The sequence below is a fragment of the Aeromonas sp. s9 genome (assembly GCF_040907765.1).
In the GTDB taxonomy this organism is placed as follows: domain Bacteria; phylum Pseudomonadota; class Gammaproteobacteria; order Enterobacterales; family Aeromonadaceae; genus Aeromonas; species Aeromonas caviae.
The window spans coordinates 1-42,189 of the sequence record NZ_JBFOCK010000054.1 but is presented as its reverse complement, the minus strand read 5'-3'; the positions used below and the strand labels follow the sequence as shown (position 1 = coordinate 42,189).

General features: G+C 60.6%; 40 protein-coding genes and 1 tRNA gene. 19 read left to right on the top strand and 22 right to left on the bottom strand.

Annotated elements, in window-relative coordinates; translation table 11 throughout:
- The first annotated feature begins 320 nt into the window (after positions 1 to 320).
- A complete protein-coding gene (locus AB5Y54_RS10785) occupies positions 321 to 860 on the top strand; it encodes a gamma carbonic anhydrase family protein (RefSeq protein ID WP_368153723.1) in 540 nt (179 codons plus the stop codon).
- Positions 861 to 937: 77 nt separating this feature from the next.
- Here the strand turns inward: AB5Y54_RS10785 and polA are convergent, their stop codons facing one another.
- The gene (polA, locus tag AB5Y54_RS10780) at positions 938 to 3,691 is read right to left on the bottom strand and encodes a DNA polymerase I (RefSeq protein ID WP_368153721.1); all 2,754 of its coding nucleotides are present in this window, start codon (positions 3,689 to 3,691) and stop codon (positions 938 to 940) included.
- Between the two features lie 401 nt (positions 3,692 to 4,092).
- On the opposite strand from polA, the gene elbB reads away from it, so the two are divergent.
- Positions 4,093 to 4,743 carry an isoprenoid biosynthesis glyoxalase ElbB gene (gene elbB / locus AB5Y54_RS10775; RefSeq protein ID WP_039041149.1) on the top strand — a complete coding sequence of 217 codons (651 nt, stop codon included), beginning with the start codon at positions 4,093 to 4,095 and terminating at the stop codon, positions 4,741 to 4,743.
- A 72-nt stretch (positions 4,744 to 4,815) separates the two neighbouring features.
- Here elbB and AB5Y54_RS10770 read toward each other — a convergent pair whose 3' ends face one another.
- From AB5Y54_RS10770 to AB5Y54_RS10755, 4 genes are all read right to left on the bottom strand, one after another.
- On the bottom strand, positions 4,816 to 5,025 hold the full coding sequence (locus tag AB5Y54_RS10770; protein WP_010672454.1) for a cell division protein ZapB: 210 nt from the start codon (positions 5,023 to 5,025) through the stop codon (positions 4,816 to 4,818).
- 221 nt (positions 5,026 to 5,246) lie between these two features.
- Positions 5,247 to 6,527 carry a hypothetical protein gene (locus tag AB5Y54_RS10765; RefSeq protein ID WP_010672453.1) on the bottom strand — a complete coding sequence of 427 codons (1,281 nt, stop codon included), beginning with the start codon at positions 6,525 to 6,527 and terminating at the stop codon, positions 5,247 to 5,249.
- Positions 6,528 to 6,548: 21 nt separating this feature from the next.
- Positions 6,549 to 7,328 carry a serine O-acetyltransferase gene (cysE, locus tag AB5Y54_RS10760; protein ID WP_010672452.1) on the bottom strand — a complete coding sequence of 260 codons (780 nt, stop codon included), beginning with the start codon at positions 7,326 to 7,328 and terminating at the stop codon, positions 6,549 to 6,551.
- Between the two features lie 8 nt (positions 7,329 to 7,336).
- Positions 7,337 to 8,248 carry a cation diffusion facilitator family transporter gene (locus AB5Y54_RS10755; protein ID WP_043155671.1) on the bottom strand — a complete coding sequence of 304 codons (912 nt, stop codon included), beginning with the start codon at positions 8,246 to 8,248 and terminating at the stop codon, positions 7,337 to 7,339.
- Positions 8,249 to 8,335: 87 nt separating this feature from the next.
- Between AB5Y54_RS10755 and AB5Y54_RS10750 the strand changes: the two genes are divergently transcribed.
- The 3 genes from AB5Y54_RS10750 (at position 8,336) to trmL (ending at position 10,918) form a co-directional block, all read left to right on the top strand.
- Complete coding sequence (locus AB5Y54_RS10750) at positions 8,336 to 9,031, top strand: response regulator (RefSeq protein WP_010672450.1); 696 nt, start codon at positions 8,336 to 8,338, stop codon at positions 9,029 to 9,031.
- Positions 9,028 to 10,383: an ATP-binding protein gene (locus AB5Y54_RS10745; protein ID WP_053288858.1), complete on the top strand. Its 1,356-nt coding sequence runs from the start codon at positions 9,028 to 9,030 to the stop codon at positions 10,381 to 10,383. The genes AB5Y54_RS10750 and AB5Y54_RS10745 overlap by 4 nt, the downstream gene beginning before the upstream one ends.
- A gap of 70 nt (positions 10,384 to 10,453) precedes the next feature.
- Positions 10,454 to 10,918 (top strand): tRNA (uridine(34)/cytosine(34)/5-carboxymethylaminomethyluridine(34)-2'-O)-methyltransferase TrmL, encoded by a 465-nt coding sequence (gene trmL, locus AB5Y54_RS10740; protein WP_010672448.1) that lies wholly within the window; start codon positions 10,454 to 10,456, stop codon positions 10,916 to 10,918.
- Positions 10,919 to 10,949: 31 nt separating this feature from the next.
- Here the strand turns inward: trmL and AB5Y54_RS10735 are convergent, their stop codons facing one another.
- The 4 genes from AB5Y54_RS10735 to lexA form a co-directional block, all read right to left on the bottom strand.
- The gene (locus AB5Y54_RS10735) at positions 10,950 to 12,320 is read right to left on the bottom strand and encodes an MATE family efflux transporter (protein WP_182955898.1); all 1,371 of its coding nucleotides are present in this window, start codon (positions 12,318 to 12,320) and stop codon (positions 10,950 to 10,952) included.
- Between the two features lie 14 nt (positions 12,321 to 12,334).
- Positions 12,335 to 12,961 carry an SCO family protein gene (locus tag AB5Y54_RS10730; RefSeq protein WP_103858479.1) on the bottom strand — a complete coding sequence of 209 codons (627 nt, stop codon included), beginning with the start codon at positions 12,959 to 12,961 and terminating at the stop codon, positions 12,335 to 12,337.
- 190 nt (positions 12,962 to 13,151) lie between these two features.
- Positions 13,152 to 13,361: a hypothetical protein gene (locus tag AB5Y54_RS10725; RefSeq protein ID WP_080560358.1), complete on the bottom strand. Its 210-nt coding sequence runs from the start codon at positions 13,359 to 13,361 to the stop codon at positions 13,152 to 13,154.
- A 431-nt stretch (positions 13,362 to 13,792) separates the two neighbouring features.
- Complete coding sequence (gene lexA, locus AB5Y54_RS10720) at positions 13,793 to 14,419, bottom strand: transcriptional repressor LexA (RefSeq protein WP_010672444.1); 627 nt, start codon at positions 14,417 to 14,419, stop codon at positions 13,793 to 13,795.
- Positions 14,420 to 14,623: 204 nt separating this feature from the next.
- On the opposite strand from lexA, the gene plsB reads away from it, so the two are divergent.
- The gene (plsB, locus tag AB5Y54_RS10715; RefSeq protein WP_010672443.1) at positions 14,624 to 17,047 is read left to right on the top strand and encodes a glycerol-3-phosphate 1-O-acyltransferase PlsB; all 2,424 of its coding nucleotides are present in this window, start codon (positions 14,624 to 14,626) and stop codon (positions 17,045 to 17,047) included.
- Positions 17,048 to 17,110: 63 nt separating this feature from the next.
- Here plsB and ubiA read toward each other — a convergent pair whose 3' ends face one another.
- Together ubiA and AB5Y54_RS10705 are read right to left on the bottom strand one after the other, a co-directional pair.
- Complete coding sequence (ubiA, locus tag AB5Y54_RS10710; RefSeq protein WP_319873514.1) at positions 17,111 to 17,974, bottom strand: 4-hydroxybenzoate octaprenyltransferase; 864 nt, start codon at positions 17,972 to 17,974, stop codon at positions 17,111 to 17,113.
- Positions 17,971 to 18,522 carry a chorismate lyase gene (locus tag AB5Y54_RS10705; protein ID WP_029313450.1) on the bottom strand — a complete coding sequence of 184 codons (552 nt, stop codon included), beginning with the start codon at positions 18,520 to 18,522 and terminating at the stop codon, positions 17,971 to 17,973. Before AB5Y54_RS10705 ends, ubiA begins: the two co-directional genes overlap by 4 nt.
- Before the next feature lie 145 nt (positions 18,523 to 18,667).
- Here AB5Y54_RS10705 and AB5Y54_RS10700 point away from each other — a divergent pair, with 145 nt between their 5' ends.
- Positions 18,668 to 19,099, top strand: coding sequence for a flagellar basal body-associated FliL family protein (locus AB5Y54_RS10700; protein ID WP_010672440.1), 432 nt, complete (start codon positions 18,668 to 18,670; stop codon positions 19,097 to 19,099).
- Between the two features lie 56 nt (positions 19,100 to 19,155).
- Positions 19,156 to 19,326: a hypothetical protein gene (locus tag AB5Y54_RS10695; RefSeq protein WP_010672439.1), complete on the top strand. Its 171-nt coding sequence runs from the start codon at positions 19,156 to 19,158 to the stop codon at positions 19,324 to 19,326.
- A 57-nt stretch (positions 19,327 to 19,383) separates the two neighbouring features.
- Here the strand turns inward: AB5Y54_RS10695 and AB5Y54_RS10690 are convergent, their stop codons facing one another.
- From AB5Y54_RS10690 to AB5Y54_RS10680, 3 genes are all read right to left on the bottom strand, one after another.
- Complete coding sequence (locus AB5Y54_RS10690) at positions 19,384 to 19,722, bottom strand: DUF2799 domain-containing protein (RefSeq protein ID WP_053288862.1); 339 nt, start codon at positions 19,720 to 19,722, stop codon at positions 19,384 to 19,386.
- A gap of 168 nt (positions 19,723 to 19,890) precedes the next feature.
- Positions 19,891 to 20,013, bottom strand: a complete 123-nt coding sequence (locus AB5Y54_RS10685; protein ID WP_010672437.1) for a hypothetical protein — start codon at positions 20,011 to 20,013, stop codon at positions 19,891 to 19,893.
- A 265-nt stretch (positions 20,014 to 20,278) separates the two neighbouring features.
- Positions 20,279 to 21,301, bottom strand: a complete 1,023-nt coding sequence (locus tag AB5Y54_RS10680) for a LacI family DNA-binding transcriptional regulator (RefSeq protein WP_041212112.1) — start codon at positions 21,299 to 21,301, stop codon at positions 20,279 to 20,281.
- Between the two features lie 252 nt (positions 21,302 to 21,553).
- On the opposite strand from AB5Y54_RS10680, the gene AB5Y54_RS10675 reads away from it, so the two are divergent.
- From AB5Y54_RS10675 to AB5Y54_RS10660, 4 genes are all read left to right on the top strand, one after another.
- Positions 21,554 to 21,997, top strand: coding sequence for a PTS sugar transporter subunit IIA (locus tag AB5Y54_RS10675; RefSeq protein ID WP_053288863.1), 444 nt, complete (start codon positions 21,554 to 21,556; stop codon positions 21,995 to 21,997).
- Positions 21,998 to 22,032: 35 nt separating this feature from the next.
- Positions 22,033 to 22,320, top strand: coding sequence for a PTS sugar transporter subunit IIB (locus AB5Y54_RS10670; RefSeq protein WP_042879175.1), 288 nt, complete (start codon positions 22,033 to 22,035; stop codon positions 22,318 to 22,320).
- Positions 22,321 to 22,380: 60 nt separating this feature from the next.
- Positions 22,381 to 23,637: a PTS ascorbate transporter subunit IIC gene (locus AB5Y54_RS10665; RefSeq protein ID WP_368153710.1), complete on the top strand. Its 1,257-nt coding sequence runs from the start codon at positions 22,381 to 22,383 to the stop codon at positions 23,635 to 23,637.
- A gap of 215 nt (positions 23,638 to 23,852) precedes the next feature.
- Entirely contained in the window at positions 23,853 to 24,917 is a 1,065-nt protein-coding gene (locus tag AB5Y54_RS10660; RefSeq protein WP_053288865.1) for a glycosyltransferase family 9 protein, read from the top strand.
- On the opposite strand, the gene AB5Y54_RS10655 is transcribed toward AB5Y54_RS10660, so the two are convergent.
- The 5 genes from AB5Y54_RS10655 to rfaD are packed head-to-tail and all read right to left on the bottom strand — an operon-like array spanning position 24,883 to position 30,805.
- A complete protein-coding gene (locus AB5Y54_RS10655; RefSeq protein WP_053288866.1) occupies positions 24,883 to 25,968 on the bottom strand; it encodes a glycosyltransferase family 9 protein in 1,086 nt (361 codons plus the stop codon). The genes AB5Y54_RS10660 and AB5Y54_RS10655 overlap by 35 nt on opposite strands.
- 13 nt (positions 25,969 to 25,981) lie before the next feature.
- Positions 25,982 to 26,746: a glycosyltransferase family 25 protein gene (locus AB5Y54_RS10650; protein ID WP_081001000.1), complete on the bottom strand. Its 765-nt coding sequence runs from the start codon at positions 26,744 to 26,746 to the stop codon at positions 25,982 to 25,984.
- The gene (locus AB5Y54_RS10645) at positions 26,727 to 28,016 is read right to left on the bottom strand and encodes an O-antigen ligase (RefSeq protein WP_103260984.1); all 1,290 of its coding nucleotides are present in this window, start codon (positions 28,014 to 28,016) and stop codon (positions 26,727 to 26,729) included. Before AB5Y54_RS10645 ends, AB5Y54_RS10650 begins: the two co-directional genes overlap by 20 nt.
- 19 nt (positions 28,017 to 28,035) lie before the next feature.
- The gene (locus AB5Y54_RS10640; RefSeq protein ID WP_053288868.1) at positions 28,036 to 29,796 is read right to left on the bottom strand and encodes a polysaccharide deacetylase family protein; all 1,761 of its coding nucleotides are present in this window, start codon (positions 29,794 to 29,796) and stop codon (positions 28,036 to 28,038) included.
- A gap of 49 nt (positions 29,797 to 29,845) precedes the next feature.
- Entirely contained in the window at positions 29,846 to 30,805 is a 960-nt protein-coding gene (rfaD, locus tag AB5Y54_RS10635) for an ADP-glyceromanno-heptose 6-epimerase (RefSeq protein ID WP_039041134.1), read from the bottom strand.
- A 154-nt stretch (positions 30,806 to 30,959) separates the two neighbouring features.
- Here rfaD and AB5Y54_RS10630 point away from each other — a divergent pair, with 154 nt between their 5' ends.
- The 5 genes from AB5Y54_RS10630 to AB5Y54_RS10610 all read left to right on the top strand — a co-directional run bounded on the left by AB5Y54_RS10630 (position 30,960) and on the right by AB5Y54_RS10610 (position 37,153).
- Positions 30,960 to 31,604 carry a TetR/AcrR family transcriptional regulator gene (locus AB5Y54_RS10630; protein WP_010672429.1) on the top strand — a complete coding sequence of 215 codons (645 nt, stop codon included), beginning with the start codon at positions 30,960 to 30,962 and terminating at the stop codon, positions 31,602 to 31,604.
- Positions 31,605 to 31,787: 183 nt separating this feature from the next.
- Complete coding sequence (locus AB5Y54_RS10625; RefSeq protein ID WP_053288869.1) at positions 31,788 to 32,978, top strand: glycine C-acetyltransferase; 1,191 nt, start codon at positions 31,788 to 31,790, stop codon at positions 32,976 to 32,978.
- Between the two features lie 89 nt (positions 32,979 to 33,067).
- Positions 33,068 to 34,093, top strand: coding sequence for an L-threonine 3-dehydrogenase (tdh, locus tag AB5Y54_RS10620; protein ID WP_010672427.1), 1,026 nt, complete (start codon positions 33,068 to 33,070; stop codon positions 34,091 to 34,093).
- A 219-nt stretch (positions 34,094 to 34,312) separates the two neighbouring features.
- Positions 34,313 to 34,765, top strand: coding sequence for a cytochrome c5 family protein (locus AB5Y54_RS10615; RefSeq protein WP_039041132.1), 453 nt, complete (start codon positions 34,313 to 34,315; stop codon positions 34,763 to 34,765).
- An 84-nt stretch (positions 34,766 to 34,849) separates the two neighbouring features.
- Positions 34,850 to 37,153 carry a bifunctional diguanylate cyclase/phosphodiesterase gene (locus AB5Y54_RS10610; protein WP_257711904.1) on the top strand — a complete coding sequence of 768 codons (2,304 nt, stop codon included), beginning with the start codon at positions 34,850 to 34,852 and terminating at the stop codon, positions 37,151 to 37,153.
- On the opposite strand, the gene rep is transcribed toward AB5Y54_RS10610, so the two are convergent.
- On the bottom strand, positions 37,140 to 39,152 hold the full coding sequence (rep, locus tag AB5Y54_RS10605) for a DNA helicase Rep (RefSeq protein WP_223932048.1): 2,013 nt from the start codon (positions 39,150 to 39,152) through the stop codon (positions 37,140 to 37,142). The two genes, AB5Y54_RS10610 and rep, sit on opposite strands and share 14 nt — an antisense overlap.
- 152 nt (positions 39,153 to 39,304) lie before the next feature.
- Between rep and AB5Y54_RS10600 the strand changes: the two genes are divergently transcribed.
- Together AB5Y54_RS10600 and AB5Y54_RS10595 are read left to right on the top strand one after the other, a co-directional pair.
- The gene (locus tag AB5Y54_RS10600) at positions 39,305 to 40,525 is read left to right on the top strand and encodes a cysteine desulfurase (RefSeq protein WP_201985759.1); all 1,221 of its coding nucleotides are present in this window, start codon (positions 39,305 to 39,307) and stop codon (positions 40,523 to 40,525) included.
- Positions 40,526 to 40,537: 12 nt separating this feature from the next.
- The gene (locus AB5Y54_RS10595; protein WP_201985760.1) at positions 40,538 to 40,972 is read left to right on the top strand and encodes a SufE family protein; all 435 of its coding nucleotides are present in this window, start codon (positions 40,538 to 40,540) and stop codon (positions 40,970 to 40,972) included.
- Between the two features lie 21 nt (positions 40,973 to 40,993).
- Here the strand turns inward: AB5Y54_RS10595 and tcdA are convergent, their stop codons facing one another.
- Positions 40,994 to 41,830 carry a tRNA cyclic N6-threonylcarbamoyladenosine(37) synthase TcdA gene (tcdA, locus tag AB5Y54_RS10590; RefSeq protein WP_201985761.1) on the bottom strand — a complete coding sequence of 279 codons (837 nt, stop codon included), beginning with the start codon at positions 41,828 to 41,830 and terminating at the stop codon, positions 40,994 to 40,996.
- 147 nt (positions 41,831 to 41,977) lie between these two features.
- A tRNA-Asp gene (locus AB5Y54_RS10585) sits at positions 41,978 to 42,054 on the bottom strand.
- Positions 42,055 to 42,189 lie beyond the last annotated feature (135 nt).

Here is a 42,189-nt window from a genome sequence, read left to right as displayed (position 1 = left end):
ATTGCTTGATTCAAATTGTTAAAGAGCGACGCAGCTTTTGGCTGCTGCGGGAGTGGCATTCTACTCAACCGCCTTCTCGAGTCAAGCCTTATTTTACGAGGCTTTTTCGAGGCACCGACAGGCTTGTTTGCGTTGCCGCTTGCCCTGTCGATGGAGGCGCATTATAGGGAGCGAATTCGTTCTGGCAACCCCTCCTCTGCAATAAAATTGCAAAAATCGGCACTTTTTTAGTTATTCATATCCAAGCACAGCTTTTATACAAACTTATCCACAGAAACCGGTGTCGTCTTGCTAGAATGGCCGAAAACAAGGAGGCCAAGATGGACATGCGACTGAGACCTTACAAGGGAAAATGCCCGCAACTGGGCAAACGGGTATATGTGGATCCCTGCGCCACCCTGGTGGGGGATATCGAGCTCGGCGACGATGCCAGCATCTGGCCCATGGTGGCCGCCAGAGGGGACGTCAACCATATCCGCATCGGTGCGCGCAGCAACATTCAGGACGGCACAGTGCTGCACCTGACCCGCAAGAGTGCCAGCAACCCCGGCGGCTATCCGCTGCTTATCGGCGAAGATGTCACGGTCGGACACAAGGCGATGCTGCACGGTTGCACCATAGGCGACCGGGTGCTGGTCGGCATGGGTGCCATCCTGCTGGATGGGGTGATCGTTGAAGACGATGTGATGATCGGGGCGGGCAGCCTGGTGCCACCAGGCAAGCGGCTCGAGACCGGCTTTCTTTATATGGGCAATCCCGTCAAGCAGGCCCGCCCTCTCAAGCCGGCCGAGATCGCCTTCCTGAAGACCTCGGCCGACAACTATGTGCTGCTCAAGGATGAATACCTGCAAGAGGCCTGACCCTGCAGCCACAAACAGGAAGCCCGGCATCATGCCGGGCTTCTCTTCTTATATAGCTATGTGACCATCAGGCAGGATCAGTGGGCCTGATCCCAGTTGTCACCGGTGCCCGCTTCCACCACCAGCGGCACATACAGTTCGGCCGCACCCGACATCTTCTCCTTGATGAGGGCGATGTACTCTTCCAGCTTCTCTTCGCGGATCTCGAACACCAGTTCATCGTGTACCTGCATCAGCATGCGGATCGACTCGTCTTCAATCCCACGGATCCAGTCATCCACGTTGATCATGGCGCGCTTGATGATGTCGGCAGCGGTGCCCTGCATAGGTGCGTTGATGGCGGCCCGTTCGGCAGCTTTACGCAGACCGGCGTTACGGGACTTGATGTCCGGCAGATAGAGGCGGCGACCAAACAGGGTTTCGACATAACCCTGGGCCTCCGCCTGCTGGCGGGTACGCTCCATGTACTCCAGCACCCCCGGGTAGCGCTCGAAGTAGAGATCCATGTACTTCTGCGCTTCGGCGCGACCGATACCCAGCTGCTTGGCCAGACCGAAGGCGCTCATGCCGTAGATGAGACCGAAGTTGATCGCCTTGGCGCTGCGACGCATGTCGCTGGTCACCGCATCGAGCGCGACGCCGAATACCTCGGCGGCGGTCGCCTTGTGGATGTCCTTGCCCTCGGCAAAGGCGGTCAGCAGCCCCTTGTCACCGGAGAGGTGGGCCATGATGCGCAACTCGATCTGGGAGTAATCCGCCGCCACCAGCTTGTAACCGGCGCACGGAATGAAGGCCTGCCGAATGCGGCGCCCCTGTTCGTTGCGCACCGGAATGTTCTGCAGGTTGGGGTCGGTGGACGACAGTCGACCGGTCGCCGCCACCGCCTGGTGATAGGAGGTGTGCACCCGCCCGGTCTGCGGCTTGATCATCAGCGGCAGCTTGTCGGTGTAGGTGGACTTGAGCTTGGCCAGGCCACGGTGCTCCATCAGCAGACGCGGCAGATCATAGGTCTCCGCCAGCTCGGCCAGCACCTCTTCCGCAGTGGATGGCGCTCCCTTGGGGGTCTTTTTGATGATCGGCAGCCCCAGCTTGGTGAAGAGGATTTCACCCAGCTGCTTGGGCGAGGAGAGATTGAACTCCTGCCCGGCCAGCTCGTGGGCCTGTTTCTCCAGCTCTGCCAGACGCACTTCGATCTCCTGGCTCTGCTGGTGCAGCAACTTGGGCTCGATGGTGGTACCGAGTCGCTCCATCCGTGCCAGCACCGGCAGCAGCGGCAGTTCGATCTCGCTGAACACCTTGGCAAGGCCCGGCTCGGCAGAGAGCTTGCCCCACAGCGCCTGATGCAGACGCAGGGTGATGTCGGCATCTTCCGCCGCGTAAGGGGCCGCCTGCTCCAGCTCGATCTGATTGAAGGTGAGCTGCTTGACCCCCTTGCCGGCGATCTCTTCGAACGAGATGGTTTCGGCATTCAGATATCTGCGAGCCAGGGAATCCATGTCGTGGCGGCTGGCGGTGGAGTTGAGCACATAGGATTCGAGCATGGTGTCGTAGGCGATGCCCTGCAGCTCGATACCGTGATTGAGCAGCACGTTGCGATCGTACTTGAGGTTCTGCCCCACCTTGAGACGGGTCGGATCTTCCAGCAGCGGTTTGAGCTTGCCCAGCACCACGGCCTCGGTCAGCTGTACCGGCGCCCCCAGATAGTCGTGGCCGAAGGGCACGTAGGCCGCCTTGCCCGGCTCGATGGCAAAGGAGACGCCAACGACGCGCGCTTCCATATAGTCGAGACTGGTGGTCTCGGTGTCGAAGGCAAACAGCGGCGCCGCCTGCAACCGTGCCAGCCACTCATCGAATTCGGCCTCATCCAGGATGCAGCGATAGTCGGTTTCGATGGCGGCTGCCGGGGCGGCGCCTTCCTCATCACTTTCGGCTTCGCTCTCCTCAGCGCCACCGGACTCCAGCTCTTTGATCAGGTTGCGCAGCTCATACTCGCGATAGACCGCCAGCAGAGCCTCTTTGTCGATGGGGCCAAGCTGCAACTCTTCCAGGCTCTGCTCCAGCGCCACGTCGGTCTTGATGGTGGCCAGCACATAGGAAAGGCGCACCTGCTCTTCCTGCTCGCGGAACTTGTCGGCGAACGCCTTGGAGCCACGGAAGCCGAGCGCAGCCACCTTGTCGAGGTTGGCGGCGATCTCGTCGATGCTGCCGATCCCCTGCAACAGAGCCAGTGCGGTCTTCTCGCCGACACCTGTCATGCCGGGAATGTTGTCCACCTTGTCCCCCATCAGCGCCAGGTAATCGATGATGAGCTCGGGCGGTACGCCGAACTTCTCGATCACCCCTTCCCGATCGGTCTTCACATCCTTCATGGTGTCGATCAGGGTGACATGGTCGGAGACCAGCTGCGCCATGTCCTTGTCGCCGGTGCTGATGAGCACAGGCAACTGTTTCTCGGTCGCCTGACGGGCCAGAGTGCCGATCACGTCGTCGGCCTCCACCCCTTCGACCATCAGGAAGGGGAAACCCATCGCCTTGATCATCTGGTGGATAGGGGCGACCTGGCTGCGCAGATCGTCCGGCATGCTGGCGCGTGTTGCCTTGTATTCGGGATAGATGTCGTCACGGAAGGTCTTGCCCTTGGCGTCGAACACCACGGCCACGTGGCAGTCGGGGTACTGCTTGCGAAGGCTGCGCATCATGTTGGCCATGACACGGACGGCGCCGCTAGGCAAGCCGGTCGAGGTGCGCAGATCGGCCTGCTGCGAGGCAAAGAAGGCGCGGTAAAGATATGAAGAGCCGTCGACCAGAATAAGAGGATTGCTAGAGGCCATGAAAATCGTCCTGCCAAGAATAAACAGCCGCTAGGATGCCACAGGGCCCGCACCACACCAAGGGGACTCCCACCATCACCCCGGCGCACCGGTGGGGCATATTGCTGTGGATAACTCTGTGCTCAAAAATGGCACCATTGCATCACGGCCGTGACAAAGCTGTGGATTAAAACAAAAAATATCTTTTAAAACATTACGTTGAGATCATGAAAACTCAACATGACACACTCATCATGATCTCGATCAATGTGGAAAAAAATTCAAGGGGGGTACTGAGGCAGGATCCAAAACGAAACAATCCTAGCACAGGGAGATGACTTGACCAGCGGAGGTCGAACGATAACCATACAAAAGTACAACAATCTACCCTGGCTCACATTTTCAACAACGAGGAGTCTGTCATGAAAAAAGTGGCCGTGATCTTGAGTGGTTGTGGCGTGTTTGACGGCGCCGAAATCCACGAGGCCGTCATCAGCCTGCTGGCGCTGGCCCGTCAGGGAGCATCCGTTCAATGCTTCGCCCCCAATGTCCCTCAGCTTCATGTCATCAATCACCTGACCGGCGAGGTCAGCGAGGGAGAGAGCCGCAACGTGCTGGTCGAGGCGGCCCGCATCTGCCGCGGCCAGATCAGGGATGTGGCTGAACTGGATGCAGCCGACTTCGACGCCCTGCTGGTGCCGGGCGGCTTCGGCGCCGCCAAGAACCTGTGTGACTTCGCCATCAAGGGAGCAGAGTGCCGTATCCAGCCGGATGTGCTGAAGGCCTGCCAGAGCTTTGCCAGAGCAGGCAAACCGGCCGCCTACATCTGCATCGCACCGGCCATGATCCCGCTCATCTATGGCGCCGGCACCCTGGCCACCATTGGCAACGACGAGGGCGCCGCCAACGCCATCGAAGCCATGGGTGGCAGTCATCTCGACTGCCCGGTGCGCGAATTCGTGGTGGATCAGGAGCGCAAGGTCATCTCCACTCCTGCCTACATGCTGGCCAACAATATTGTGGAGGCGGCGGACGGCATCGAGAAGACCGTCAAACAGCTGCTGGCACTCTGATTGCCCGGCAGACCAAAACAAGCGGGCCGCTCAAGGAGCGGCCCGCTTTCATTCCGGTCAGTCTAGACGGGATCAGATGGCATCGCCCATCTGGTCCATCTTGCCCAGCAGGGCACGCAGACGCTCTTGCCAGGCAACGTGCTCGTTGCGCAGTTGGTGGTTTTCGTCTTGCAGCTTGCTGTTCTGCTCTTTCAGCTCGTCCAGCTCCATCTTCAGCAAGGAGATGTTGTCGACGGCGGATTGTACTTTGGATTCGAGTTGCTCAAGGACTTCTAGTGACATATGCATACCTGTATGTTCAATTGCGATGCCCCACAGAGGGCGATTCAAGCGCGTGGAGCCAGCATACCCTGATGCGCTCGGCACAAACAAGCCAGCACGTTGCAAAATGCGCCCTGCGGCCTGGTATTGCTTAAATATGCGTCGGTTTTTCTCGCAGGCAGCAGGAACCTCGATCCCGGGCGTCCGCCGTGGCATAACCCGCCCTCCTGCCGATGCCACCATCAGCCATGCAAGGCGATGAAGCCCCCCATCATCAGACAGGCCACGGCGTACATCAACAGGCCGTAGAGCAGGTTCCAGCGCAGCAGCAGCCCGGCGCTCAGGTTGTAGCGGGACGCCAGCGCCAGATTGGAGCCGGAGAGCGGGCTCGTCCCGGTCGCCAGACCCCACCCCATGAGGAAGCACATGCCAAGCAGGCTGGGATCCGGTGCCAGCGGCCAGAGCAGCGGCGCCACCCCCGAGATGCTGATGAGAGGATGCACGCCCACTATGGCCACCAGGAAGATCAGCAGCAGGGTCAGGCAGGCTTCCAGCCAGCCGAAGTGGTTGAACAGCGGCAGGCCGTGGCCACTGCCAAAGTCCAGTACTGACAGCGCGCTGTTGATGCCAGCCGCCAGCAGGCCGGCCCCCAGAAACAGCACAAGCTGGCCACCGATCGCCGGGAAGCGCTCCACCACCTGACGCTTGAGAGCAGCCCCTCGCCCCGCTTGCGGCATGAACAGCAACGCCAGCAAGGGCGCCACCAGGGCGATCACCGCCAGAATGCTGAGTCCGGGCCAGAAACGGTGGATCACCAGCACCAGCAGTGCCAGGGTCACCGGTAGCCCCAGGGTCTGGAGCCGCAGCGGATAACCTTCAAAGGTCTCCACGCCGAGTCGCTCTACCTGCCAGGCCGTCAGCCCCATGGCCAGCAAGGCCGCCAGTATGCCAAAAGGCAGTATGCTGCCCAGTTGCAGACCCGGTGCATAGGTGAGGGCCACCGCCATGGCGACGAAGAAGGGGGACCAAAACGCAGCCGCACAGAAGATCCGGCTCAGCACCATGACCTGACGCCGCTCCAGCGTCCCGTTGCGCTCCAGCCGATCGCCGATGATGAAGAGCACCGAAAGATTGATGACGGCCCCCAGCAGATTGAGGCTGGCCATGGTGCTCCACAGCCCCTTGCGACCGGACCAGGAGGCGGTGCCGGTCAAGAGGCCGGAGGTAGCCAGATTGAGGGTGCTCACTGCGGCAAACATGGTCAGCATATTGATGTTCGGCAAGAGCCAGTCACCGGGGCTGAGGCTGGCCCCTCGCCACCAGGAAAAGAGCAGCAGCAGGAGCGCCGCGCCGTAGAGGGCCAGCGCCTGGCGCCGTGCGGCACCCACCAGCCAGGGCCAGGTGAGCAGGGAGGCGGCCCAGGCCGCGATGGCGGCGGGCCAGGGGGAGAAGTCCAGATAAAGGTGCAGCAGGTTGAGCAGCCACATCCCAAGGATCAGAAAGCCTGACCAGCGCTTGACCATACAACGGCCTCGGTCAGGGGATCAGAGGCACTGATCCATGTCCAGGGAAGGTTTGTCGCACTCGGGGCGGCCCACAATCCTGGCAGGCACGCCAGCGACCGTGGTGTGAGGCGGCACCGGGTTGATCACCACGCTGCCAGCACCGATCTTGGCGCCGACGCCCACCTCGATGTTGCCGAGCACCTTGGCCCCCGCCCCTATCATCACCCCTTCCCGGATTTTGGGGTGACGATCGCCACTCTCCTTGCCGGTCCCCCCCAGAGTCACACTCTGAAGGATGGAGACGTCGTTCTCGATGACGGCGGTTTCGCCGACCACGATACCGGTGGCATGGTCAAACATGATGCCCTTGCCGATGCGGGCGGCCGGGTGTACATCCACGCCGAACACCACGGAGATCTGGTTTTGCAGATAGAGCGCCAGGGCACGGCGTCCCTGACGCCACAACCAGTTGGCCACCCGATACCCTTGAAGAGCATGGAATCCCTTGAGGTAGAGCAGCGGGGTGGAGAAGAGGTCGACCGCCGGGTCGCGATCCTGCACCGCGCAGATGTCGGCGGCCACTGCGGCCAGCAGCTCGGGCTCGCTGCGCAGGGCCAGCTCGATCACTTCCCGCAAGGCGATGGCAGGCATGGTGGTGCTGTCGAGCTTGTTGGCGAGCTGGAAGCTCAGCGCCGAGCGCAAATCCCGGTGATTGAGAATGGTGGAATGAAAGAAGCTGGCCAGCATGGGCTCCTGGGCCGCCATGCTCTGCGCTTCCTGCTGAATTTTTTGCCAGGTTCTGGCAACCAGATCATCCATGTTGCAGCCTACTGTTGTTCAGGGTGAGTGCTTTGTCGTTCTTTTGTCAGCACCGAGATGGGGTCCATGTGAATGATCACATCCATCCGCTCGAAGGCCTGGCGGACGGCCAGTTCAGCCTCGTCGGCTATCTGATGGGCCCTGACCAGAGGCAGTTGATCATCGAGTTCCAGATGCAACTGCACGAAACGGGTCGGCCCGGATTGGCGGGTACGCAGGTCATGTACGCCATGCACCCCCTCTACGGCACAGCAGAGGGCCATTATTCTCGCTTGTTCCTCCTCTGGCAACTGACGATCGAGCAGGGCCTGCACCGATTCGTAGCCGATATGGACGGCCCCCCACACCAGGAACAGACCGATCAGAATGGCAAACAGGCCGTCGGCCCAGTACCACCCCTGCCCCGCCAGCACCAGTGCCACCAGCACGCCGCCATTGAGCAGCAGGTCGGAACGGTAGTGCAGCATGTCGGCCTTGATGGCCACACTGTTGGTCTTGCGGATGACAAAGCCCTGGAAGCTCACCAGCAGCAGAGTCAGCACGATGGAGCCGACACTGACCCAGATCCCCGCCTCCAGGCGCACCACGGGCACCTGATTCAGCATCGACGAGATGCCGTGCATCACCAGCAGCAGGGCGGACCCCGAGATGAAGGCCGACTGCACCAGACCCGCCAGGGACTCCGCTTTGCCGTGGCCGAAGCGATGCTCTTCGTCGGCAGGGGCCAGCGCATAACGGATGGCCAGCAGATTGATGAGAGAGGCGCTGATGTCCATGAAGGAATCGGTCAGGGATGCCAGCAGGCTGGATGAATCCGTCATCAGCCAGGCGATCAGTTTGCCCAGGATGAGCAGGGTGGCGGTGGTCACAGCGGCCATGCTGGCCAGGGTGACCCAGCGGGAATAGTGTTGGTGGCTCAAAACCGGCTTTCCTCCGACGCGTAAAAACTTATTATACCCTGACCCGGACGTCAGTTTGGCGTGCAAAATCAACAGAGTGACTCCCAGATGAACAAAATACTCCTGGTCGACGACGATCTCGAACTGACCCAGCTGCTCACCGAAATCCTGACCTTGGAGGGGTTTGAGGTCACCGTCGCCGAGGATGGGGAAGAGGGATTGCAGCGACTGGCAGAACAGGCTTTCGACCTGGTGCTGCTGGACGTCATGATGCCCAGACTCAACGGTTTCGCGATGCTGACCCGGCTGCGCAAGACCCACGACACCCCGGTGTTGATGCTGACCGCCCGTGGCGACAGCCAGGATCGGGTCAACGGGCTGGAGGCCGGTGCCGACGACTATCTCGCCAAGCCGTTCGACGACAGGGAGCTGCTGGCCCGGGTGCGCGCCATCCTGCGTCGAACCCAGAGCCAGGCTCCCCAGCGCGGCGGCAGCTCGGAAGAGGTGCGCTTCATGGATCTGGTGCTGCAGCCCGGCCTACAACAGGCTCGCTGCGACGATCAGTTGCTGGAACTCACCGCCACCGAGTTCGGCCTGCTGGAGTGCCTGCTGCGCAATCCGGGCCAGATCGTCAGCAAGGGCCTGCTCTCCGAGCAGGTGCTGGGCAAGAAGCTCGAACCCTTCGATCGGGCCATCGACATGCACCTGAGCAACCTGCGCAAGAAGCTGCCGGAGCGGGCTGACGGCCAGCCCCGCTTCAAGACAGTGCGGGGACGAGGCTACCTGTGGCTGGAGCAGGCATGAAATCGGCCCGCACCTTCAACGGCCTTTCCACCCAGATCTTCCTCTGGTTCTGGTTCATCCTGCTGCTGGTCGTGGCCGCGGTGGTAATCCTACCCACCCTGGACCCCCGCAACATCATCCCGCTGCCGGCCCACGAGATTACCCGTCTCAACAACAACCTGGCGGCGCTGCAACGGGGCGCGGATCCCGAGCAGGATTTCGATCTGGCCAAGGCCATCGATGCCGCGGGCCTCTTGCCGGTGGACAACATCTATCTACGCGATGCCAAGGGGCAGATGCAGTCCAGCACCCGGCTGAGCAAGTTCGTGATCCGTTTCATGCTCGACTCGGACAACCCGGCCAAGCCCATGCTGGGCAGCGAACACCAGCGCGCCATCGCCGGCCCCTTCCAGATGGTCCATCGCGGCCAGACCTATCACGTCTATTTCGGTCTGAACGTCGAAAACTCCTACCTGTTCCTCTTCATCCAGATCCTGGATCACCCCATCCAGATCCTGGGCATCGCCATGCTGGTCAGCACCCCGCTCTGTCTGTTGCTCGCCTGGCGCCTGACCCGCCCCATACTGCAGTTGCAGCAGTCGGTCTCCCAACTCGCCCAGGGCAACCTGGAAATACAGATCCCCAACCTGGGGCGGCGCGACGAGATAGGCCAGCTGGCCGAACATGTCAGTCGCATGGTCGATACCCTCAAGGACATGATCCAGAAGCAGAAGCAGTTGCTCTCCGACATCTCCCACGAGCTGCGCAGCCCCCTGACCCGCATCCAGCTCGCACAGGCGCTGATCCGCCGCAAGCAGGGGGACAGCGCCGAGCTGGCGCGCATCGAAGGGGAGATAGCCCGGCTCGACAAGCTGATAGGGGATCTGCTGGATCTGTCGCGGGTGCAGCAACATGTGGAGGCGCCGGTGACGCTGCCCCTGGCGGAGCTGCTGGAGCCCATCCTGGACGATGCCATGTTCGAGGCAAACCAGAACGGCAAACAGCTCAGACTCCCTTCCCTGCCCGCCGAATCCCTCACCATGTGGCCAGAACTGTTGGCCCGCGCCCTGGAAAATCCCCTGCGCAACGCCCTCAAGTATGCCCGCGAGTTCATCAAGGTGGACTGGTACCGGGAGGGACGGGAGTGGGTGATGACCATACGGGATGACGGCCCTGGCGTGCCGGTGGAGCAGCAGCCCCGGTTGTTCCTGCCCTTCTTTCGGGTGGACGATGCCCGCAACGCCAAGACCGGGGGCACTGGTCTCGGCCTTGCCATCGCCGCCGAGGCGATCCAGCGTCATGGGGGGACCATCCGGGCCAGCAGCAATCAGCCGACCGGACTGGTCATCACCATCCGTCTGCCCATGCCCTGACCTCCCCCTTTTCATCGGCACGGGTGCTGGGTATGCTGGCGCCCGTTTCGCACCAGCCCAGGATCCTTCCATGCTCGATATCGTGCTCTACCAACCGGAAATCCCCCCCAACACCGGCAACATCATTCGCCTCTGCGCCAATACCGGCTACCGGTTGCACCTGATAGAGCCTCTGGGGTTCGAGTGGGATGACAAACGGGTCAAGCGGGCCGGGCTCGACTATCACGAGTTTGCCGACATCAAGCGCTGGCCTGACTATGAGGCGTTTCTGGCAGCCGTCGCCCCCCAACGGGTCTTTGCCTGCACCACCAAGGGACGCACCGCCCACTCGGCGGCCCGGTTTGCCCCCGGTGACGCCCTGCTGTTCGGGCCCGAGAGCCGAGGCCTGCCCATGGAGATCATCGAGAGCCTGCCATTCGAGCAGCGGCTGCGCATCCCCATGCTGCCCCAGAGCCGCAGCATGAATCTGGCCAACGCTGTCGCGGTGTTCGTCTACGAGAGCTGGCGACAGTTCGACTATTCAGGCTCGCTCTGACCGCTGACGATATTGGCAAGGTGGCCAGGATTCAGACTGACTGCGCCGTCCCCTGCCCCGCTAGCAGCCGTCCATCACGCTCCAGTCGCCAGCAGAGCCAGCCCAGCGTCAGGCCACGACCGGCCATCAGGGCACTCATGGCGGCCCACAGGGCCGCCACACCCCATCCCTGGCAGAACCACCAGATGGGAAAGAAGCCGGCAAACACCGCCACCAGCATGCTGTTGCGCATCTCCCGGGCCCGGGTGGCGCCGATAAAGACCCCGTCCAGCAGGAAGCACCAGACCGCCAGCAGCGGCATGGCCACCAGCCAGGGGAGCTGACGTTGCGCCTCGGCGATCACCGCCGGTATGTCGGTAATGTGACGGATGAGCCAGTGGCCCCCCAGGGCAAACGAGAGGGTGAATGCCAGGGCGATCAGCAGCGCCCAGCCCAGATTGAGGACGATGGCCTCCCGCAGCAGCGGCCGATCGCGCCGCCCGATGGCGCGCCCTACCATGGCTTCCACCGCATAGGCAAATCCATCCAGCCCGTAGGAAATCAGCATCAGGAAATTGAGCAGCACCGCATTGGCGGCCACCGCCACATCCCCCAGCCTGGCCCCCTGCAGAGTCATGAACACGAAGCAGAGTTGCAGGCACAGGGAGCGGATGAAAATATCCCGGTTCAGGGCGAGCAGCCGTAGCAGGGCCGGCCACTGGCGCCAGCGCAGCCAGGCGTTGTGCCACACCCCGGGATCAAGTCGGCGCAGATGCCGGCTCACCAGCCAGAGCCCCACCCCGAGCGTGCTGTAATCCGCCAGCAGGGACGCTGCGGCCACCCCTTTCACCTGCCAGCCCAATCCCAGCACGAACCAGGCATCCAGCACCATGTTGACGAGATTGCCCAGGATCAGCAGCAGCATGGGACTGCGTGCGTCCTGCATGCCCAGCAACCACCCCATGATGACCAGATTGCACAAGGCCGCCGGGGCGCTCCAGATCCGCACCGACACATACTGACCGGCATAGGTCTGTACCTCGGAAGAGCCGCCACCGAGGGCGATGATGGCAGGCAGGAACGGCAACAACAGGAGCAACAGCGCCATGCCCAGTCCTATCGCCAAGCCCAGGGCCCGCGCCAGGGTGTCGAGCTGCCCTTCGGCATGGGCTGCACCTTGAGCCTGGGCGGTCAGCCCTGTGGTGGACATGCGCAGGAAGCCAAGCAACCAGAACAGCAGATTGATGAAGGTCGCACCGACCGAGACGCCGCCGAGAAACCAGGCCTGGCCAAGATGACCGATCACCCAGGTGTCCACCAGCCCCAGCAAGGGCGTGGTGACGTTGGAGAACACCATGGGCAGGGCCAGGGCGAAGACGGCTCCGTGGCGGCGAGGATCCTTCAGCCAGGCGGGAATCAGCATGGTGCGCGCCGGGCTCACTCGCCAGCCAGCCGCACGATGCGCGCGAAGTCGGCCACCATGGTCTGCATGTCCACGTGGGGCACCTCACCCGGTGCCACTTTGGGTCGGAAGGTGGCCACCAGCTTCCCCTCGGGGTTGATCAGCACGATGGAGGCGGAGTGGTCGATCAGGTAGTCCTTGCGATCCCCTTCCACGATGGAATAGACCAGCCCCAGATTGCGGACCAGAGGAAAGAGGGCACTGTGAGGTGCGGTCGCCGCCTTGAACTCGGGCTCGAAGAAGGCGGTATAGCTCTTCAGGCGGGCGCTGTCATCCCGCTGGGGATCCGCCGAGATGAATACCACCTGGCTAGTGGGGGCTATCTTCTTCAACGCCGGATAGACGCTGCGCAGATCTGCCAGCGTGGTCGGACAGACATCCGGGCAGTAGGTGTAGCCGATGAACAGAAAGCTCCAGTGTCCCGTCAGGTTGGCAGGGGTAAAGGGCTGTGCATCCGCATCCGTGAGGGTAAACGGGTTGATGTCTCGCCCCGCCGGGTAGTAATCGGCCTGTTCCGGCACCGCGGGCTGACTCCAGTAATAAGCCGCCGCAATGGCGCCGATGAACAGCAACAGCAGCAGGTAAAAGCGTGGTTTAACCATATAAAACAAAGCCTTGCTTATGTTAGAAGCCCAGGGGGCAAAACCGGTAGGGGTCATTGTAACCCGCGCGCCCCCGCTGATGGCTAGTCTTGCATCCCGGCGGGAAAGCGCCTGTGCCATGGATCTGCCGCATCGGCGCCAAAACAAGAGCCCCGCTCTGGCGGGGCTCTTGTCTGTACAGGAAGAGGGATCAGGGCCGCAGCCTGTGCTGCGGCTGGGCGCGTCTCAGGGGGACGCGCAGCGGGATGACGGGGGCAGTCCAGGGCTCATCCGGCAATCCGATGTCGTGATGACGGCGAAACAGACGAACCAGGCGGACAATCTTGTCTTTGGGGCACCCAAGCCAGATGGTCCAACCATCTCCCTTGTGATAGACCCAGAGCGCATAGAACCATGTCATCCGACTGCCCTTGATGAATCGGGTGATGGAAGATGCGGGCGCTGCGGCCGGCACCGGATCCCACGGCGAGCTTGAAGCCATACCTGTCCTCCTTGCTCAACAGGTCACGCTGACGAGTCTCTTTGTCCTCAACGACGAACCAACCACGGCAGCGTACTGACTGTACGAGTCCCCAGTGTGAGGCGACTCTCCCTTCTGCGCACCGACCCGGCGATCATGCATCCCTGCCATGGCGTGCTGCCCGGTGCGACTCCCCCTTCCCTGATCACCGACCATGACAGGGGCCTTATCAAAGGATATATCCGAAATGCATGTCGTGCGGCGAGACTATGTGCACAGGAAGGAGAAGCGAAAAGGTGGGGAGGGAGATGCCATCGGCAGATGAAAATGAAGAGGCCTCCCGCAGGAAGCCTCTTCATCGCATCGGATGCTTACATCCAGTCAGCGTTGCGGATCACGCCGACCGCCAGGCCCTCTATGGTGAGGTGCTGACTGGCGAGATCCACCTCGATGGGGGAGAGCTCTTCGTTTTCCGGCAGCAGCCACACCTGGCTGCCCTTGCGCTGGAAGCGCTTGACGGTGACGTCTTCATCGAGACGCGCCACCACCACCTGGCCGTTACGTACCTCCTGGGTCTTGTGTACCGCCAGCAGGTCCCCGTCCATGATGCCGATGTTCTTCATGCTCATGCCCTGCACCCGCAGCAGGAAGTCTGCCCGCGGGTGGAACAGGGCGGGATCCACCTGGTAGTGGCTCTCGATGTGTTCCTGGGCCAGGATGGGTTCCCCGGCCGCCACCTTGCCGATCAGTGGCAGGCCGTTTTCTTCAGGCTGCACGTCCTCTTCTTCGAGCAGCAGACGAATGCCGCGGGACGTACCCGGCATGATCTCGATGACCCCTTTTTTGGCCAGGGCCTTCAGATGTTCTTCGGCCGCGTTGGCCGACTTGAAGCCAAGCTTCTGGGCAATCTCGGCGCGAGTCGGCGGCATGCCGGTCTCGTTCATGTTCGCCTTGATGAGCTCGAGTACTTCAGCCTGGCGAGGGGTAAGGGGTTTCATAGCATGGGCACCTGTCTTTTTATACAGCACACTGGCAGTATATACAGTGCTGGGGCCAAGGCAAGGCGCAACTGGCATTTGTCGCGACCCGACGCACATTTGTCCCTCCCCCCGCCCTGAAGTGCCGACTCATCGTACCTCTCGGCGACAAGCAGTCGGTGATTTGCTATGCTCACGCCGCATTTTTTTGGAGAGCAGACGCACATGTCCCTTGGACAGAAGATTTCCAGAGCCATCCTGCAATGGCCGGTCAGCGGCTTGGTCAATCACAAGAGCCTGCCGGAAAACCCCATCACCGAGCTCAAGCTGGATCCGGCCAGACCCATCGTCTATGCCCTGAAGACCAGCTCGATCACCGACCTGATGACCCTGCAACAGTGCTGCGAGGATCTCGGCCTGCCCGGCCCCTTCACGCCGCTGGAGCTGAACGGTCAGCTGCTGCCACGCTACGTCTGTCTGGACCGTCCGCCTCCCCTGTTCGGCACGCGCAACAAGCCGCTCCCCTTCCTGCAGGAGTTCCACCAGCTGCTGGACCTGCACAAGCAGGATCCGGCGCTGGACATCCAGGTAGTACCCGTCACCCTGTTCTGGGGCCGCGCCCCGGGCCGGGAAGGCGAGGAGGCCTCCGGCTGGAACATCATCAGCAGCCTGGCGCCAAACCGCCTGAAGAAGGCGCTGATCGTGATCCTGAAAGGGCGCGAGAACCTGGTGCGCTTCTCCCCGCCCCTCTCCCTGCGCTACATGGCGGACAAGCACGGCACCGACGAGGCCATCGCCCACAAGCTGGCGCGGGTGGCCCGCACCCACTTCAGCCGCCAGCAGCTGGCCGCCACCGGGCCCAAGCTGCCGAACCGCAACCTGCTGTTCAAGCAACTGCTGGATTCGAGCGTGATCCAGCAGGCCATCGAGGAGGAGGCCAGACGGGAAGGAATCAGCCTGGAGAAGGCGCAAAAGCGTGCCCACGGCTACATGGACGAGATCGCCTCCAATTTTTCCTATCGGTTGATCCGCCTCGGCGAAAGCTTCCTCGGCTGGCTGTGGAACAAGCTCTATCGCGGCCTCTCGGTCAACGGAGCAGAGCAGGTGCGTCAGCTGGCCCAGGAAGGGCATGAGATCGTCTACGTCCCATGCCATCGCAGCCACATGGATTACCTGCTGCTCTCCTACGTCATCTACCACCAGGGCATGGTGCCACCCCACATCGCGGCGGGCATCAACCTCAACTTCTGGCCGGCGGGCCCCATCTTCCGCCACGGCGGCGCCTTCTTCATCCGCCGCACCTTCAAGGGCAATCCGCTCTACAGCACGGTATTCCGGGAGTACCTCAACCTGCTGTTTGCCAAGGGCTACTCGGTGGAGTTCTTCACCGAGGGCGGGCGTTCGCGTACCGGTCGCCTGCTGCCCCCCAAGACCGGCATGCTGGCCATGACCCTGCAGGCCATGATGCGCGGGCTGGACAGGCCGGTCACCCTGGTCCCCGTCTACCTCGGCTACGAGCACGTGATGGAGGTGAATACCTACCACAACGAACTCAAGGGGAGCCGCAAGGAGAAGGAGAGCTTCCTGCAGGTGCTCGGCATCCTGCGCAAGCTGCGCAACTATGGCCGTGGCTTCGTCAATTTCGGCGAACCGCTGACCCTCAACAGCTACCTCGGCGAACACGTGCCCACCTGGAAGGAGAGCATCGGCCGGGAGGAGCGTCCCGAGTGGATGGCCTCCACCGTCAACCAGCTGGCCGAGCTGCTGATGACCCGCATCAACGATGCCGCCGCCGTCAACGGCTTGACCCTGAGTGCCCTGGCCCTGCTGGCCGCCGAGCGCCACGCCCTGACCCGGGACGAACTCCAGGCCCAGCTCAACACCTATCTGGACCTGCTCAAGCAGGTGCCCTACAGCCCGCACAGCACCATGCCGGACGAGGACGCCAGGACCCTGCTGGAGCAGGCGATGGAGCTCAACAAGTTCGAGGTGAGCGAGGACAAGCTGGGCCAGATCATCAGCCTGGACCGCTATCAGGCGATCCTGCTCACCTACTACCGCAACAACATACTGCACCTGTTCGCCATGCCCTCCCTGGTGGCGGCCCTGATCGAGCGGTGCGAGGGGATCTCCCGCAGCGAGATCGTCGCCCGCTGTGTCGACATCTACCCCCTGCTCAAGACCGAACTCTTCCTGCGCTATGAAGAGGACGAGCTGCCGGAGCTGATCGATGCCCTGCTGGCCGAGCTGTTGCGCCAGCAACTGGTCGAGGCACGCGACGGCGGCTACTGGGTCAACCCCGGCAACCAGATGCGCCTGCTGCTCTTGGCCGAAAGCATCCAGGAGACCCTGCAGCGCTACGCCATCGTGCTGACCCGCATGCTGGCCCAGCCCCACATCGAGGCGGAGCAGCTGGAAGCGGACGGCCTGATGATGGCGGAACGCCTCGGCACCCTGCACGGCATCAACGCCCCCGAGTTCTTCGACCAGAAGCTGTTCAGCACCCTGATCCACACCCTGCGCAGCGAAGGCTATCTGGATCCGGGCTGCAAACCGGATCTCGGCCGCTTCCAGGCATTGGCCGACAACATAGTGCCGCTGCTCAGCAACAAGATCCGCCGCACCATCCAGGCGGGCAACCGGCTCTGAGGCGTCGACACCCAACAAAAAGGCCGCATCATGCGGCCTTTTTTCATCCAGGAAGGGGGCGGGTTAGAGGGAGTGAACCATCACCCCGAGCAGCACCAGCGCCCCCACGTAGTTGTTGTTGAGGAAGGCCTGGAAGCAGGCTTCCCGCTGCCGCTCCCGGATCAGTCGCTGCTGGTAGACGAACAGCGCCGCCGCCCCCAGCAGTCCCCAGTAATAACCTGACCCCAACCCCATCAGCTGCCCGATCCCCAGCAGGATCAGCAGGGTCGCCAGTTGCAGCGCGCCGATGATCCGCTTGTCGTGGCGGCCAAACAGGATGGCGCTCGACTTGAGGCCAAGCTTGAGGTCGTCATCCCTGTCCACCATGGCGTACTCGGTGTCATAGGCGATGGTCCACAGCAGGTTGGCAAGAAACAACAGCCAGGCTTCCGGCGGCAGGGCATTGGCCTGGGCCGCATAGGCCATGGGAATGGACCAGGAGAAGGCCATGCCGAGCACCAGCTGGGGGATGGGGATGAAGCGCTTCATGAAGGGGTAACAGACCGCCAGCAGCAGACCGGCAAAGGACAGGCTGATGGTGAGCGGGTTCAACGTCAGCACCAGGGCGAACGAGAGAAGCGCCAGCACGGCGAACAGCACCAGCACTTCCCGCTCGGCGACCCGCCCCATGGGTAGCGGTCGCCCGGCGGTGCGTTTCACATGACCGTCGAAGTTGCGATCCGCATAGTCATTGATGACACAGCCGGCGGAGCGCATCAGGAAGACGCCCACCACGAACACGGTCAGGATCCAGGGGTCAGGCAGGCCACCAGCCGCCAGACAGAGCGCCCACAGGGTCGGCCACAGCAGCAGCAGGGTACCGATGGGCTTGTCGATGCGGGCCAACTGCGCATAGGCCAGTCCCCGCTCCTTGGTTAACAGCTTCACTCCAGCTCCTTATCCGATGGCAACGAATGAGACGATAGCGAGGGCAGGAAAAGTTCATGGACCAGCAGTGGCCATTGCCCCAGAAACAGGCGGGAACGACGCCCCCAGACGGTGGCGGCCGGACACCAGGGATTGCTCGCTATCTCGAAACAGGCCAGTTGCAGGTGATCCCGCCGCGCCGGTGCATCACCGAAAATGCGCTCTCCCAGCGGCTGCTCTCCCAGATCCTGCAAACCGCCCCCCTGCAAGGCCGCTTCGGCAAACAGGGTCCAACCCAGGATGGCAGGCCCGCCATCACCGTGCAGGATCACCTCGCGGCACATGCCCACGGGGGCCGACACCGCCACCAGCGCCTGCTCGTCCACCGTCAGCGACACGGCGCGATTGCCGAGCAGTTGCACCGAGAGGTGATGATTGTAACGACGCAGGCGCCGGGTCATGGAATCGGCCTCCAGCAACCAGGGACGCAGCGCCTCGGGCGGTTCGCACTCTGCAGGCGCCCGCCACGGGACGAGCTGGACGAGGGGAACAGTCAACTCGGACTTCACAGCTTCACCATCCGGAGATTTCCGTTGTCAGGTTAAAAACCGGTTTATTATCCGTAAATCAATGGCGAATTGTAAGAACATCCGTGCTTGACGGCCCCGATGGCAGCATCAAAAATGGGGCATCCGTCGCTGCCGAGCCATCCAGATGAAGATCTTCAGAATTCTGCTGCTGTCCCTGGGGTGTACCCTCTTGAATACACAGGCCTTCGCCAATGAGGAAGAGGCCACCGATCCCGCCTCCTCCGCCGTCCAGCCGGGATTCGCCTATCACGCTCTGGATCCGGACATCATCACCAACTACCTTGGCGACGGCAAAACCCTCGGCTATGTACGGGTGACGGTAGAGCTGATGGCCACGGACGCTGCCGACCTCAAGTTGCTGGAGCAGCACGACCCCCTGATCCGCGACGCCATCATCCGGCTGATTGGCAGCAAGACGGGCGCACAGATCAAGTCCCTGGTGAACCGGGAAGAGCTGCGCAAGGAGTGTGAGGCCAAGGTCAACGAACTGCTGGTCAAGGAGACGGGCAAGAAGGCGGTCCGCGAGCTCATCTTCACCAAATACCTGTACCAGTAACCACACCGGGAGGGGTCCTGCCCCTCTCACCCGTTGCATTCACTGTCGAGGACGTCATGGGTCACAAGACGCTGTGTGAGTGGCGCCGTCACGAGATCCCCGCCGATCTCAAGACGCTGCGCAAGATTGTGCGCAAACCCAAATTCGTGTGTGGCAAGTGTGCCCGCAGCGCCAATGACAAGGATTATCTGTGCCAGCCGCTGCGGCTGAAACATAAGGAAGGGTAGGTCCCTCTTCTCACGAAGAGATTCACGCAAGATTTCAGAAGAGAGAGGAAGGCTGATTTATTGATCAGTCCAGCCATGGCGACCCTGTTCAAACAGGCGACGGGCCTGCACGTCGTTGGGACAGACGCCGCGATACTCCTCTCCCGACCGTCCTGCCAGATAGAGATGCTCGGGTCGGCAATACCAGGCCAGCCCCTTCTGGCGACCCAGCTCCCAAAGGGCAAGGTCCACTTTTTCCCCGCACTGGGTCTGGTGAAAAGCAACCCGATCGCCAGCAAAACCGAGCTTGCCGTCCGCCTCTCCCACGTCGCTCCACACCTTCTCGCAAGGGTCGTCGGAGTTGGAAACACAGCCCCCGAGCAGGGCGGCATAAAACATGATGACGAGTGAGCGCATATTCATCCTTGGCGTCGTTGGAATCGTTGTTGAACCGCTGCCTGCCTCGTACAGCGTCATTTGAGCAGTTCATTCTAACCAGCCCGCCCCGTTCTCACCAAGGGCTGCCCCCCTCGCCACACAAAAAATCGGGCGGGCACCAGGCCCGCCCTCAGGCGTTACAGGGAGTCACTGATCGTCGAGAGGGTCATAGTCCTGCCAGCTCTCGTCATCCAGCTCCTCCAGCTCGTCTTCCCAGGATTCCGGCTCCCAGTCATCATCGAGATCGAAATCAGGCGTCTGCGTACCCATGCTCATTCTCCTTGGATAGTGCACCGGCCTACAAAGTCTATCCAGAATAATGGGGCTCGCCAGTGGTTCCGATCAGAGCTTTACCAAGGTGCAGCCAGCCACCTGGAGTCATGGCTCCGGTGGCATCCACGCTCTGCTCCAACCCGGTGACAGACCGGGCGAACACGTCGGCTGGCAGTTTCCGCGCAGGACGACGACGCACCAACCGGGTCTTCGGTCACAACGCCTTGAACATGCTTGCCTCGCCCTGTCGTGGCATCGCTCCTCAGGTGCTCTGGCGCTTTTGCAATTGAAAATCCAGGGCGAGGCTCATGCCGGCCACCTCCTCGCCCGCCAGCTGGCGCAGGATCAGCTCCGCCGCCTCCCTGCCCATCTGGTGATAGGGGATCCTGACCGAAGTCAGCGCAGGATGACAGGCGCGCGCCACATCCAGATCGTCGAAACCGGCGATGGCGAGCTTGCCCGGCACGCTCAGATGGCGGCGCTGGCATTCGAACAGCACCCCGGCCGCCAGCTCGTCGTTGACGCAGATCAGCGCATCCAGTTCGGGCCAGCGCAGCAGAAACTCCCCCAGCATGGCCGCCCCCGTGCTAAAACTCGGCAGCTCAGAGGTATTGATGATGGCGTCCGGGGAGAGGTAGTTGTCCAGCAGCGCCTTCTGCCAGCCCTGCATGCGCTGCTGCAGCATCCACTGCTCCTGGCGGGCACAGAGAAAGCCGATGTTGCGATGACCGCGCTCGATGAGGTGGCGGGTCAGCTGATAACCGGCATCGAAGTTGGAGACCCCGACGTTCATGTCGATGGGATGGCGCGCCATGGCTCCCACTTCCACCACCGGCAAGCGGGCCGCCTGCAGGCGCTGCCGGATGACCTCCCCGGGATCCCCCCCAAACAACACCACGGCGGCCGGATTGTGCTGCAGGAAATTGCTGAGCAGGCTGGCCTCCTGCTGCTTCAGGTGCTGGGCATCCCCCAGCATGATCTGGTAGCCCTCGGCGAGCAGGGTCTGCTGCAGCCCGGCAATCATGTCACCGCAGGCGCGCTCCGCCAGGCTGGGGACGATGACCACTATGGTCTGGGAAGTAGCGGAAGCCAGCGCTCCCGCCGCCCGATTGGGGATATAGCCGAGTTCATCCACCGCCGCCTCGATGCGCTCTCGCATCTTGTCTGACACCAGCTCGGGGGTGCGCAGGGCGCGCGACACCGTCATGGCTCCCACGCCAGCCAACTGAGCCACGTCGTTGAGGGTCACCCGACCCGTGCTGCGGCGTTTTTTCGCTTCTGACATCCTTTCCCTTCCTCGGCATACGGGCATTCACTTTAAGGCAAAAGCGGGGCACTGACTATTTGCTCAAACCGGATTTTACCTTCTTTGAGGCCGATAAGGGGCAGGATGAATCCCTTCTGTGAGAGAAATGATAGCGCTATCACAGATCAATGTTAGCGCTATCTGGTAGCGCTAACTTTCGCGATCAAGCTCACAGTTATCAAAGGGCAAGATCGCTAGATTGGCGCCATTCTATCCAGTCCGGACACTGCCATGCTGACCCAATTGCTGACCGAGGAGGTCATTTCCATCGAAGCGGGCGCCCGCGACTGGCACCACGCCATCGAGCTGGCCACCGCCCCCCTGCTGGCCAACGGCACCATAGAGCCCTCCTATGTGGCGGCGCTCTATCGCTCCCACGAGGAGCTCGGCCCCTACTACGTGCTGGGACCGGGCCTGGCCATGCCCCACGCCCGCCCGGAAGACGGCGTCAACCGGTTGGGACTGGCGCTGACCGTGCTGAAGGAGGGGGTCAACTTCGGCTCCGAGGGCAACGACCCGGTGCGGCTGCTGGTCACCCTGGCTGCCAGCGACAGCAACTCCCACGTGGAGACCATCGCCCAGCTGGCCGAGCTGTTCATGAATGAAGAAGACGTGGCGGCCATCATGGCGGCCACCAGCAAAGACGACATCCTGCGCATCCTGGCGCGCTACTGATCTGCGCCACGGCGCACCTGACAGAGGAAGAGAGCATGAAAATTCTGGTTGTATGCGGACACGGCCTGGGCACCAGCCTGATGATGGAGATGAGCATCAAGAGCATTCTCAAGGAGCTGGCCGTGACGGCCGAGGTGGATCACCGGGATCTCGCCTCCGCCGGCAGCGAGAGCGCCGAGATCTTTGTCGCCACCCGCGACATCGCCGAACAACTGGTCAGCATGGGTGTCAACGGTCGGCTGGTATCGCTGGACAACATGGTCGACAAGGCCGCCATGAAAGAAAAACTCGCCATCGCCCTGCGCGAGCTGGGCGCACTCTAACCCCTTTGCGACTGTCTGGGCGGCTGGTGAGCCGCCGCTTCCATCTGCTTGGAGCTGACCATGGAATTTTTCAATTTTCTGATGTTTGACGTGCTGTCGGAGCCGGCCGTGCTGGTCGGCCTCATCGCCCTCATCGGCCTGATCGCCCAGAAGAAACCGGTGACCGAGTGCATCAAAGGCACGGTCAAGACCATCATGGGCTTCGTCATCCTGGGGGCTGGCGCCACCCTGGTGGTGAACTCCCTTGGCGACTTCGCCACCATCTTCCAGCACGCCTTCGGCATCAAGGGGATGGTGCCCAACAACGAGGCGATCGTCTCCATCGCCCAGCAGTCGTTCGGCAAGGAGATGGCGATGATCATGTTCTTCGCCATGCTGGTGAACATCCTGATCGCCCGGCTCACCCCGTGGAAATTCATCTTCCTGACCGGTCACCACACCCTGTTCATGTCGATGATGGTAGCGGCCATCCTCTCCGCCGGCGGCATGAGCGGCATCCCGCTCATCGCGGTGGGCAGCCTGGTGGTCGGCGTGACCATGGTGCTGTTCCCGGCCCTCGCCCACCCCTACATGAAGCAGATCACCGGCTCCGATGACGTGGCACTCGGCCACTTCTCCACCTGCTCCTACGTGCTGGCCGGCTGGATCGGCGCCAAGTTCGGCAACAAGGCCCACAGCAGCGAAGAGGTGCAGGTGCCCAAGAGCCTGCTGTTCCTGCGCGATACCCCGGTGGCCATCTCCTTCACCATGGGCATCATCTTCCTCATCACCTCCGCCTTCGCCGGCCCCGAGTTCGTCGCCAGCGTCGCCAAGGGCAAGCACTGGTTCATGTTCTCCCTGATGCAGTCCATCACCTTCGCCGCCGGTGTCTACGTCATCCTGCAGGGGGTGCGGATGGTCATCGCCGAAATCGTGCCGGCCTTCAAGGGGATCTCCGACAAGCTGGTGCCCAACGCCAAGCCGGCGCTCGACTGCCCCATCGTCTTCCCCTATGCCCCCAATGCGGTGCTGATCGGCTTCCTGTCGAGCTTTGCCGCCGGTCTGGTAGGCATGGTGCTGCTCTACCTGATGGGGTTCACCGTCATCATTCCGGGCGTGGTGCCGCACTTCTTCGTCGGCGCGGCGGCCGGGGTGTTCGGCAACGCCACCGGCGGCCGTCGCGGCGCCCTGCAGGGGGCCTTCGCCAACGGCCTGCTGATCACCTTCCTGCCGGTGTTCCTGCTGCCGGTACTGGGAGATCTGGGCTTTGCCAACACCACCTTCAGCGATGCCGACTTCGGTGTGGTGGGGATCCTGCTCGGCCTCATCGTACGCTGATCACTCTTGCTCATCGGGGGCATGGCCAGCGGTGCCATGCCCCCACTCATCTTCCCGCACTGCCAGCCGGGCCCCACCAGCCCGAACAACGTCGAAAATATGTGCAAACACAGTGCGTTGGATCGGATTTTCACCCCATAGCGGCAGCATCTGACAGGGGAGTGCGATATGCTGATGCGCTGACGTTCCACCCGACCTCGCTCGAGGCCCTTTCCATGAAATACCTGGTAGTACAAACCAAACAGATAGGAGATGTGCTGATCTCCACCGCACTGTGCAACAACCTCAAGCAGCACGACCCTGCCGGGGAAGTTCACTATCTGGTCATGGATTACTGCGCGGGCATGGCAGAGGGAAACCCCAACATCGATCGATTGATCGTCATCGAGAAGGCGCGCCGCAACGAGTGGCGCTACATGAAGGATTTGCTGCTGGGCATTCGCCGCGAGCGCTACGATGTGGTGATCAACAGCCAGGGCCAGATGATAGGTCTGCTCACCTGCCTCATCTCCGGCGCCCGCCTGCGGATCGGCTTCGACTCCTTCCCATGGCGCCTGGGCCACAACCGCATCGTGCGCTTTCGCCATGACACCGAGCATCAGGGCAACAGCACCCTGGTGGACGACCGGTTTTCACTGCTCAAGCCCCTCGGCCTCGCCAGGGAGGATCGCAACTACTATCTCTGGCTCAGCGACGCGGAGAGACAACGGGGGCGCGAGACCCTGCTGGCCGCTGGCGTCGACACGACCCGGCCACTCATCGCCATGGGAGTGAACTCCCTCGGGCATTACAAGCGCTGGCCCATCGACTGCTTCGCCAAGGTCGCCCAGTGGCTCATCGAGGAGCACAATGCCCAGATCCTGGTCTATTGCGGACCGGGGGAAGAGGAGTACAACCGGGGGCTGAAGCCGCTGCTGCCAGAAGCGCTGCAGGCCAGCGTGTTTGACCATGTTCAGACCCGCTCGGTACGGGAGCTGGTGGGGCTCTTCGTCCATTGCCAGCTGTTCGTTGGCAACGACACAGGCCCGCGCCATATGGCGCAGGCGCTGGAAATACCGCTGCTGACCATAGTGGCGCCTGGTGGCGACAAGATCATCGCCAACCCGGTGAACCACCCCCGTTATCAAGCCATCGATATCTTCGATGCCAAGGGAGAGGATTTCCAGCTGCCAACCCAGGAGAAGGACTTCTTCGATGAAGCCCTGTTCCGCGCAATTACGCCGGAGCTGGTGAAGACTCGTCTACTCACCCTGCCCGGATGGCAGACACCCACCCCCTGAACGCTTCTGCGAACTCATCGAGATCGAGAGAATTGATCTCCTGCTGCAGCACGTTTTTGGAAAAAATCACGACCGCATCAGCCTGGTTTGGATGCCATTCGGTGAAATTTTCACTACCGCCACCAATATCGGGGTTATAAAGCCCCAAGACTGGCAATTGAAGCCCCGTCGCTATGTGGATGGTGGCTGTGTCCACCGAAACCAGCCCTTGGCAATGACGCATCTGAGTAAACAGCCCTCCCAGAGAAGGGACCTCTGGCGAGATCAGGATTCGCTCAGGTGCCGACACGCGGGCTTTCAGAGCTGAGACCTCCTGCTCCATTCCAGCAGGAAAGAGCAGACACAAGTGATGGGGGCAAGCCGCCAACATGCTCTCCAGCATGGGGACTATCCGCTCAGGCTGCAATCGACGCGAGCGCCCGCTACCATAAGGATTGAAAGCGATAACCCTCTGATTCACTGGCCACCACTCTGCAAGCTTTGTCTCCCATGCTGTGTCCATTGGCACTATATAGCGGGTATCGGGATTGGTAATGCCCATCCTGGACAACAGAAGAGAAAATTTGTCGGCGAAGTGCAAGCCTGCTGAAGCCTTCCCTAGTTTGATATCAACGCAAGCCAGACTATCGTCCATTCCCACAATATGAGAGGCATCGACTCGGGTCAGGAAGTAGATGTCCTTCATCTTGAGATGCTTACCGAGATGAACCAGATAACCCACAGTTCCCAAGCGATGGGCCAGCCGTTTCAATTCACCATAACTGGGGCGCTTGGGCACCTCTATGACCTTGTCAGCCTTGAAGTGTTCGCGAAAGAGTGGCGCGACGTCAGGAGTGGTCACAATCCAGACTTCACGTTCCGGTTGAGCACATCGAATCTCTCTGGGAACCCAAGAGGAGATAATACTATCGCCCAATTTGGCATCCCAGCGGATTATCACTACAGGTCCGTTATCAGGTTTAGAGTTTATGTTGATGCGGTCAAATAGTTTGATGCCTAGGTATCGACGAATGCGATCTCTTGCATGTTGTAAAAAGCCTAATATCTGCATGAACAATCCATTTTCATAAATCTATATTTTGTTTTTTGTTTTTTGTTTTTATATAAAAGACATAGTTATACATGTCATTAAGAAATCGCTCCTTGGCCCTGTAATACTCTTTTCGAATTCGACCGATAATATTTCTTGAGGCTGGCTTCACCCTAGCCCCGATGTCTGAGTCCTCTCCGCTTTGCCATGCCAATGGTGGCTCGACACCATAATTATTGACCTTATGTAAATACTCTTTATCCATGAAGTCATCGACCGGCCAAAACCATGTTTCCGATGCGGATAAAAATTTTGAGGCGGCAACTGGAGAGATAATATAAGCATGAGCACAACTGGGGCCCGTCATATATTTCACAACTGAATGGCTCTCATCTATCTTTAACATATCTATCCACGGACCGATCCCCGGCAAAGAGCTACAAGTCCCACGCCCTAACCGAATATACTCAAACTCTCTGGATAGACCCTTCAGTTCACTCAAGACAGATTTAATATCAGCAGAGAACTCAATATCGTCCTCCATAATGAGCAACGGTTCCCCCAAACGTAAGCACTCATTCCAAAGTGATCTATGGCTTGAAAAACACCCCTGCTCTCCCTTTGTCAGTTCATGTCCTTTTTCCCACATTCGTTGAGCATTATCATACTCTTTTATCTCCGTTGTGAGTCCGTTCAAAGCATCGAAAAATGTAAAGTCCAGTCCAAACGAAGATAGTTCACGAGATATTTTTTCTCGTCGGACAATCGATGTCGCCAAACTAATGACGCGAATCTTCATTTTGACTCCCAAAGACGATGGATGCTGTCATAACCAACGACGCGACAAAGAAACTGATACCTGAATTGTGGCCAAAGAACGCCTGACTGAGGCAATAGTCTATAGATGAGAACGTGGTAACAATAAGCAAGGTGGCCCCACAATGCACATCGATATTATGAGGCTGGCGCAATTTCCTCCTCACTATAAGCACAGGAGCAATCAACATGAACAACAAGGAACCCAGCCCCAAAATGCCACGTTTAGCCATTTCATCGAGAAATTGATTATGGGCATGAGAATTGAAGTTGAAAATAAACTGAGTTATCTTCCCCTGTTCCAATTGTGCCTTCTGTGATTCTCTTATCCCATGGTTACCCCAGCCAAACAGTGGCTTCTCTGTGAAACTTTGCCAAGCACTTTTCCATAGCTGCAGCCTGATACCGAGAGAAGTGTTGAGATTTGTCTTGTCCATATACTGGCTGATATCGCGCTGCGCCAGCTCAATTCTTTTTTCCACGCCACTCTCTGGCTGAACAACGAAGAAAACACCACAAAGAAGAACACTTATCACCATAATCAGGGTTCCCTTACGATAAAGGCACTCCTTAAACAACATTGCGATAGTGATCAAGATGACGGGGAGCATCACCCAGCCACCACGGGAACCCGAGAGAAAGCTGGCGCCCATGCCGGCACAGGTTCCCACCAGCATGAAAAGTGCGAAAGCCAGCTTCCCCTTCTTCTGCGCCCACAACAAACCACAGAGGCAAAACAATCCCAGTGACATGGCAATATTGCCGCTCTGAATTGGCATCACATCGCCAAATGCTCGCTCATAAGCCAAAAAGAACTTGTCATGGATAGCGATGGCAAACGCAAGAATGGCACCAATACCGCAACCCGACAGCAATATATTGAGGCGTACCGGCATGCAGGCCACTAAAGGCAATATGGCAGCCGCCATCAGCGCCTTGCTTGCCCTATCAATCTCACTGAACTTACCTCCATCCAGCCACACAGAAAGAGACATAACCAGAAAATAGAGCAACAAACCGAGTCCAATTAGCTTGAGTTCCCGAGGCATTGCCCAGGACTCACGCCTCTTCGTACACATAAAGTAAAGGCTGGCTAACAATAATACGGCGGGCCCATAAGAGTACCCACTTGAAACAGACAACGACAATGCCCCAAACAAGAAGGCTGACAGTTGCACCACCCAAGGCAAGACTTGGTCACAAGACAACTTAAACAAACCCTGGCGGGCCGACGAATCTGTACTTGAGGACATGCTCTTCTCTGTAACGGTCTTATTTTCTGAAGACATAGTTGCCACGGATCTTGCGCCACAGGCCGAACATGTCGGTGCGGGGGAAGATGGCGATCCGGCGGATCTGGAACGGATCCCGGTGCATGGCTCTGGGGCCGCTATTGGTGGCCACAGCATAGCGATAACCGGCGGCAACGGCCTGGGCTTTTGCACTGTCGTTCAGATCCCCGTAAGGATAGGCAAACGAGATCAGGGGATGGCCGAGCAACTGCTCCAGCCAGGCCTTGTTGGCCTGGATCTGGTGGGCCTGCTCCTCTGGGGGGAGCGTGCTCAGGCGGGGGTGAGTCAGGGTATGGCCCCCGATCTCCACATGACCGGAGGCCACCAGCGCCTTGATTTCGTCCGGGGTCATCAGGGTCACCGGGGTATCGGGGTGAGTCGGGTGCTCCACATCCCAACGATTGTGATCCTCACCGGTCACCACATAGACCACCGCCTTGTAGCCATACTTTTCCAGTAGCGGCAGCATGCGGGTGAGGTTGTCCCGATAGCCGTCGTCCACGGTGATCATCAGGTACTTCTTGCCGTATTGCAGCCGGTGGATGAACCCGTTCTCCGCCAGGTCGGCAAATGTCAGCGTCTCGTAGCCCAGCCACTTCATCAGCTTGAGGTGCTTCTCGAACATGGCGACCGGGAGCCAGGTGCCATGCACTCCCTTTTCGCTCTCGTGCTCGATGAAGCGGTGATACATGATGACCGGCATCTCCCGGCGCAGGGTCTCGACCACGGCATCCTGATAGACGGATTCCAGCCCGGTCACGACGCCTTGCAAATCATACTCTTGCAGGATCCGTTGACGCACTGGGTCTGGCACCACCTTGGAGGCCAGCGCCGAAGGGATCTGCGCCTTCAGCCCGGCAAAGTCGATGGCCAGATCCCTGGGGCCGATGTCGCCGAAGTTGCTGGCGAGGGCCTCGTCCAGATTCTGCTCCGTCACCAGACCGATGGCCCTGGCTTCGCCGATGGCAAACGCCGGACGACCGCACAGCAGCGCCTCCATCGCCACCCGACCGGCACCGATCACCAGATCGCAGCCCGCCATCAGGGCGGGCACATCGTCCACATAGCCGACGAAGTCGACCTTGTCCTGAAAACGGGCAAAACGCGCCGGCACCTGGGTGCCGCTGACGATGCGCACCCGGCAGGCTTCCAGATCCAGTACCTCGTCCAGCAACCGGTAGCAGAGCTCCCCCTTGGGACCGCTCAGCCGACCAATGATGGCGATCACCGGTTTGTCGTTGTCCGGTATCGGCACGGGCTGGAACTTGTCGGTCTCGATGCCGTTGCGCAGCACCTGCACCATGGCCGGGTCCACCCCCAGGTTGTCGATGATCTGGCTGGCGATATCCTCGCACACCGCCACCGCCCGATAGCCCAGCGCATGGAATGCCTTGCGGGAGGCGTGTACCGGCTGGCGCCCGTGCACCGTGGTGATCATGGGGGTGCCGGTCAGCTTGCAGGCGACGTAGCTGCTCCAGCCCGAGGCGCGCGAATGGGCGTGCACAAGCTGGATCCTGTGCTTGCGGATCAGATAGATGAGATAGAAGACGTGCCAGAAGCGGCGCAGGATGCTGCGCTTGTTGAAACGCAACCGAAAGACCGGCCCCAGAGTCGGTTTGGTCAGGGTGTCAGAGACGTAGAAAACCTGGTGGCCACGGCGGGTCAGCTCGTTGCCGACCGTGGTGGCATAGACCTCCGCGCCCGTCACTTCGAGCTGGGAGAGAGCCATCAATATGTTCATGCAAGCGCATCCGATCGACGGGTGGCCAGAGCCACCCGCCAGAGGAGGATCAAGCCCGGTTCAACCAGGCCATGTAATCGGCCACGCCTTCGGCCACAGTCTTGAACTCGCCGTCATAGCCGACGCCGCGCAACTTGGTGAGATCCGCCTGGGTGAAGCTCTGGTAGCGACCCTTGAGGTGATCCGGGAAGGGAATGTATTCGATGGCGCCTTTCTGGTGATGCCTGATCACGGCTTCCGCCACGTTCTGGAACGGCTCAGCCCGGCCGGTGCCGCAGTTGAAGATGCCGGAGTGCTGCGGGTTCTGCCAGAACCAGAGGTTCACCTTGCAGACGTCGTCCACGTAGATGAAGTCGCGCATCTGGCCGCCATCCGGGAAACCGTCACAGCCCTCGAACAGCTTGGGATTGTCACCCTGCTTCACCTGGGTATTGAGGTGGAAGGCCACGGACGCCATGGAGCCCTTGTGCTGCTCGCGGGGACCATAGACGTTGAAGTACTTGAGACCCACCACCTGAGAGTTGATCTCCGGCATCCAGCGACGCACGTACTGATCGAACAGCTGCTTGGAGTAGCCGTAGACGTTGAGGGGCTGCTCGAACCTCGGGTCTTCGATGAAGTTGTCGTTGCGCCCACCATAGGTCGCGGCGGAAGAGGCATAGATGAAGGGGATTTCCCGCTCGATGCAGTAGTGGAACAGATCCTTGGAGTACTCGTAGTTGACCTCCATGATGAACTTGCCGTTCCACTCGGTGGTCGCGGAGCAGGCGCCTTCGTGGAAGATCACCTCGATGCCGTCATCCCACTCCTCGAATTCGTCACCGGAGACGATCCGCGCCTGGAACTCGTCCTTGTCCATGTAGTCGGCGATGGTGAGGTCGACCAGGTTGACGAACTTGGTGCCGTCGGTCAGGTCATCAATGACCACGATATCGGTCCGTCCTTGAGCGTTCAGCTGCTTGACCAGATTGCTGCCGATAAAGCCAGCACCGCCAGTTACTACGATCATGGAGTTTGCCTCGCGTACGTTGTGGCCCCGTGTGACTGCCTGTTAAAGCTGTGTATAGTGGGCCAATTTGAAATTGCCGAAAAGTTTATCACGGGCCGCAAGGGGATTCGACCTCGATGACTTTTCCCCTTAGGGCCCGGCAGAGGGACCAGCGATGAAGACCAGAGACAGGATCATCCACAGCGCCACCGAGCTGTTCAACGATCAGGGCGAGCGCAACATCACCACCAACCACATTGCCGCACACCTTGGCATCAGCCCGGGCAACCTTTACTACCACTTCAGAAACAAAGAAGACATCATCCACTCCATCTTCGATCAGTACGCCCGCCACCTGAGCGACAGCTTCACTCCGATCCGCAGCAGCGAGATCCGGCTGGAGGATCTGATGGGCTACCTGGATGCCATCTTCTATTTGATGTGGCAGTTCCGCTTCTTCTACGCGAACCTGCCGGACATCCTGAGTCGCGACGAGCTGCTGCAGCAGAAATACCTCAAGGCACAGGAGCAGCTCCGAGCCACCGTGGAGACGCTGCTCAGAAGCCTGCGCGAAGGCGGCATCATCGCCGTCAGCGATGAAGACCTGCCGGATCTCGGTCAGACCATCAAGATGGTCGTCACCTGCTGGATCCCGTTCCAGATCGCCCAGGCCCCGGCCACCCGCATCACCAAACCCCTGCTCTATCAGGGGGTCTTGCGGGTGCTGTTTTTGCTGCGCCCCTACGTGCAGCCACAGGTGGCCCCCCAGATACATCAACTGGAGCAACATTATCACCAACTGGCCCAACCAGCCGGGTGAGATCTGTTTCACAATTGTTGATTATCAGCATAAAAATTTGAATTTATACGCAGGGATTACAGTAAAATGTTGCCCATTCTAGGGTCTGTCGGCGTTTCGTCGCGACCGTGACGACGCCGAACCATGCGGGTTGCACGGCCCGGGATCCTGATAACACAGTCGATACAGCAATGAGGACCGAGGATGTCTAACGGATTCTATCGTCACCTGACCGAACAGCTCGAACAGGTCAAGGCGGAAGGGCTATACAAGCAGGAGCGCATCATCACCTCGGCCCAGCAGGCCCAGATTGCGGTGGGTGGCGAGCAGGTACTGAACTTCTGTGCCAACAACTACCTGGGGCTGGCCAACCATCCCGACCTGATTGCCGCCGCCCATCAGGGGCTCGAGAGCCACGGCTTCGGCATGGCCTCGGTGCGCTTCATCTGCGGTACCCAGGACCAGCACAAGGAACTGGAGCAGAAGCTGTCCGCCTTCCTCGGCACCGAAGACAGCATCCTCTACTCCTCCTGCTTCGACGCCAACGGCGGTCTGTTCGAGACTCTGTTCGGTGCCGAAGACGCCATCATCTCCGACGCCCTCAACCATGCCTCCATCATCGATGGGGTGCGGTTGTGCAAGGCCAGGCGCTATCGCTACGCCAACAACGACATGGCCGAACTGGAAGCCCAGCTCAAGCAGGCCGATGCCGACGGAGCCCGCTTCAAGCTGATCGCCACCGACGGCGTCTTCTCCATGGATGGCGTCATCGCCGACCTCAAATCCATCTGCGATCTGGCCGACAAGTACGACGCGCTGGTGATGGTGGATGACTCCCACGCCGTCGGCTTCATCGGCGAGAATGGCCGCGGTACCCACGAATACTGCGAGGTGATGGAACGGGTCGACATCATCACCGGCACCCTGGGCAAGGCGCTGGGTGGCGCGTCCGGTGGCTACACCTCCGGCAAGAAAGAGGTGATCGACTGGTTGCGTCAGCGCTCCCGTCCCTACCTCTTCTCCAACTCCCTGGCACCCTCCATCGTCTCGGCCACCATCAAGGTGATCGACATGCTGGCCGAGGGTCACGACCTGCGTGCCCGCCTCAAGGAGAACAGTGCCTACTTCCGCGAGCGCATGAGCGCCGCCGGCTTTACCCTGGCCGGCGCCGATCACGCCATCATTCCGGTCATGCTGGGGGATGCCAAACTGGCCGCCGAGATGGCGAGCCGCATGCTGGCCGCCGGTATCTACGTGGTGGGCTTCTCCTTCCCCGTGGTACCCAAGGGTCAGGCGCGCATCCGGACCCAGATGTCCGCCGCCCATACCCGGGAGCAACTGGACAAGGCGATCGATGCCTTCATTCGCATCGGTCGCGAGCTCGGTGTGATTTGATCACATGGCTGGCTGATTAAAACGGGGGCCAAGGTTGGGCCCCATTTTATTACCCTCTGTACCCGGCATGGCGCCGTGAGGAATCTGTCATGAAAGCACTCTCCAAACTCAAATCCGAAGTCGGCATCTGGATGACCGATGTCCCGGCTCCCGAGCTCGGCCACAACGATCTGCTCATCAAGATCCGCAAGACCGCCATCTGCGGCACCGACATGCACATCTACAACTGGGACGAGTGGGCCCAGAAGACCATTCCCGTCCCCATGGTGGTGGGGCACGAGTATGTGGGAGAGGTGGTCGCCGTCGGCCAGGAAGTGCGCGGCTTCGCCATCGGCGATCGCGTCTCCGGCGAAGGCCACATCACCTGCGGCCACTGCCGCAACTGCCGTGCCGGTCGCACCCACCTGTGCCGCAACACCATTGGTGTGGGTGTGAACCGCCCGGGTTCCTTCGCCGAATACCTGGTGATCCCGGCCTTCAACGCCTTCAAGCTGCCGGACAACATCCCCGATGAGCTGGCCGCCATCTTCGATCCGTTCGGCAATGCCGTGCACACCGCCCTCTCCTTCGACCTGGTGGGTGAAGACGTGCTCATCACCGGCGCAGGCCCCATCGGCATCATGGCCGCTGCCGTCTGCCGTCACGTTGGCGCCCGTCACGTGGTGATCACCGACGTCAACGAATACCGGCTGGAACTGGCCCGCAAGATGGGCGCCACCCGTGCCGTCAACGTGGCCAAGGAGAAGCTCTCCGATGTCATGGAAGATCTCGGCATGACCGAAGGGTTCGATGTAGGGCTGGAGATGTCCGGGGTGCCCAGCGCCTTCCAGGACATGATCGACAAGATGAACCACGGCGGCAAAATCGCCATGCTCGGCATTCCTCCCTCCACCATGGCCATCGACTGGGGCAAGGTGATCTTCAAGGGACTCTTCATCAAGGGGATCTACGGCCGCGAAATGTTCGAAACCTGGTACAAGATGGCAAGCCTCATCCAGTCTGGCCTGGATCTCAGTCCCATCATCACCCATCACTTCCACATCGACGACTTCCAGCAGGGCTTCGAAGCCATGGGCTCGGGCAAGTCCGGCAAGGTGATCCTGAACTGGGATTGACGACACGCGAGGGGCGCCTGGGCAATCAGCGCGCCCTCTCTTGTTCAGCCTCACGAAACCCGGCGCATGCCGGGTTTTTTTATGTGGGATCACCCCTTCCCGCTCTACCACTTTGTTTGCAGATTGCTTAACACTTCACACACAAGCGTTTAAATGGCTGTAACTATTCGGTTATAATCCCGTCGTTTTCTGGGGATAATAATAGCCTGCTGGGAGTACATGAGCGTGTTGAAAAAACTGAGCTATTTGCTGGCTGCCGGGATGGCGGCTGCCACTCTGTCCGGCGCCGTCCTTGCCGCCGATGACATGTCGACAGAGGCCATCGCCGAGCGTATTGCCCCGGTTGGCCAGGTTTATACCGCCAAGGATCTGGAAGGCATTGCGACCGCGGCGGCGGCGCCTGCAGCAGCCTCCTCCGGCCCACGTGACGGAGAGACCGTGTTCAAGGGTGCCTGCTTCGCCTGCCACGATACCGGTGCCGCCGGCGCCCCCAAGCGAGGTGACAAGGCCGCCTGGGAGCCACGCATCGCCCAGGGATTCGACACCTTGCGCAAACACGCCATCGAAGGCTTCACCGGCAAGGCTGGCATGATGCCACCGCGGGGGACCTGCGCCACCTGCAGTGACGAAGAGATCGAGAACGCCATTCACTACATGATCGACAAGCTCTAAGTAATTGAAAGGGCTCCTCTTGCAGCCCTTTCAATCCCATCACTTCCGACTACGCTTGAAGGTAAGTTTTTTCGGGAGTGTTGCATGTCAGTTCAGCCCACCACACCGCCAGACTCGCACTCCTTGCTGGCGGTCGTCTCCTCCATCATGGATTTCCCCGCCCCCGGCATTGCCTCCCACGAGGATTACGCCCGACTGGTCGGTCTGCTGGACACACTCTGCCCTCTGCAACATTTCGCCATGCTGGGGCTGGCCGACGGGGGGCTGAACTGGCGCTACACCTATCAGCTTCCCGACGTGTTCAAGCAACAATTGGGACGGGAAGAACCTCGCCTCACCGAACAGCTCACCCGGCTCGATGAAGGTCAGGGCTGGTGCGTGCAGCCTGTGGAGCATATCGACGTGCAGTGGTTGCTGGCACGCAGCACCCCGGATCAGGCACCCACCCTGAGGCTGCTGCTGGAGTGCCTGGCCAAACGCCTGCACGAAACCCAGACCGGTACCCAGCTGGCGGGGCAGGCTTCCCCTCTCATGCAACGGGATCCCCAGTGGCAGGAGAAAATCGAGAAGATCGGCCGAGTGATGCGCCTGGCTCACAACCTGCCTCAGCATGCCCTGTTTGCCCAGTTGGAAGCTGTGTTGCGCCAGATGCTCTCGGTCAGCGACATGTTGCTGGTCCGGCTGGAAAACCAGCGACTGGAGCGACTCTATCCACCACACCTGACATACGACGATGACATCATTCGGGCCATGTGCCACAGCACCAACAGCGTAGAGCGCCATGAAGAGGGGCTTTACTGGTACAGCCTGCCCCTGCGCCAGCAGCAGCAATACTTTGCCCACCTCATCCTCAACATGACCCGGCCTCTGGAAACCGATGACAGGCTGTTCCTCGATTTCCTGCGCCATCAGCTGACCCTGTTGCTGGAGCTCAAAAGGGTGCGACAGCAACTCGATGAGCTCAACTCGGAGGAGTCCATCAACCAGCGACTCCAACAGCTGCGCCAAACCAACCTGAGGTTGCAGAAACGGCTCAAGCATCATCAGGAGCTGGAGCGGCGGCTCCAGTTCAATGCCCTGCACGACCCGCTGACCCAGCTGCCAAACCGGGCGCTGCTGATGAATCACCTGCATCATGCCATGACCCGCTACCGCCGTTATCAGACAGCCGGCTTCACCCTGATCTTCGTCGATGTGGATCACTTCAAGCAGGTTAATGACGCCCTGGGCCACAGTGCCGGCGATCAGTTGCTGCAGGAGCTGGGCAGCAGGCTGCAAGGCTGCATCCGGCAAAATGACATGGTGGCGAGGCTCGGAGGGGACGAATTCGTCATCTATCTGGACAACAACCAGCGGGAAGAGGACATCAGCCCCGTGCTCAATCGCCTGATTGGCCGTATCGGCCATCCGTTCCGGCTCCAGGGCAACGAACTGACCATCACCGTCAGTCTGGGGGTCGCCAGCGTGACGGAGCAAACGGCCGATGTCAGTGAACTGCTGCACCAGGCAGACCTCGCCATGTACCAGGCCAAGCGTAACGGCCGCAGCCGCATCGTCATGTATTCGGAGGCCTGTACCGAACAGGCGGGGTCACCGGAAGAGCGGCTCTTCAGAGCCTTGCGGGAAGGGCGGATTGTGCCCTACTTCCAGCCGGTGATCAGGCTGTGTGACAGCCGCCTGGTCGGACTGGAGGTGATGGCGCGCTGGATAACGGAGGAAGGAGAGCTCAAGGATGCATTCGACTTCATTCCTCTGGCGGAACAGTGCGGCCTCATTCAGGATCTGGACCGCCAGATCCTCAAGCGCACCTGCCAGCAACTGAAGCTTTGGCAACCCGCCTCCGGGGTCGGTCGTTTCAGGATAGCCATCAACCTCTCCGGCAAGCACCTGGCCAGCCACGAGCAGATCATGCAACTGCTCACCATCATGGAGGAGGAGGGTGTCATCCCCGCATGTTTCATCTTTGAGTTCAACGAACGCGAGCTCTCCCGGCAGAGTGCCGACTCCCTCACTGCCCTGCATGAACTGAGGGCGAAAGGGATCCAGGTCAGCCTGGATGACTTCGGCACCGGCTTCTCTTCCCTCAACGCCCTGTTTCACTTCCCGGTGGATTACATCAAGGTGGACGATAGCTTCACCCATCGCATGTTGAACTCCCCCAAGGATCTGGCGCTGATCCGTGCCATGCGGGACATCTGCCAGGACCTCGACTTCACCCTGGTGGTCGAGGGGATCGAAAATCAGCAGCAGTTGCAAAAGCTCATCGAGCTTGGCTGCGCCCTCGGGCAAGGGCGCCACATCTCGCCCCCGCTGCCGGGAGCCGATATTCCCCCTCTGCTGGGTCAGGCTGCCCGAGAGACCAAGCCTTCCGACCTCAATCCTTCTTGAACAGGGCCCGCAGGTTGGCGACACCAACCTGCCCCTTCTGCTGGCGCTCCTCGGCCGTCACCTTCTTCTGGTTTTCCCACTCCAGGTCATCCTGGGGCAGCTCCAGCAGGAAGCGGCTCGGCTCCGGCCGCACCGACTCGCCAAACTGGCGGCGCTCCTTGCAGAGAGTAAAGGTCAGCTCGGTCTGGGCCCGGGTGATCCCCACATAAGCGAGGCGCCGCTCCTCCTCCACGTTGTCCTCGTCGATGCTGGTCTGGTGCGGCAGCAGCCCCTCCTCCATACCCACCATGTAGACATAGGGAAACTCCAGTCCCTTGGAGGCGTGCAATGTCATCAGCTGCACCTGATCCGCCTCATCCTCCCCTTCGTTACGCTCCATCATGTCCCGCAGGGTGAGCCGGGTAACCACCTGAGCCAGCGTCATCGACTCCTCCAGCTCATCCCCTTCCAGCATCTCGCTGATCCAGCGATAAAGGGTGGAGACGTTTTGCATCCGCATCTCCGCCGCCTTCGGACTGGGGGAGGTCTCATAGAGCCACTCCTCGTAGTGGATCTCCTTGATCATGTCCCGTACCGCCTCCACCGGATTGCCGCGCAGCGCCTGATCGCCAAGCCTCACCAGCCAGTTGGTGAAGGCCTGCAGGGCGGATAGACCGCGCCCGGAGAGGTGTTGCTCCAGCCCCAGCTCGAAGCTGGCGGCAAACAGGCTCTTGCCGCGCTGGTTGGCGTACTGGCCCAGTTTTTCGAGGGTAGTGGGGCCTATCTCGCGGCGCGGCAGGTTGACCACCCGCAGGAAGGCAGTGTCCTCATCCGGGTTAACTAGCAGCTTGAGGTAGGCCATGATGTCCTTGATCTCGGTGCGGGAGAAAAACGAGGTACCGCCGGAGATACGGTAGGGAATGCGGTTGGTCATCAGCGCCTTCTCGAAGATGCGCGACTGATGGTTGCCCCGATAGAGGATCGCGTAATCCTTGAACCGGGTGCGGTTCATGAACTTGTGGCCCATCAGCTCGGCGGCGATACGCTCCGCCTCGTGCTCCTCATTCTTGGCAAACAGCACCTTGAGCTTCACCCCCTCGTCCAGCTCGGAGAAGAGCGCCTTGTCGTAGACATGGGGATTATTGGCGATCAGGATGTTGGCGCACTTGAGAATACGCCGCTTGGAGCGGTAGTTTTGCTCCAGCTTGATGAGCCGCAGATTGGGGAAATCTTCGTTCAGCAGCACCAGGTTCTGCGGCTTGGCACCGCGCCAGGAGTAGATGGACTGGTCGTCGTCCCCCACCACGGTGAAGCGGGCCCGCTCGCCGACGATCTGCTTCACCAGCTCGTACTGGCTGGTGTTGGTGTCCTGGTATTCGTCGACCAGCAGATAGCGGATCTTGTTCTGCCAGCGCTCGCGCACCTCCTGATTGCTCTTGAGCAGCAGGGTCGGCATCACGATGAGGTCGTCAAAATCCAGCGCGTTATAGGCCACCATCTGGCGGTGATAACGCTCGTAGAGCTGGGCCATCAACACCTCTTCCGGCCCGCGGGCGATGCGCATGGCGCGGGCTGGCAGGATAAGGTCGTTCTTCCAGTTGGAGATTTGGCTGATAAGGGCCGAGAGCTTGTCCTTGTCGTTGTCGAGCTCGTCTTCAGTCAACTCTTTCAGCAGCGCCAGCTGATCGGTGTCATCGAACAGGGAGAAGTTGGCCTTGAGGTTCAGGCTCTTGTGCTCGCGGCGGATGATCTCGAGCCCCAGAGTGTGGAAGGTGGAGACCATCAGCCCCCGCGCCTCCTTGCGACCCAGGGTCTGACCGACCCGCTCCTTCATCTCCCGCGCCGCCTTGTTGGTAAAGGTGACCGCCGCTATGTTGCGTGCGTTGTAGCCGCACTGCTGTACCAGATAGGCAATCTTGTTGGTGATGACGCGGGTCTTGCCCGATCCGGCACCCGCCAGCACCAGGCAAGGGCCGGAGACATACTTGACCGCTTCGTTCTGATTGGGGTTGAGCTTCATGGGCCGGATCTCTTGGCTTATGATGAGGGGCGGCATTGTAGCAGAGATCCCGCGGGCAGCCGAAACCGGGCACGGGATCCCGCCACTTCATCTTGTGTTTGCCCGCCATTTTCCGGATCATGACCGACTTTTCCAGACGAGATGAGGGGAGCATGAATCAGCAACAGCACGACCGGCTGCGCGGCCAGTTTCCAGCCTTGGCGCAGGAGGTGAACGGCCACCCTCTGGTCTATCTGGACAACGCCGCCACCACCCAGAAACCGCAAGCCGTGCTGGATGCGATCAATCACTACTATCGGGCCGACAATGCCAACGTGCACCGCGCCGCCCATGCCCTGAGCGGCCGGGCCACACGCGCCTTCGAAGATGCCCGCGAGACGGTTGCCCGCTTTATCAATGCCCCTCGCAGCCACGAAGTGATATGGACCCGTGGCACCACGGAGGCGATCAATCTGGTGGCCCAGAGCTGGGGGATGAGCGAGCTGAGGGCGGGGGATGAGATCGTGCTCAGCACCCTGGAGCATCACGCCAATATCGTCCCCTGGCAGCTGGTCGCCCAGCGCACCGGCGCCGTCATCCGGGTCATCCCCCTCGATGAGCGGGGCGATCTCGACATCGCTGCCTATCTGGCCCTGCTGGGACCACGTACCCGACTGGTGAGCGTGGCTCACGTCTCCAATGCCCTTGGCACCGTCAATCCAGTCAAAGAGATGGTGGCAGCGGCCAAGGCGGTCGGGGCCCTGAGCCTCATCGACGGCGCCCAGGCGGTGGCCCATCTCGAGGTGGATGTGCAGGCTATCGGCTGCGACTTCTACGCCTTCTCCGGCCACAAGCTCTATGGCCCGACCGGCATCGGCGTGCTGTGGGGCCGCACTGAGCTATTGGAGCGAATGCCCCCCTGGCAGGCCGGCGGCGAGATGATCGACAGAGTCAGCTTCAGCGGCACCACCTTCAACATCCTGCCCTTCAAATTCGAGGCAGGCACCCCCCATATTGCTGGCGCCATCGGCCTGGCCGCAGCCATCGGCTTTGTGATGGAGCAGGACAAGGATTCATTGGCCAGCCATGAAGCGGTGCTGACCGACTATCTGGTTGCCGGACTGCAACAGATGCCAGGGCTGCGTCTGGTCGGCGAACCCGGTCAGCGCGCCGGCGCGGTCTCCTTTCTGCTGGACGACATCCACCCGCAAGATGCCGCCACCCTGCTCGACATGCAGGGCATAGCCCTGCGGGTCGGCCATCACTGCGCCATGCCGCTGATGGAATCTCTTGGTGTCGGCGGCACGATGCGCGCCTCGCTGGCCTGCTACAACAATCGGGACGATGTCGACGCCCTGCTGGCCGCCCTGCACAAACTCCGTGACTTCTTCTAAGGCAGACACCCGATGAACAGCCTCGCAACCTACACCCGGATAGGCGTTGAGCCCGACGCAAATAGTATCCGTCAGCAGTTTGCGGCAGCAAACGGCTGGGAGAACCAGTACCGACTCATCATCCAGCTCGGCAAGCTGCTACCCACCTTGCCAGCAGAGTGGCAGCAGGAGGCATTTCGCCTTAAGGGATGTGAAAGCCAGGCCTGGCTGAAGGGGGAAAAGAGCAAGGATGGTTGCTGGCACTTTGCCTGTGATTCCGATGCCCGCATCGTGCGCGGTCTTATCGTCATCGTGCTGGCGGCACTCAATCATCAGAGTGCCGACGCTATCCAAGCTTTTGATATGGATGCCTATTTCAGCGAATTGGGGCTCGAGAAACACCTGAGCCCGTCGCGAGGCAACGGGCTCAGGGCAATCGTGTTGGCAATCCGGGAGCAGGCTGCCTAACCCACCTTGTACAGTGGTCGATCAGGCTTCGCCAATCGACCCTGCGTCTTCATTTCCAGCCTCTTTCTCGGCGCGGGCTCCCCGCTCGGCAATCTTCTTCAATACCCGGGACGCGGCAACCAAGCCAAAGGTGGCCGTCACCGGCGTCACGGCACCGAAGCCGGAGGCGCAATCCATCTTCATATTGCCGTCGCTGGCCGCCTTGGCCTGGCAGGTGCCGCCATTGCCATCCGGATAACTCAGCTGCTCGGTTGAGAAGACACACTCCACCCCGAATTTGCGCGCCGGATTCTTGCTGAAGTTGTGCAGTCGGCGCAGGTCGGCGCGCACCTTGGCGGCCAGCGGATCCTGAATGGTCTTGGCCAGGTCGGCCACGGTGATCTGGGTCGGGTCCATCTGCCCGCCGGCACCGCCCGCCACGATCACCGGGATCTTGTTGCGCTTGCAGAAGGCAATCAGCGCCACCTTGGCCTTGACCGAGTCGATGGCATCCACCACATAGTCAAACTCCCGCTTGATATGCTCGCCCAGGTTGTCGGCGGTGACGAAGTCATCCACCTCGATCACCTCGCAATCCGGGTTGATGGCACGGATGCGCTCGGCCATCACCTCCGTCTTGAGACGGCCGACCGTGCCCTGCATGGCATGGATCTGGCGATTGGTGTTGGTGATGCAGATATCATCCATGTCGATCAGAGTGATCTGGTTGATGCCGGCCCGAGCCAGCGCCTCGGCCGCCCAGGAGCCGACGCCACCGATCCCGACCACGCAGACTTTCGCCTGGCTGAAGGAGCCAAGGGCACGCTGGCCATAAAGACGGGCTATGCCCCCGAATCGCTGTAGATACTCTGCTTTCATACCACCACCTTGCTTGAGGGCGGCCATTATAGCGGCAACCTCCGTCAGGGGCGATGATCGGATGATGGCGATGTTGATGTAAGGGGAAATAAGTGCTGTCTCGGGAACGAAAAAAAGCCCAGTCGTTAGACTGGGCTTCTTGAGTAGTGGCGGAGCGGACGGGACTCGAACCCGCGACCCCCGGCGTGACAGGCCGGTATTCTAACCGACTGAACTACCGCTCCGCATTCGGTTAGCTTTCGCTAAATCATTTGCCGCTTATTCTGAGGTGTCATCCTCGCAGCCGGTCATGTAATTCTTCACATCACCGTTTAATTGGGTGCCTGGCAGTGTCCTACTCTCGCATGGCGAATGCCACA

What these genes read in the sequence shown, in the direction of transcription:
- AB5Y54_RS10785 (WP_368153723.1), top strand. Translation starts at nt 321, where the DNA reads ATGGACATGCGACTGAGACCTTACAAGGGAAAATGCCCGCAACTGGGC.
- polA (WP_368153721.1), bottom strand. Translation starts at nt 3,691, where the DNA reads ATGGCCTCTAGCAATCCTCTTATTCTGGTCGACGGCTCTTCATATCTT.
- elbB (WP_039041149.1), top strand. Translation starts at nt 4,093, where the DNA reads ATGAAAAAAGTGGCCGTGATCTTGAGTGGTTGTGGCGTGTTTGACGGC.
- AB5Y54_RS10770 (WP_010672454.1), bottom strand. Translation starts at nt 5,025, where the DNA reads ATGTCACTAGAAGTCCTTGAGCAACTCGAATCCAAAGTACAATCCGCC.
- AB5Y54_RS10765 (WP_010672453.1), bottom strand. Translation starts at nt 6,527, where the DNA reads ATGGTCAAGCGCTGGTCAGGCTTTCTGATCCTTGGGATGTGGCTGCTC.
- cysE (WP_010672452.1), bottom strand. Translation starts at nt 7,328, where the DNA reads ATGGATGATCTGGTTGCCAGAACCTGGCAAAAAATTCAGCAGGAAGCG.
- AB5Y54_RS10750 (WP_010672450.1), top strand. Translation starts at nt 8,336, where the DNA reads ATGAACAAAATACTCCTGGTCGACGACGATCTCGAACTGACCCAGCTG.
- AB5Y54_RS10745 (WP_053288858.1), top strand. Translation starts at nt 9,028, where the DNA reads ATGAAATCGGCCCGCACCTTCAACGGCCTTTCCACCCAGATCTTCCTC.
- trmL (WP_010672448.1), top strand. Translation starts at nt 10,454, where the DNA reads ATGCTCGATATCGTGCTCTACCAACCGGAAATCCCCCCCAACACCGGC.
- AB5Y54_RS10735 (WP_182955898.1), bottom strand. Translation starts at nt 12,320, where the DNA reads ATGCTGATTCCCGCCTGGCTGAAGGATCCTCGCCGCCACGGAGCCGTC.
- AB5Y54_RS10730 (WP_103858479.1), bottom strand. Translation starts at nt 12,961, where the DNA reads ATGGTTAAACCACGCTTTTACCTGCTGCTGTTGCTGTTCATCGGCGCC.
- AB5Y54_RS10725 (WP_080560358.1), bottom strand. Translation starts at nt 13,361, where the DNA reads ATGACATGGTTCTATGCGCTCTGGGTCTATCACAAGGGAGATGGTTGG.
- lexA (WP_010672444.1), bottom strand. Translation starts at nt 14,419, where the DNA reads ATGAAACCCCTTACCCCTCGCCAGGCTGAAGTACTCGAGCTCATCAAG.
- plsB (WP_010672443.1), top strand. Translation starts at nt 14,624, where the DNA reads ATGTCCCTTGGACAGAAGATTTCCAGAGCCATCCTGCAATGGCCGGTC.
- AB5Y54_RS10700 (WP_010672440.1), top strand. Translation starts at nt 18,668, where the DNA reads ATGAAGATCTTCAGAATTCTGCTGCTGTCCCTGGGGTGTACCCTCTTG.
- AB5Y54_RS10695 (WP_010672439.1), top strand. Translation starts at nt 19,156, where the DNA reads ATGGGTCACAAGACGCTGTGTGAGTGGCGCCGTCACGAGATCCCCGCC.
- AB5Y54_RS10690 (WP_053288862.1), bottom strand. Translation starts at nt 19,722, where the DNA reads ATGCGCTCACTCGTCATCATGTTTTATGCCGCCCTGCTCGGGGGCTGT.
- AB5Y54_RS10685 (WP_010672437.1), bottom strand. Translation starts at nt 20,013, where the DNA reads ATGGGTACGCAGACGCCTGATTTCGATCTCGATGATGACTGGGAGCCG.
- AB5Y54_RS10680 (WP_041212112.1), bottom strand. Translation starts at nt 21,301, where the DNA reads ATGTCAGAAGCGAAAAAACGCCGCAGCACGGGTCGGGTGACCCTCAAC.
- AB5Y54_RS10675 (WP_053288863.1), top strand. Translation starts at nt 21,554, where the DNA reads ATGCTGACCCAATTGCTGACCGAGGAGGTCATTTCCATCGAAGCGGGC.
- AB5Y54_RS10670 (WP_042879175.1), top strand. Translation starts at nt 22,033, where the DNA reads ATGAAAATTCTGGTTGTATGCGGACACGGCCTGGGCACCAGCCTGATG.
- AB5Y54_RS10665 (WP_368153710.1), top strand. Translation starts at nt 22,381, where the DNA reads ATGGAATTTTTCAATTTTCTGATGTTTGACGTGCTGTCGGAGCCGGCC.
- AB5Y54_RS10660 (WP_053288865.1), top strand. Translation starts at nt 23,853, where the DNA reads ATGAAATACCTGGTAGTACAAACCAAACAGATAGGAGATGTGCTGATC.
- AB5Y54_RS10655 (WP_053288866.1), bottom strand. Translation starts at nt 25,968, where the DNA reads ATGCAGATATTAGGCTTTTTACAACATGCAAGAGATCGCATTCGTCGA.
- AB5Y54_RS10650 (WP_081001000.1), bottom strand. Translation starts at nt 26,746, where the DNA reads ATGAAGATTCGCGTCATTAGTTTGGCGACATCGATTGTCCGACGAGAA.
- AB5Y54_RS10645 (WP_103260984.1), bottom strand. Translation starts at nt 28,016, where the DNA reads ATGTCCTCAAGTACAGATTCGTCGGCCCGCCAGGGTTTGTTTAAGTTG.
- AB5Y54_RS10640 (WP_053288868.1), bottom strand. Translation starts at nt 29,796, where the DNA reads ATGAACATATTGATGGCTCTCTCCCAGCTCGAAGTGACGGGCGCGGAG.
- rfaD (WP_039041134.1), bottom strand. Translation starts at nt 30,805, where the DNA reads ATGATCGTAGTAACTGGCGGTGCTGGCTTTATCGGCAGCAATCTGGTC.
- AB5Y54_RS10630 (WP_010672429.1), top strand. Translation starts at nt 30,960, where the DNA reads ATGAAGACCAGAGACAGGATCATCCACAGCGCCACCGAGCTGTTCAAC.
- AB5Y54_RS10625 (WP_053288869.1), top strand. Translation starts at nt 31,788, where the DNA reads ATGTCTAACGGATTCTATCGTCACCTGACCGAACAGCTCGAACAGGTC.
- tdh (WP_010672427.1), top strand. Translation starts at nt 33,068, where the DNA reads ATGAAAGCACTCTCCAAACTCAAATCCGAAGTCGGCATCTGGATGACC.
- AB5Y54_RS10615 (WP_039041132.1), top strand. Translation starts at nt 34,313, where the DNA reads ATGAGCGTGTTGAAAAAACTGAGCTATTTGCTGGCTGCCGGGATGGCG.
- AB5Y54_RS10610 (WP_257711904.1), top strand. Translation starts at nt 34,850, where the DNA reads ATGTCAGTTCAGCCCACCACACCGCCAGACTCGCACTCCTTGCTGGCG.
- rep (WP_223932048.1), bottom strand. Translation starts at nt 39,152, where the DNA reads ATGAAGCTCAACCCCAATCAGAACGAAGCGGTCAAGTATGTCTCCGGC.
- AB5Y54_RS10600 (WP_201985759.1), top strand. Translation starts at nt 39,305, where the DNA reads ATGAATCAGCAACAGCACGACCGGCTGCGCGGCCAGTTTCCAGCCTTG.
- AB5Y54_RS10595 (WP_201985760.1), top strand. Translation starts at nt 40,538, where the DNA reads ATGAACAGCCTCGCAACCTACACCCGGATAGGCGTTGAGCCCGACGCA.
- tcdA (WP_201985761.1), bottom strand. Translation starts at nt 41,830, where the DNA reads ATGAAAGCAGAGTATCTACAGCGATTCGGGGGCATAGCCCGTCTTTAT.